Origin of the sequence: Desulfobaculum xiamenense, assembly GCF_011927665.1 — a bacterium.
GTDB classification, from domain to species: domain Bacteria; phylum Desulfobacterota; class Desulfovibrionia; order Desulfovibrionales; family Desulfovibrionaceae; genus Desulfobaculum; species Desulfobaculum xiamenense.
Genome location: NZ_JAATJA010000001.1, coordinates 392,140 through 449,810, shown reverse-complemented (window position 1 = coordinate 449,810; position 57,671 = coordinate 392,140). Strand labels below are relative to the sequence as shown.

Here is a 57,671-nt window from a genome sequence, read left to right as displayed (position 1 = left end):
TTCGAGGGCTTCCGCCTCCTCGCCCTTGATGGACGCGGCGGAAAGCACTTTGCCCTTGCGCATGTACTGGAGGATGGAATTGACGGCCGAAAGGCGCGGGCTGACCGTGTTCTCGATGCCGATGGCGCGCACCAGCGGAAAGTAGGCGAACTTGTCGATTCGCGTCACGGCGCGGGCCGCACCGAGATTCTTGGCCAGAAGCGACGTGAGGATATTGGTCTCCTCGTCGCCGGTGAGGGAGACGACCATGTCCATGTCGGCCACGTTCTCTTCCTGCAACAACTCCTGATCCGTGCCGTCGCCACGCAGCACCAGCGTGCGGTCGAGGCTCTGGGCAAGGCGCTGGCAGGCGTCGGAATTGCGCTCCACCAGCTTCACGTGCAGGTTGAGTTCCTCAAGCCGTCTGGCGAGGCGCAGGCCAATGTCGCCACCGCCCACGATGAGCACGTCGTGCACGGGGCGATACCTGCGGCCGAGGCGCTCCATGATGGTGGGCAGGTCGTCGTCGCGGCACACGAAGTAGACGAGGTCGCCCTTGTGGATGACGTCCTCGCCGGAAGGGATGATGAGCTTCTCGCCACGCACGATGGCGGCGATGATGATGCCCACCCCGCCCACGGCGTCGCGGATGTGGATGAGCTCGCGGCCGACGACGGGGCTGACGTCGGACACGGTCAGGCCGATGAGCTTCACGTGGCCGTCGGCGAACTCGCTGACCTCGTCGGCATCGGGCAGGCTGATCAGCCGCTCGATGGTCTTCACGACCTCCACGTCCGGATTGATGATCTTGTCGATCTGAAGGACGGAGCGGCCAAGATGCTCCTGAAAGTCGATGTATTCGTCGTTGCGGATGCGGGCCAGCTTGATGATGTTCGGCGCAAGGGCACTGGCGAACGTGCAGGCGATGATGTTGATCTCGTCGCTGTCGGTAACGGCCAGCATGACGTCGGCCCGAGAGATGCCAGCGGCCTCAAGGATGGCGGGGTTACTCCCCGATCCTTCGAGGGTCTGGACGTCGAGATACTCGGTGATTCGCTTGAGAGCCTCGGAATTGCTGTCGATGACGACGACTTCCTTGGACTCGGTGGAAAGTCTGCGGGCGATGTGGAAACCGACCTCACCCGCGCCGATGATGATGACTTTCAAGTTTTCTGCTCTCTTGTTGTCCAATGAGAAAAGGCAACTGCGCCGTCGCCCCCTTTACTGGAAAAGCCAATCCAAATCCAGTGCTGGCTGCGTGTTATATACACGCAGTTTCGAAACAACGCAAAAAGCCCACCGCGCGTTGCGCGGCGGGCTTATGGGTCGTATCAGAAAGCGTTCGCCGAAGCTAGGCGATCTTGTTGACGGCCTGAGAGAGGCGAGAGATCTTGCGGGCGGCACAGCGCCAGTGCACGACCTTCTTGGTGGCGGCCTTATCGATCACGGAAGTGGCCAGGGTAAGAGCTGCCTGTGCCTTTTCCTTGTCGTTGGACTCCACTGCGGCGCGCAGGGCCTTCACCGCGGAGCGGATACGGGTCTTGACGGCGCGATTGCGGGCGTTGCGCTTCTCGCTCTGACGATGCCTCTTGATGGCGGACTTGTGATTAGCCAAGGTACTTCCTCCTGAAAAAAATATCGTATATTTCTTCGGTTGTGCGCTTGATTTCGTTCAAAAGAGATTGCTCCAATATACGCAGAACAACCCGATGTCAAGGCAATTTACGATAATCCCCGCAATGGGGCCAGCCTAAACCTGCAAGGCGGAGAAATCCGCCAGTCGGCCGAGTCGGGAAACCAGAGCCGTGAGCAGGTTGAGTCTGTTGACCCGCAACCCGGTCTCCTCGCACATGACCATAACATTATCGAAGAACGCGTCAACATCCGGCCGCAGCTCGCGCAGCAGGCCGAACAAGCTCGCGAAATCGTCCTTGCTCCACAGCTCTTCCCAGGTGGGAGCGATCCCGTTCAGGCGGGCGGCAAGCGCCTTTTCGTGCTCTTCCTGCAACAGCACGGTGTCGTAGGCACCGGTCAGTTCCACACCGCCACTCTCGCCCTGCTTGACGATGATGTTGGCGGCACGCTTGAAGGTAAGCACGGCCTGCTGGAAGTCATCGGCCTTGCTGAAGGCTGCCAGCGCGTCAATGCGCGCGCCAAGCGCCCACAGGTCGTTGAATCCCGCACCGAGGGCGGCGTCCACGACCAGAGTCTCGTAGCCCTGCCCCTGGAAGAACGCACGCAGACGGTTGGCGAAGAAGTCCTGCATCTTCGCGAAGGCCTCATCGTTCGAGAGCTTCCATGCGATGTCGCCGTAGCCGGCCTGCGCCTCGCGCAGGAACGCGCCGAGGTCGATGCGCAGGTTGTGCTCGATGACGATGCGGCAGATGCCAAGCGCCGCGCGGCGCAGGGCATAGGGATCGTTGGCGCCGGTGGGCACCTTGTTCAGGCCGAAGCAGCCCGCGAGGGTATCCGCCTTGTCGGCCATGGACAGAATGGCACCGCCAAGGGTGGACGGAACCGGAGTATCCGGACCGGCAGGCAGGTACTGCTCGTAGAGAGCCTTGGCGACGATGTCGCCCTCCCCGCGCCTGTCGGCGTAGATGCCGCCCATCATGCCCTGAAGCTCGTCGAACTCGCCGACCATGTCGGATTCGAGATCGGCCTTGGACAGACGTCCGGCACGAGCGACCTGCGCCTCGATGGACGGCTCGACATTGCGGGCCAGCCATCCGCACAGACGCTCCAGACGGCGGGTCTTGTCGCCCATGCTGCCAAGAGGACCGAGGAAGATGACGTTGTCGAGCTTGCCGAGCCAGTCGTTGACGTCGGCGGAGAGATCGGCCTTCCAGAAGAAGCGGGCATCCTCAAGGCGGGCACGCAGCACGCGCTCCCAGCCCTTGCGGACCACGCTCATGTCCTTCGGCTCGAGGTTCAGCACGGGCAGGAAGTGCGGCAGCAGCCGACCATCCGGACCTTCGACGCCGAAGCTCTTCTGGTGTCCCTCCATGCTGGAGAGCAACACCTCGCGGGGCACTTCGAGGAAGGACTGGTCGAACGTGCCGAGGATCACCACGGGATGTTCGACAAGACCACACACCTCGTCCAGCAGAGACTCGTTCCACACGATGCGTCCGCCGACTTCTGCGGCCAGACGGTCGCCCTCGGCGCGGATGAAGGCCTTGCGCTCGGCGGCGTCGAGCGTGACCTTGCACTTGTCGCGCAGCACGTCGAGATATTCGGCGGCGCTTGCCACCTCGAAGGGACCGGCACCCATGACGCGATGGCCACAGGTCTGGCGACCAGAGGTGACGTCGGCAACGGTGAAGGGAATCACCTGATCATCGAACAGCGCGACGAACCAGTGGATGGGGCGGCCGAATCCGAAATCGCGCGAGCCCCAGCGCATCTTCTTGGGAAACTGCAGCGCGGCCACGGCCTTCTCGAAGATTTCGGGCAGCAGTTCGACGGTGGACGCACCACCGGTCATCTTGCGCACGGCAAGGTACTCGCCCTTGTCGCTTTCGAGGACAAAGCAGTCCGCGATGTCCACGCCCTGCGTCTTCGCGAAGCCCAGTGCGGCCTTGGTCGGCTCGCCATTGGCATCGTAGGCGATGCGCCTCGGCGGACCGGTCACCAGCTCCTCCTCGCGGCGCTGATCGGCGGCGACACCGTCGGCGATGAGCACGGTGCGGCGGGGAGTGGCAAAGGTCTTCATCTCCCCGACATCCACCTTGGCATCGGCGAGCGCCTTGCCGACGAGCGCGCCAAGCTCCTCATGGAGTCCGGGGAAAAAACGTGCGGGAATTTCTTCCGTTCCTATCTCAAGAACAATTCGGGACATTGGAACCTTCCTCTTTCCGACTTACCTGGCGAGCAGGGGATAGCCCAACTCCTCGCGCTGGGCGGCATACAGTTGGGCGACCTTGGACGCGAGATTGCGGACGCGGCCGATGTAGGCCGTGCGCTCGGTGATGGAGATCGCGCCGCGGGCATCGAGCAGGTTGAAGGTATGCGAACACTTCATGCAGTAGTCGTAGGCAGGCCACGGCTGACCGGCCTCGCACAGGCGCAGGGATTCGGCCTCGTACATGTCGAAAAGCTTGAGCAGCATGTCGGGGTCGGCGAGCTCGAAGTTGTAGCGGGAGTGCTCCACTTCGCCCTGATGATGAACGTGGCCGTATTTCACGTTGTCGTTCCAGGAGATGTCGTACACGGACTCCTTCTCCTGAAGGTACATGCAGATACGCTCAAGGCCGTAGGTCAGCTCGACGCTGACGGGATGCATGTCAATGCCGCCGACCTGCTGAAAGTAGGTGAACTGCGAAATCTCCATGCCGTTCAGCCACACTTCCCAACCGAGGCCCCACGCGCCAAGCGTCGGGGATTCCCAGTTGTCTTCGACGAAACGGATGTCGTGCTCGGCGGGGTCGATACCCAGCGCGCGCAGACTGTCCAGATACAGTTCCTGAACATTGTCGGGAGAGGGCTTCAGAAGAACCTGAAACTGGTAGAAAAGCTGAAGGCGGTTGGGGTTCTCGCCGTAGCGACCGTCGGTGGGCCGACGCGACGGCTCCACGTAGGCCACCCGCCACGGCTCCGGCCCAATGGCCCGCAGGAAGGTCGCCGGATTGAAGGTTCCGGCGCCGGTCTCGATGTCGTAGGGCTGCTGGATGACGCAGCCGCGATCGGACCAGTATTTCTGCAGGGCCAAGACAACATCCTGGAAATGCATATTTTCTCCTTCTTTGCGTATGCCGGGGCTTGCCCCGGCTTGATCGTCATGTCTTGAGGAAGCGTCCATCCTCCCACCGTAACCCAAGATGCCAACGCATAAAACCGTCCGCAACGTCAAAAAGACGGCGACGATCCGCGGCATCGGGAACCAGAGAGCACCACTGACGGGGGCTTTCGCGGCGGACCCTGTCGAGAACGGCCAACGAACCGGCGTTCAAGGGAATCCTCCAGCCGTGTTCTGTCGCGCACGCTTCGCACGATATCCGGCCCTCCTCGATCAGGAGCAATGGAGCAACCGAAGTCTTTAAGACTTTTCCGCAGCGAGAGCAAGTGTCCAGAGACGGCCCGTAGCCCTGCTCGAACGCCGTCCGCAGCCGGAAAAAAACCGGAAACATGGGCGAGAGGTCCGGGCAGCGCTCCACGGCTTCGAGGGACTCCTCCAGCAGGTTGAAACTGCGTACGGAGCCCTCCGGCTCCACGTGGACGGCCTCGAAGAATTTTACGCAGTTAGCGGCGATGCCGAGCCGCGAGGCGTTACCGCGCAGTCCGGGACGTCCGTCGAGAAGTGTGCCTTCGGTGAGGGAAAGATAATTGCCGGTACGGCTTCTGGAAAAGCCGAAGAGGACGAGATTGAGGGGATCGAGGCAGCCGACGAACCGTCTGCGGCTGCGGCTGCCTCCAAAAGCGAATGCGGTGAGCAGGCCTCGGTGGGGCGTGAAGAGGCGAAGCCAGAGGTCGGCCTCCCGGAAGCGCCCCACCCTCAGGATGATGGCCTTTTCCGTAAAATCCTGCACGGCAGGTTCCGGAACTACTCGGCGGAGAAGCTCAGGGTGCGAACCTGACCCTGCTTCGCGTCGAGGGCGTACGGCTTGTCGTTGAGCCGCAAAGACACGGCCCCGGCGTTGCCGAGCTTGAGCGTCATGGTCTTGTCGAAGCGAATGAGCTTGGACTGGCCGGGCTGAAGGGTCACGTCCACGGTCACGCCGCCATGCTCGTCACCGCCGTCCACCTTGGCCAGAAGCCAGCAGACACCGGTGGTGGCGTGCACATCCACGCGTTGCGGGGCATGGACTGCGGCAGCCACGGGAGCCTCTTCGCGCGGAGCCTCGGCAGCGGGCGTCTGCGCCACGGCGGGCTGCGCTTCGGCGGGAGCCTCGGTCGCGGCGGCAGGCTCGTCCTGTGCGACGGGCGCGACGGCTTCGGCGGCCGCATCGACCACGGGAGCGCCATCCTCATCGGCCGGAGCCATGGCCGCGTGCTCCTCGGCGGGAGCGGCAGCCTCTTCGGGCGTGGATTCCCCGCCCTGTCCGCCGATCATTTCCACCGGCGCTGCGGCCTTATCCGGCGAGGCGGACAGGAACGAATACGCCACCAGTCCGCCCACGATAGCCAGTACGGCCAGCACGAGGATCACGAGATTCATCCTGCGCCTGCGCAGCGAATCGAAGCCACCCCTGCCGCGTGACAGAACCATCTGCTCACGGGGGGATTCCTCGACGGGAATCTCTTCCTCAATGGTGTATTCCATGGCCATGACGGCGGCGAGCTTGTCGGGGTCCAGCCCGAGAAGCCGGGCATAGTTCTTCACGAACCCCTTGGCATAGACCGGATGCGGGAGCAGATCGGACTGCCCGCTCTCGATTGCCTGCACATTGATCTTGCTGATTCGGGTCTTTTCGACCACCACGTCGATGGTCAGCCCCTGACGTTCCCGCTCCTGTCGAAACAGGTCGCCCAGTTCCTGCAAATTCATGCCAGATTCTCCGTTCGCGATTCCGAAACAGCCGGCCCCGGCGGCATGCGTACCGCCGGGGCCCACGGCTGCTAGAGCTTGATCTCGATGAGTGCGTTAGCCTTCAGATTGTCGATATATTCCTGGAAGCGCTGTTCGAGGCGCTCCTGGAAAAGCTTGTCGTAGATGCGGCTTTCGACCTTTTCGAGCGGAGTGGTTCCGCCCTCTTCGGCCTCGTTGACAAAAAGCAGCGCCTCGTGGCCCTGCACCACGAAGGGCTGGGTCATCTCGCCGGGACCGACACCCGCGAGGGCATCGTGCCAGTCGCCCGCAAGGTCGTTCCAAGCCATGGCACCGATGCGACCGCCCTGTCCCACGCCCGGTCCGCGCGTGTAGAGGTCCGCCGCGTCGGCGAAGGAAATCTCGCCACGGGCGATGCGCTCGCGCAGTTCGGCGGCATTGGTTTCGGGACCGCAGATGATGAGGCTCAGATCGACTTCGCTGTCGTCGCGGAACTCGAAGCTGTTGGCCTCGTAGTAGCGCGCCACGTCCTCCTTGGTCACGGCCACCTTGCGCTTGACCATGAAGCCAAGAAGCTTATGGCGCAGGATGTCGTCCTTGAGGCGATTCTTGAATTCGTCGCGGGTCAGGCCCTCCAGCTTAAGCTGACGGGCGAAGTCCTCTTCGGTCATTTGGGCGCGCTTCTTGTAGCTGTCCACCTCATTTTCCAGCTCCACGTCGGAGACGTCGATGCCGAGGCGGGCGACTTCCTGCCGGATGAGAATGTTGTTGATCATTCCATCGAGCATCTTGCGCTTGAGCCCAAGGATGGCGGTCTTGTCGGCCTCGGTGAGCTCGCGCCCACGGAAGCGTTCGAGGATGGGCTTCACCCGCTCGTTGAGTTCGAAAAGGGTAATGATGTCGCCATTGACCACGCCGACGACGCGATCGACGACCTGCCCGCCCCAGGCGGCGGGAGCAAGAAGCAGGACACAGCAGACGGTAAGGATATATCGGCAAAGACGATTCAAGTGTTCCTCCGGGGGATGAATTTCCGGACCGGACCGGGCCGGGGGCTGTTGTCGGATGGACGGCACGCCCTGCGCGCCGTGCTTCTCGTTAATAGCTTTTGCACCATTATGCAACGACGGCGGGATACGCTTACCGGGCAACGGGTTCGGCAGGCTCTTCCTCCGCCGGCGCGCCATCCTCATCGGCTGGGCGCAAGAGCGGGCTGACCTGAACCGTGGCATGCGCCAGCGCGTCGTCGAGCCATGCGTCGAAGGCCTCACGCAGCTTGCGCTCCACCAGCACCTTCTCCACAACGGGATAGGCGCGGGACGGATCAAGCACCTTGGCCGGGCTGCGCTCCATGAAGATAATACTCTGGAAATCCGCCTCTCCGGTCATGACGGGGGTCGTCTGCCCGGGGGCGAGATTCTTGAGGGCGTTCTTCCACGCGATGGTCAGCCGATCCTCGCGCACGCGCAATTCGCGCACGACCACCTGCTCAAACTTGCCAGCGATGGCCTCCACGTTCCCCTCCTTGCGGTAAAGGTCCACGGCGGACTGCACGGCGTCGCGGCTGGGGCCGCTCACAAGGTGGATATGCAGGCGGGGCGGCAGATAGAATTCGTTGATGTGGTCCTTGTAGTAGGCCTCGGCCTCCTCGTAGCCGATGGTGATACGCGGGCGCAGCACCTCACCGAAGAACTTCTCGATGCCCAGCCGGGCGCGCAGTTCCTGACGCCAGTAGCGGATGTCGATGTACTCCTCCACCAGCACCTGCTCGAAGGTATCGCCGGGGTAGTCCGCGCGGACTTCGTCCTCGGCAGCGGTAAGCTCCTCGGACGTCACGGAGAGACCGCGCTTTTCAAGCTCCTGCTCCACCAGTTCCTGCACGATGAGGTCGCCCAGAAGCCGACCGTAATCGTTCTTCAGCCCCGCCACGGTGGGCGACGCGTCGAAGGACGAGTCCAGATGCATGAAGTCGTACTTCAGCTCCAGCCTGTCCAACGTGATAGGCCGACCATTGACGCGCGCGACGACTCCATCCTCCTCGGCATTGCCACCACATGCGCCAAGCTGCAGACAGAGAAACAGCGCGATAATCGCGGAAAGATATCTTTTGTTCATTGATTGAAATCCGTTACGTTTCGACGATGTCATGCAGTCTTATCCGCAGGCAGAAGCGCGGTCAATTCCCTTTCGATGGCATCAATGGCAGCGCACACTCCGCCCTCGGCAGAGACGCGCAGTTCGAGCTTTGCTGGCGGCATCATGCGGGCGACGGAAGGATGCTGCTGCAACCAGCCGACAATGCGTTCCGGATCGACGGCCGTCGCATTCTCGGCGAATGACAGCACGATGCGCCCCTCGAAGAGATCAGCGCGCACCACCTGCAACCGCCCAAGCAGACGCTTGAGCCGGAGCACGGCGAGAAACTGCGAGAGTTGCAGAGGTATCGCGCCGAAGCGGTCGCGAATCTCGCCGGAAAGCTCCTCCAGCGCCCTGTCGGACGCCGCCGTGGACAGCGCCTTGTAGTAGCGCAGGCGCTCGCGCGCGTCGGGCATGTAGTCCTCGGGGATATGCGCCTCGAAGAGGATGTTCAGTTCGGGGCTGGTGTCGCGCCGCAGTTCCTCACCCTTGAGGCTGCGGATTTCCTCCTCCAGCATCTCAAGGAACATGTCGAGGCCCACCTTGGCCATACTGCCGGACTGCACCTCGCCGAGGATGTTGCCCGCGCCGCGCAGACGCAGATCCTCCATGGCGATCTGGAAGCCAGCGCCGAGGTAGTCCATATCCAGAATGACCTGAAGCCGCTTGCGCGTCTTCTCGGGGAGCCTGTCCAACGACGGGACCACGAAATAGGCATAGGCCTGCGTGGAACTGCGGCCCACACGGCCGCGCAACTGATAGAGCTGGCCGAGACCGAAAAGCTGCGCCTGATCGACCACCAGCGTATTGGCGCGGGGGAAATCGAGACCCGACTCGACAATGGCCGTGCACACCAGCACGTCAATCTCGCCGTGCCAGAAGCCGTGGATGGTGTCCTCCAGCTCCCGCTCGCGCATCTGGCCGTGGGCCATGCCCACGCGCGCCTCGGGCACAAGCTGCTGCACATACTCCACCACGCGGGGCAGGCTGCTCACGCGGTTGTGAACCCAGAAAACCTGTCCCTTGCGTTCCAATTCGCGCCGGACAATGGTCCGCAAAACGCCCTGCTCGCGTTCGAGGATGGACGTCTGCACGGGCTTGCGGTCCACCGGCGGCGTCTCCATGACGCTCAAGCTGCGGATGCCCGAGATGGACAGTTGCAACGTGCGCGGAATGGGCGTCGCCGTCAGCGCGAGGACGTCAATCTCCTTGCGCATCTGCTTGAGACGTTCCTTGTGCTTCACGCCGAAGCGCTGTTCCTCGTCAAGCACGAGCAACCCGAGATTCGGCAGGTGCACGTCCTCGGACAGCAGCCGATGCGTACCAATGAGGATGTCGATCTCGGCGCGCGCCGCCGCCGCGAGCACTGTCTTCTGGCGGGGCTTGGGCACGAAACGGCTCAAGAGGCCGACAGTGACGGGAAATCCCTCCATGCGCCGCTTGAAATTCTGGTAGTGCTGCTCGGCCAGCACCGTGGTCGGACACAGAATGGCCACCTGTCGCCCGTCCAGCGCGGCGCGAAACGCCGCACGCATGGCGATCTCGGTCTTGCCGAAACCCACGTCGCCGCAGACGAGGCGGTCCATCGGTTCGGGGCGCTCCATGTCCTCCAATACGTCGCGAATGGCGGTTTCCTGATCGGGCGTCTCCTCGAAGCCGAAGGATGCCTCGAACTCCGTGTACATGTCGTCCACCGGCGTATAGGCGCGGCCCTTGGCCACCTTGCGCCACGCGTACATCTCCACGAGTTCCCGCGCGATCTTCTCGATGGCGGTGCGGGCGCGGTCCTTGGCTCTGGCCCAGCCCGTTCCGCCCAGCTTGTCGAGGGCGGGCGTCGCCCCTTCCGGTCCCTTGTAACGCTGGATCACGTCCAGACGGTCCACGGGCAGATAGAGCTTGTCGTCACCGGCGTAAAACAGCAGAAGGTAGTCGTTGTTCACATTGCCAAGGTTCAGGCGATGCAGGCCACCAAAGCGCCCAAGGCCCCACTCGCGATGCACGAGCAGGTCGTCCTCGGCAAGGTCCTCGTAGGTCGAAAGGCCCTTGAAATCGCCCGCACCGGGCAAAACGGCCCGCTCGCGAGTGGGCTGGATGACGTCCTCGCCAAGGAGGAGCGCACCGCACCATCCAAGCTCGATACCCTGCCTAAATGGCGAGACAAGCGCGAACAGCCCCCGCGCATCGGCGACATATTCCAATGAAGGATGCACGCCGTCCTGCTCGGCAAGGGCCAGAAATTTCTTGCGCGACTGGGCCGTGCGGAAGGACAGCACCACCTGCGGACGCTCCCGCGCCCAGACCTTGAGCGCGGCCATGAGCGCCTGCCACGGCCGGTTGCGATCCTCCGGCTTCCAGAACAGTTCCTCGAAGGCCGTGTAGCTTTTTTCCGGCAGGTCCACGCCGTCGCGCTTCTCGCCGATGGTGAGGTCCTCGAAATGTATCTGCGGACGCTCCTGCCACGCGCGGCGCGCCGTTTCGGCCTTCTGCACCAGCACGTTGCGCGGACGCCGCCAGCCCTGACGCTCGGCTTCCTCGTCGAGCGCCTCGGTCCACTCCCACTCGACCTCTTCCAACCGGGTTCGCAGACGGCCCGCACCGCACAGCACCCATGCCGCGTCGCGCGGAAGCCATTCGTCGAGGGTGGCCGCGTCGTCGTAGAACATTCCGGGACGGATGGAGCCCTTGCCCTCGTCGAGCAGGCGCAGGAAATGCTGTTCGGCGGCGCGGTCCAACTCGCCGATGCCGCGCAGGCGCTCCCAGCGGGCGCGGGCGGCCCGGCATTCGTCCTCGGTCAGCACGGCGGGCGACGCGGGCAGAAGCACCGCTTCGGCGAGGTCGTCGCTGGAGCGCTGACTCACGGGATCAAACAGCCGGATGTCGTCGAGGGTGTCGCCAAAGAATTCGAAACGCAGAGGGCGGGGATAGCCGGGCGCGAAAATATCGAGAATGTCGCCGCGCATGGCCATCTCGCCGGGGCGGGTGACCATGGCGGTCCGCTCATAGCCCCAGCTGGCGCACTGCTCCAGAAGCACCTCGGAAAGCACCTCCTCGCCCTTGGTCAGCGTGAGGTGACACGAGGTCAGGATGCGCCGCGGCGGCCACTTCGGCAAAAGATTGTCCACGGTGATGAGCACGCCGCGCGGCCCGTCGCCTGTGGCGAGGGAATACAGCGCGGCCCAACGGTTGGCCCAGCGGCCGGGGTCCGTGGACTTGGCGGGGTACGGAGGAAAGGCGATCCAGCGCGAACCGCCGAAGGGACCGGAGCCATGGGTCAGAAGCCCCAGAAGCGCCTGCATCTGCACCAGTTCGCGGGCACCGGGCACGACCATCACGACGCTCTGACCGCGGGAAAGCAGCCCGGCGGCAATGGCCGCCTGCGTTCCGGGGCCGGACTTGTACACGCGGCGGGACAGCGGGAGTCCGTCGGCCCCGGCGGACCGTCCGTCGAGGGCGAACTCCCTCAATTCAGCGGGAAAGATCAACTTGTTTCCGTTCCTTGTTTGGTTCCGGGAAATCACACGTCAAAAGGCCGCCGTACGCACGGATGCGCAACGGCGGCCATCATGCCCGTTCAGGCGGCGTACCGCAACAGTCAGCGGAGCAATACCGCTAGACCTGCGACAGGACGTTCTGCTCTTCGTTGGAGAGCAGGCGGTCGAGATCGAGGAGGATGAGCAGCCTGTCTTCAAGCTTGCCCACGCCGCTGATGTATTCGGACTCAAGGCCCGAAACGACCGGCGGCGGCGGCTCGACCGTGTTCGAAGGAATTCTGAGCACCTCGGACACGGAATCGACGATGAAACCAACGATCATGTTGTTGATTTCGATAACGATGATCCGTGTATGCTTGTCGTGCTCGCGTGTCTGCAAGCCAAAGCGCCTGCGCAAGTCGATGATGGGAATGACGTTGCCACGAAGGTTGATCACGCCCTCCACAAACATGGGAGCCTTGGGCACCTTCGTGATCTCCATGGTGCGGATGATTTCCTGCACCTTGAGAATGTCGACACCGAACTCTTCTTCGCCGATGCTGAATGTCACCAGCTGCATGAGTTCGGCATCCTGCTTCTTCTGGGTCTCGGCCATTGGATTCTCCTGTGGTGTGAATGAGCGTGAACGACACCTTGCAGGGCATCGCCAATCATTCCGCCAATGGACAACAAATAATCCTTATTTGCCCATAAGGCAACAGAAACGGCTCCTCTGCATTTTCACATCGAAGTCCGCACACTTACAGTGGGGAACATAGCAATCACGCGGCATGACTTGCCTTTTTTGTCATGAAAATCTGTTGCACTCGGGCGGCTGGTTCATTATCGTACCGCGAAATTGACGAGGGGACTTCCCTCTGATGCCACCATAAAAGGAGGACGACCCCCGCATGGCACAGTTCGCACCGCATACGGCCAACTACACATTGGAGGACCAGATCAAGACCTTGCGCGACGAGGAGCTTCTCGACTTCTGGGAAGAGGCGCAATATCTTGAGAAATTCCTTCAGGACGAATTCGATGCGGGAGCCGGGGCACACCTTGAGTACGAGCGAATCATCCTCAAGGAGCTCCAGTACAGGACATGCAAACGGACCACTACCGTCGGCTGATCCCTCTTCCGCCACTCGCCAGACACTTTTCGGCCCCCGCACACGCGGGGGCTTTCTTTTTGCGTCGAATGCGCGGCCGCGACCCTGCACTCACCCCGCTCTCTCCACAAAAGTCTCCGCACACTTCAGCGCCCAAACGCAAAAGGCCCCGGCATATGCCGGGGCCTTGTCATTTCAAAAACGGGTCAGACGCCTCTCGCGCCGGGAATCAGGCCTTCTTCGCCTGCCGCCCCACGCTGAAGTAGGCGAAGCCGGAGGCCGCCATCTCCTCGGGGGAGTACAGATTGCGTCCGTCGAAAACGATGGGCGCGCTCAACGTGGCCTTGATGCGGTCGAAATCGGGCTTGCGGAACTGGTTCCACTCGGTGACCACGGCAAGCGCGTTGGCGCCTTCAAGGGCGGCATACTGCTCGTCGACGATCTCCACAAGGTCGTTGCCCTCAAGAGCCTTGCGGGTGTTGGGACCGGCGACCGGGTCGAAGGCCTTCACGCGCATGCCGCGCTCGGTCAGGTGACGGATGGTCACCAGCGAGGGGGCTTCGCGAATGTCGTCGGTGTTGGCCTTGAAGGCCAGACCCCACAGGGCCAGCGTCTTGCCTTCCACGCCACCCTGATCGGCGAAGTAGTTCTCGATCTTGCGGGCCACGGTGAACTTCTGGGCGTCGTTCACCGCGTCCACGGACTGAAGCAGACTCGGGGTGTGGCCGCTTTCGAGGGCGGTGGTGATGAGCGCCTTCACGTCCTTGGGGAAGCAGGAGCCGCCGTAGCCGACGCCGGGGTAGATGAAGTGGTAGCCGATGCGGTGATCGGAACCGATGCCGAGGCGCACGTCACGCACGTCCGCGCCGACCTTCTCGCAGATGTTGGAAATTTCGTTGATGAAGGAAATCTTGGTGGCCAGCATGCAGTTGGCGGCGTACTTGGTCATCTCCGCGCTGCGCACGCCCATGACGATGAGCTTCTCGCGGCTACGCGCGAAGGGCGCGTACAGGGAGCGCATCACCTCGGCGGACTCGGCGTTGTCCGTACCGAGCACCACGCGGTCGGGCTTCATGAAGTCATTGACGGCGTCGCCTTCCTTGAGGAACTCGGGGTTGGAGACCACGTCGAAGTCGATGTCCATGCCGCGCTTCGCAAGCTCCTCGGCCACGATGGCCCGCACCTGATCGGCGGTGCCGACCGGAACGGTGGACTTGTCCACGACGATCTTGGGGTCCTTCATGTGCTGGCCGATCTCGCGCGCAACCTGATGCACGAAGCGCAAATCGCAGCTTCCGTCCTCGCGGCAGGGAGTGCCCACGGTAATGAACACGACACGCGCCTTCTCCAGACCGTCGGCAAGGCTGGTGGTGAACACAAGCCGCCCCTGCGCGGCGTTGCGGCGGACCATATCCTCAAGGCCCGGCTCGTAGATGTGAACCTTGCCGCTACGCAGCGTCTCGACGACCTTGGGATTCACGTCGACGCACACCACGTTGTTGCCCATCTCGGCGAAACACGCGGCGCTCACCAAACCGACATATCCGGTACCGACTATGCATACATTCATTATCTAGACCTCTTGAGGACGATTCTCGATTCATCAAAAAATGCTGAACAAAGGCGGGAAGCTACAGCCAGAGCCACTTCAAGTCAAGCCGAACCGGAAGACCTCCGATCCTGCCTGTTCTACCACTTTACCCCGAAATCACAAGCTTTCCCTTGACTTTCGGCGGGTGTTGGCGACAATTTCGTCAAAGCGGGTCCTGTCGCCGGGCTTCCGGCGTATCCCGCGCTCGAAACTTTTCGAAAAGGACCACAGGAAATGCCTTCACTTGCAGTCAATGTCGATCATATCGCCACGCTCAGGCAGGCACGTCTGGGCAAGGAACCCGATCCCGTCACCGCCGCGCATCTGGCCGAACTGGCCGGTGCCGAATGCATAATCTGCCATCTGCGTGAAGATCGCCGCCACATTCAGGATCGCGACGTCGACCTGCTGCGGGCCACCATCAAGACGACGCTGAGCCTCGAAATGGCCGCCACCCCGGAGATGCAGAGCATCTGCCTGCGCGTGCGCCCCGACATGACCTGCCTCGTTCCCGAAAAGCGCGAAGAGCTGACCACGGAGGGCGGTCTGGACGTGGCCTCCCGCGTGGAGGAACTGCGCGCCTTCCTGAAGCCCATCCACGAGGCGGGCATCCGCTCCAGCCTGTTCATCGACGCGGATCCCGAGCAGATCGAGGCCGCGGCCACCATCGGCACCGAATTCATCGAAATCCACACCGGCCACTACTCCGACGCGGACACTCCCGCTTCGGCCAAGGCCGAGCTGGAAAAGATCCTCGCCGGAATCCGCCACGCGCAGAACCTCGGCCTGAAAGTGAACCTCGGCCACGGGCTGGACTACGTGAACATCCGCCCCTTCGCAAAGGTTCCCGGCATCAACGAATACTCCATCGGCCACAGCATCATCACCCGCGCGGCCTATGTGGGCATTTCGCAGGCCGTGCGCGAGATGTGCGAACTCGTGCACTCGTTTGTGGACTAGGGGCCGATATCGATGATCATCGGCCTCGGCCTCGACGTCGTTGAACTCGCCCGCATAGAGCAGGCCGTCGCCCGGCATGGCGATCATTTCATCGACCGCATACTCACGCCGAACGAACGCAGCGCCATGCCCGCCGTCGCAACCCCCTACCTCGCCGCCCGCTTCGCCGCCAAGGAAGCGGCAGCCAAGGCGCTTGGCACGGGCATAGCGAAGGGCGTAGGCTTCCAGACCATCGAAATCCGTCGGCTGCCCTCGGGCCAGCCGCAGCTGGAACTGCTTGGGGCCGCTCGCGAACTGGCCGAAAGCCTCGGCGTCAACACCACACATATCAGCCTGACCCACGGTCGCGACATCGCATCGGCCGTGGTCGTCCTGGAGAAGAATTAGCATATGGAAATGTACCATTCCGTTCCGCTGCCCACGCCCGAGGAAATGGCGACGTGGGACCACGCCACCATCGAGGATTTCGGCCTCCGTCAGGAAGTGCTCATGGAAAACGCCGGTCTCGGCGCGTTCGGCGTGCTTGAGGAAACCATCGGCTCCGTGGACGGGCTTACGGCCCTCGTCGTGGCCGGTCCCGGCAACAACGGCGGCGACGCCTTCTGCGTGGCACGCCACCTCGCCAACGCAGGCGCGCAGGTGCTGGTGCTCCACACCGCCCGCAAGAAGGAATACCGTGGCGCGGCCGCTGCCAACCTGCGCCTTGCCCAAAAGATGGACATCCTGCTCGAATACCTCGCACCGGGGCATTCCATCCTCGAACTGACCCACGAATACGGCGAGCCGGACATCGTGGTGGACGGTCTGTTCGGCACCGGCCTTTCCGGCGCACTGCGCGACTACGCGCAGGAATGGATCGAGGAGCTGAACGCCTTCAGCGGCTCGGCCTTCGTCCTCGCGCTGGACATTCCCTCCGGCCTGTCCGGCCTGACCGGCGAACCCTGCCCCGTGGCCATCATGGCCGATACCACAGTGACCTTCGAGGCGGCCAAGCTCGGCCTCGCCATGCCCGGCGCGGCGGAATACACCGGAGACGTGCACGTCTGCGGCATCGGCATTCCCGAATTCATCAAGCACTCCACCCCGGCCACCTCGGCCATGCTCACCGACGGCGTGCTGGAGCTGCTGCCCTCGCCGCATCCGGAGATGCACAAGGGCACCGCTGGGCACGTGCTCGTCCTTGGCGGCTCCACGGGCCTGACCGGTGCGCCGCATCTGGCCGCCCTTGGCGCGCTGCGCGCCGGTGCGGGCATGGTCACAGTGGGCTGCCCGGCAGGACTCGCCCACGAGGTCAAGGCCTGCAACCCGGACATCATGACCCTGCCCCTCGGCAGCGGCACGAACTGGAACGAGGGCATGGCGCAGGATCTGGCCCCGCACATGGAGCGCTACACCGCAGTGCTCGTCGGCCCCGGCATGGGACGCGACGAAAGAGTTCTCGAATTTCTCACCGCACTGGCGGGCCTGGATCTGCCCCCCGTCGTCCTCGACGCGGACGCCCTGTTCTGGCTGGCCAAAAAGCCCGAGCTTGCCAAGCTCTTCCAGTGCGCGAAGATCGTCACTCCCCATCCCGGCGAGGCCGCACGCCTGCTCGGGAAGACCGGGGAGGACATCCAGTCTGTCCGTCTCGCCTCGGCACAGGCGCTGGCCGCCGCAGTGGACGGCACCGCCGTACTGAAGGGCGCGGGCACGGTCATCGCCCTGCCGGACAGCAGGGCCTTCGTCTCTCCCTTTGCAGTATCCAATCTGGCCGTTGCCGGTTCCGGCGACGTGCTGGCGGGACTGATCGCCAGCCTGCTCGCCCGCGGACTCGAACCCGAGGACGCGGCCTGTCTTGGCGTTTACTGGCATGGTCTCGCCGGTGATCTGCTCTCTGCGGACTTCCCCGCGCGGGGCAACACGGCCAGCGAAATCGCACACGCCCTGCCTCGGGCGCTGAAGGAGACTGTCGATGCTTAAGGCCAAGGACATCATGACTCCGAACCCCATCACCCTCTACCCGGACGACGACATCGTTTCCGCCGCGCAGACCATGCTTGAGAAGCGCATCAACGGAATTCCCGTGCTGGACGAGGGCGGCAGCGTGGTGGGCATCCTCTGCCAGAGCGACCTCGTCGCCCAGCAGAAGAAGCTCAAGCTGCCGTCGGTGTTCACCCTGCTGGACGGCATGATTCCCTTTTCCTCCACGCGGGACTTCGAGCGTGAATTGCAGAAGATGACGGCCATGACCGTCGCGCAGGCCATGACCCCCAATCCGGCCACCGTCTCGCCCGAGACGCCGCTGGACGAGGTGGCCTCCCTGATCGTGGAGCGCAAGTTCCACACCCTGCCAGTGGTGGAGAACGGCCATCTGGTCGGCATCATCGGCAAGGAAGACATCCTGCGCACCCTGCTGCCCAAGGACTAGCCCCCGTGACCGAACCGGAATCCTTCCGTCTGGAACTTCACCTTGACGACGAAGCCGCCACGCTCGCGCTGGGCCAACGCCTTGCGCGAGCCGTGGCGGAAATCGGGGTGGGCATCAACATTCTTCTAAACGGCGACCTCGGCGCGGGAAAGACCACTCTGGTGAGAGGGCTGGCCGCCGCGCTGCCCGGCGGGGCGGACGCGCGCGTATCCAGCCCGAGTTTCAACATCATGAATCTCTACCCCACCACGCCGGAGGCCGCCCATTTCGACCTCTATCGTCTGGAATATCAGGAACCGGACGAGTCCCTGCTCGAATTTCTCCAGGACGACGACACCCTCGTCATCGTGGAGTGGGTGCAGTACCTCGACAAGAGCTTCTGGCCCGACGATTTTCTACTGCTCGAATGGCGTCCGGCAACGGCGGGACGCACAATCGAGTTGACTGCAACCGGAAAGAACGCCATTAAAACCCTTCGCGCCGCATTCTAGGTCTACGCACTGGCAATCATTGCGGGCGCGCCCGGATACACCCCAACATTTCGTGAGGAGCGAAGCTTCGATGGGCATCATTGTTCAGAAGTTCGGCGGCACGTCCGTCGCCAATCTCGACTGCATGCGCAAAGTGCAGAGCAAGGTCGAGCAAGCCCTCGCCGATGGACACAAGGTCGTCGTTGTGCTCTCTGCCATGTCCGGAGAGACCAACCGCCTCCTTGCTCTGGCAAGGGAATGGTCCTCGACCCCCGACGCCGCCGAGATGGACTCCCTCGTTTCCACGGGCGAGCAGGTCTCGGTTTCCCTTTTCACCATGCTGCTGAAGGACGCGGGCATCCACGCCCGATCCCTTCTGGGCTTCCAGGCCGAAATCACCACCGACAAGAAATACGGCCGCGCACGCATCCTGAACATCAACAGCGACAAGCTGAAGGCCTTGCTTGAGGACCATGACGTCCTCGTCATCGCGGGCTTTCAGGGCTGCGATGAGGACAGGCGCATCACCACGCTGGGACGCGGCGGTTCCGACACCTCCGCGGTGGCGCTGGCCGTCGCCGTTGGTGCCGACTTCTGCGAAATCTATACGGATGTCGATGGCGTCTACACCACGGACCCCAACATCGAGTCCCGCGCCCGCAAGATCCCCAAGATCAGCTACGACGAGATGCTCGAAATGGCATCCATGGGCGCCAAGGTGCTCCAGATCAGGTCCGTTGAATTCGCAAAGAAATACAATATGACCGTGCACGTGCGCTCCACATTCTCCGACTGTCCCGGCACGATCGTAACCCAGGAGGATCAAAGCATGGAAGCCGTTCTGGTTTCTGGCATCGCATATGATAAGGATCAGGCCCGCGTGACGCTGCTCGACGTCTATGACCGCCCCGGCGTGGCCTCCTCGCTGTTCACCCCCCTTGCCGACTCGGGCATCGTCGTGGACATGATCATCCAGAATACCAGCCGCGACGGTCACAAGACCGACATGACCTTCACCGTGCCCCGTGCCGACCTTGACCTCACGATGAAAATCATCAATGACATCAAGGATACCCTTGGTGCGAACGAGGTGCTCTACGACGAGCAGGTCTCCAAGGTCTCGGTCATCGGCGTGGGCATGCGCAGCCACTCCGGCGTCGCTTCCCGGATGTTCCGTGCCCTGAAGGACGAGGGCATCAACATCCTCATGATCTCCACCTCCGAGATCAAGGTCACCTGCCTCATCGAGGAGAAATACACCGAGTTGGCCGTGCGCACCCTGCACGAAGCTTTCGAACTGGAGAAAGACAGGATGAAGTGTTGATGCCATGAAACAAATCTCCATCTACGACACCACGCTAAGAGACGGGACCCAGGCCGAGGAAATCAGCCTCTCCACCGCAGACAAGATCCGCATCGCCGGAAAGCTCGACGCGCTGGGCGTAGATTACATCGAAGGCGGTTGGCCCGGTTCCAACGAAACGGACCGCTCCTTCTTTCAGGAGATCAGGCAATACGACCTTTCGCATTCGCGGATCGCGGCCTTTGGAAGCACATGCAATCCCAAAGGCCGCGCCGCGGATGATGCGAACCTCCGCGCCCTCGTCGAGGCCGAACCGGACGCCGTCACCCTCTTCGGCAAGACGTGGGATCTGCACGTCACCGAGGCCTTGCGCGTCAGTCTGGAGCGCAACCTCGACATCATCTCCGATTCCATCTCCCACATGTGCGCCCACGCGCCCGAGGTCTTCTTCGACGCCGAACACTTCTTCGATGGCTACCGAAAGAACCCGGACTACGCGCTTGCCTGCCTGCGCCACGCCCACGAGGCCGGGGCGAAGGTCCTTGTGCTGTGCGACACCAACGGCGGCTCGCTGCCCTTCGAGGTCCGCGAGATCGTGCAGACGGTGCGCGCGGCGCTGCCCGAGGCACAGCTCGGCATCCACACGCACAACGACTCCGAAACCGCCGTGGCCAACGCCGTGGAAGCGGTCTTCGCAGGCGCGGTGCAGGTGCAGGGCACCATCAACGGCTTCGGCGAACGCTGCGGCAACGCCAACCTCTGCTCCATCATCCCCAATCTGGAGCTGAAAAGCGGGGGGCGCTTCCGCTGCCTGCCCGAGGGCAGACTCAAGCTGCTCACGTCCACCAGCCAATTCGTCTCGGAACTCTGCAACCTGCGGCCCTTCATGCGCCAGCCCTACGTGGGCAAATCCGCCTTCGCGCATAAGGGCGGCGTGCACGTCAGCGCCGTGCTGCGCAATCCCGAGACCTACGAGCACGTCCGACCGGAACTCGTCGGCAACGAGCAGCGCGTGCTGCTTTCTGACCTCTCCGGCCGCAGCAACATCCTGTTCATGGCCAAGAAGTACGGCTATGCGCTGGATAAGAACGACTCCGCCGTCCTCGACCTGCTCGACGAGGTCAAAACGCGCGAAAGTCAGGGCTACGAATACTCCACGGCCGAGGCCTCTTTCGAACTCATGTTTTTCAAGGCCATGGGCTGGTCCAAGCGCTATTTCCACCTCATCAACTTCAACGTGGTCGATTCCATGCGCGAAGGCTTCACCGAGCCATACGCCGAGGCCACAGTCATGCTGAAGGTCGGTGGAATGGTGGAGCACACGGCGGCCACGGGTCAGGGCCAGGTCAACGCTCTCGACGTCGCCCTGCGCAAGGCGCTCACGCCGTTCTACCCCACCCTTGGTGAGATGCGACTGGAAGACTTCAAGGTCCGCGTGCTGCACGGCGTCATGCGCGACTCCGGCGGCACGGCCTCCGTCGTGCGCGTTCTCATCGAATCCGCCGACGCCACGGACCGCTGGACCACCGTTGGCGTGCATTACGACGTCATCCACGCCAGTTGGCAGGCCCTCGTGGACTCCATCAACTACAAGCTCTTCAAGGACGATCCCAAGAAATTCCCCGTGGGGGGCAAGCACTTTCCGCAGTCGGAGCCGAAATGAGCATCTCCATCTCCATTCTCGTAGACAACACCTCGCTTAATCCCACTCTGAAGCACGAACACGGCTTTTCCTGTGCCGTGGGCCTCGCCAACGGCAACCTGTGGCTGTGGGATTCCGGCGCGACCAGCGCTTTTCTGGACAATGCCGCAATCATGGGCGTGAATCCGGTCCGGGCCACGGGCATGGCACTCTCCCACGGTCACTGGGACCACGCGGGGGGCATCGCCCCTCTGCTCCGCTACGGCTTCACCGCGCCCATCCACGCCCATCCAGAATACCGCCGCGACCGCTACGACCTCGAAGAGGGCAAGGCTCCGCGCTTCATCGGCATTCCCGAACTCCCCGCTGGCACCCCCACCCCGGACATGCGCAGCCTGACCGACGGCCAAACGCTGGACCACGGACTAACGGCCATCACCGACATCGTCCGCACTCCCGGATTGTTCGAGGCCATCGACGGCTTCTACCGCGACCCGCAGGGAAAGGAGCAGGACCACGTGCCCGATGACGCCTGTCTCGTTCTCGACACGGCAAGCGGCATGGTGCTGCTGCTGGGCTGCTGCCACAGCGGCGTCGCGAACACGCTGAATCATCTTCGCGAAACGCGCGGCATCGACCGCCTGCATACGGTCGTCGGCGGCACGCACCTCATGGACGCCACGCAGGACGCCATCCGCGAATCCGCAAACGCGCTGGAGGCCTTCCACGTGGAGCATGTCTACCCCGCCCACTGCTCAGGCGAAAGGGGACTCAAGGGACTTTCCGAGCTGCTGCCCGGACGCGTCCACGCCGCTGGCAGCGGCCTGCGGCTCGAATTCTAGCCGCGCACATGCTTCGGCGAGCTTCTCGACAGAAGCCCCGCCGTTGGTGCACCATTGAAGAATTGAGGTCGAACCGGACATTTCGGTGAGGCCTTCTGCTTCCGGCCCTTAACGTTTCGGGGAAAGTGACGATAAATGGGCATGATGCAGACACATTTCCCGTCCAGTACCACCCGGACGCGCCTTGTCGCGTGCGCACGCCATGTCGCATGCGCGTCAGGGCGATTCGTCCGTTGCATCCTTCGCCCACTCTCCGAAGAGGAATCCGCCGCCGTGGTGCGCCTTTTGCGCCAACGCGGCATGACCGGCCTGATCGCGGACGCCGCGCGCAGCGCCCTGCGCGGGACGGCCAGCGCCTTCGTCTCGCCCATCCGGGCAGTCATGAACGGCACCATACATGGCAAGGGAGTTCTCTACCCTGCCGTCATCCTCGGCTATGTCCTTGGCGTCTTTTCCCTCGAATACGCGCTGATCGCTTCACTCGCCCCGGCCCCGAACCTTCCGGCCCGCATCGCCGCGCACGACGTCAGCCCCGAGGCCGAAGCCATGCGCGACCTGATCGGCGCGGTCTATCCGGCCGCCCTCGATCCGCTGCCCGGCCCGGAACACTTCACGACCCGCCTGCCCCTCGAATTTCCCGTGCCATGGGAAACTGACGACGCGGAACCGTGTCTGGCCATGCTCTCGAACTCCCCGCATCCGCTGCTGTGCACCACATCGCGCATGCTTCCGGCGCTTCCGCGCTCGGCCCGCGTGGCCCACGGCAGCGTCTCGCGGCACATCGTGCGCCTGCCCGTGGACAAGGACGCTTTCCATCCGCTGGACAAGGAGCGCTTCCTCGAAATCGCGAGCAACCCCGAAAAGCTGCGGCGGCTGTTCGCCATGGTCGAGACGCAGATGCCGCCACTGGCCGCGCTGGAGAACACGGCCGAGACGGCCATTGCCCCACCTGTGACGCGGCTGGACAGAATCCGCGAGAAGATCGCGCATCGCCGCTCGCTTGGCGGGCTGTGCGCCATGTTCGAATCCGGCGTTCGCGGCGTGTACGCCATCGGCTACGACCACAAGGGCGGCACGTCCTACGGCAAGTACCAGATGTCCTCGCGCAAGGGCACCATGCGCCGCTTCGTGAGCTATCTCGACACGCGCGCGCCTTCGCTGGCGCGGCGGCTGAAGCGATGCGGCCCGGCCAACACCGGCACCACCGATGGCGTCATGCCGGACGAATGGCGCAGAATTGCGGGCGAATTTCCCCGCCTCTTCGAACGCCTGCAGGACGACTTCGTCCACAATACCTACTACTCGCCGACGCTTCGCGAAATCCGCTCGCGCACGGGCATAGACCTCGACGCCCACCCCGTGGTCCTGCGCGAGGTGCTGTGGAGCACCGCCGTGCAGCACGGCCCCCTCGGCAGCGCCGGCATCTTCGAGCGCGCCGAACAGCGCGCCAGAATGCGCCCGGCATCGGAATACCACCGAGCGCTGGTCGTGGAGATATTCCGCGAGCGCGAGGCCCGAGTGCGCAACAAATGCCACCCGGAGCAGCTTCGCCCGCTCATCCAGCGCCTGCGTCAGGAACGGACCATAGCCCTGTCCCGCTTGCAGAAGCCAGTCCTCAACACCATGCTCACCCACCCCACCGGCGGCAATGGGGTCATCTAGCTATGAGCCGCCACCATCAGAGGATGCAATGACCGCCCGAAAGGAATTTTTCGTTCTGGCACTGGAAACGAATCCGTCGCTCAGGAAGATTCTGGCCACATATCTGAACAAAGGCGGCTTCGCCGGGGCGGCCGTGACTGACTCCGTGCCCGATGCGCTACGCCTGCTTGGCGAGGATAAACGCTACCTCGTCCTGTGCGACCTCGTTGTGGGCAAGCACAGCGGCATCGCCCTGCTTCAAAAACTCCGCGCCACGCCACGCTTCCACGCCCTGCCCTTCGTCATCATGTCCGCCAAGAAGGAGCAGGCGATCATCGTCGCCGCCGCGCGAGCCGGGGCTTCGGGCTTTCTGGTCAAGCCGTTCACAGAGGAGACCATGCTCGCCGCGCTGGACAAGGCGCTGATCAAATCCGCCACACCGGCGCAGGACAAGCAGAAGAAGGGGGCAGACCGCGACCTCGTCGAGGCGGGGTTCCGCTGTCTTGACGATTTCGACGAAGAGAAGGCCATCGCGCTCTTCACGAAGGCCGTGAAGCAGAACCCGCACAATGCAGAGGCGTTGCGGGGCTTGGCGTACGCCTTCAAGGCGCGAAAGGACATCCCCCGCTTCTCGCAGTTCATGCTGGCGGCAGGCAAGGCGCAAGTGGCCAACGGCGAGTACGCCGAGGCCGACAAGGTGTTTCTGGAGCACAAGCGCCACGACGCGACAGCCCCCAACCCCTATTCGGAATCGGCCAAGGCCCTCGCGGAAAAGGAGGATTTCGAAAAGGCGGCTCACCTGTTCGAACGCGCGGGTGTTGTGGAGCCGGACAACGCCGCCCATTTCCTCGGCGGCGCACAGGCGCTCATCCGGCTAGGCAAGCCCGACGCAGCAAAGGACAAGCTCAAGGCGGCCCTCGCCATTAGCGACGACCTCGGCGAAGCGAGGAAACTCTGGAAGGCCGTGACCGGAGAGTCATGGACGAAATCCGACGAAAACGAAAAGGCCAAGGCGAAAAAGGCGGAAAAGGAAGAAAAGCGCGAAGCCGTACGCTTCTGGGTGCCAGACCTGCTGGTCGCCCCAAACGGATACGACGAGCATTTCGCCATCGTGGAGTTAAGCCTGCACTCCGTGGCCTTCTCCCCGCAGGAGAAGACCTTTGAGGTCGGCCAAAGCTTCGGCCTGCACATCCTCAAGCTCACCGAGGACGGCGTAAAGCCGGAACTCAAGGGACTTTCGTCAACGGTCAGCCGCATCGATGAAGAAAAGGTCGGCTGCACACTCGACCAACTGACCACCGAACAGGAAGAACACCTCGGCAAGATTCTCCTCGCGGCGCAGGAGAGGCAGATGGCCCACTACAGAGAAGAGAAGAAGGAAATCACGTTCGACATCGACATGCTCTTCATCTGACGCCGACGCCGCACGCCAAAACTCCGCAGCGTTCTCTCACTTGGGGCGTTGCGCACCGGAATGTCCGATACGCGTGGATTCACGCCACGCCAACCTATCGCCCCGCCATCCCGCCACAGTCATGCCACCTGCCCAACATCACGGGCAAGCAGTCCCATTCCCCACAAGTCGCGATACGAAATCCACGGCCAGCCGGGCAACGCCGTCACGCGTTTCGCGATGGGTGGTCAGCACATGGCGGCTGGTGACCGTTTCGGCGACATTGAACAGCACGAGGTTGCGATCGTCCGAGGAGACGCGGCGCACGATCTCCCACGCATTGGAATCGGGCACGGTTCTGTCGCCACGGGCGTGCAGTGCGAGAAGCGGCGCGGAAATGTCCGCCAGCCGCCCGCGTACCTCGCGCATGCCGCGTAGCAGACTTTCAAGCGGAGCGAGCGCGGTCACGCCCTCATAGCCCTTCCACGGCGCTATCTCGCGCGATCGGGGCTTTGGCGGCGACACGGGCCACAGCGGTCGCACATGGCGCAGCAGCCGAACGAACGGAAGCCGCCAGTCCGAAAATTCCAGCGGATACAGGCGATACAGGAAAACGGGCGCAGCCACGGTCAGCACTCCTGCGGGCGAAAACTCCTGCGCAAGACGCAGGGACAGCGTGCCGCCCATGGACAGCCCCATCACGAACACCCGTCCGAAGCGCGATTGCATATCGAGATAGGCCTCGCGCGCCGCGCCGTACCAGTCGCCGAAGCCGGTTCTGCTCCACGCCGTGACATCCTGCCCGTGTCCGGGAAGAAGTGGCGCAGAAACGGCGAAGCCCGCCGAGGCCAGCGCATCCGCCAGCCCGAGCATCTCGAAGGGTTCACCGCCGAAGCCGTGCAGCAGCAGAACTCCGACGTCCCCATGCATTGCGTTTCCAGTCATGAGTGCCGTCATACTCCGCCCGTGACGAGGCGGCAAGCCCATCGCGTGCCTTGCCGCTGCCGCCAGCTTTCGATACAACATGCCGATCGGACGTATCATTGCGGTCCAGAGCCGACAAAGGAGACAACATGAGCAGAAGGGCATGCGACACGCTCATCCGAGCGGATCGAATCGTGACGCAGAACGACGAGCGGACCATCATCGAGGACGGCGGCATCGCCATCGCCGCAGGACGCATCGCGGCCGTGGGGCCGTGGATGGAAATCGACGCGGCATGGCAGGGTGAAACGGTCATGAATCTTGGCCGGAGCATGGTGCTTCCCGGCCTCGTCAATGCCCATACCCACGCCTCCATGACGCTCATGCGAGGTCTGGCGGACGATCTGCCGCTCATGGAGTGGATCACCCAGCACATCTTCCCAGTGGAACAGAAGCTGACGCCGGAACTCGTGCGCCTCGGGGCGACGCTCGCCTGCTGCGAGATGGCCCGCACTGGCACCACCGCCTTCTATGACATGTACCTCATGGAGCAGGCCGTGGCCGAGGCCGCCGACGCCACGGGCATGCGCGCCGTCGTTGGCGAAGTGATCTTCTCCTTCCCCACCCCGGCCTATGCGAACCTCGACGCCGCGTGCGACGTGGTCCGCGCCATGCACGATACCTACCGAAACAACGACAGAATCCGCACGGCCGTCATGCCCCACGCGGTCTACACCACCACGCCGGAACTGCTGACCCGCACGGCAAAGCTCGCCGAGGAACTGGACATCCCGCTGCATATCCACCTTGCCGAGACGACGACTGAAACCGCGCAGTGCATGGAAAAATTCGGCAAACGCCCCGTGGCGTACCTCGACAGTCTGGGACTTCTGTCCCCCCGCACGCTGGCCGCCCACTGCGTGGACCTCACGGACGACGAAATCCGTCGCCTCGCCGAAACCGGCACCCGCGTGGCCCACAATCCCGAAAGTAACATGAAGCTCGCCTCGGGCATCGCCCGCGTGCGCGACATGGCTGATGCGGGCGTCGTGCTCGGCCTCGGCACGGACGGCGCATGCAGCAACAACAACCTCGACATGTTCGCGGAAATGTCCACCTGCGCCCTGCTCCAGAAGGTGGCCACCATGGACCCCACCGTGGCCCCGGCGCAGCAGGTGCTGGACATGGCCACCCGTGGCGGCGCGGCCTGCCTGAACTGGCCCGGCATCGGCAGCATCGAACCCGGCAACCTCGCGGACATCACGGCGCTCGACCTTGATCAGCCGGGCCTCATGCCCATGTACAATCCCGCCTCGCACGCCGTGTACGCGGCCAGTGGCGGTGACGTGCGCATGACCATGGTCGGCGGCGAAGTCGTCTACCGCGACGGCGCATTCCCCAAGGTGGACTACCCGGCCCTGCTCGCCGAAGTCCGCTCCGCCGCAGCCTGGGTACGCAAGCAGTTCGAGGGCAACGGCAAATGACCAGCGCCCCATCCTGCGACACCCTGATCCGCGCGGGAATCCTCGTCACGCAGGATGCCGAACGCCGAATCCTCCACGACGCGGGCATAGCCATCGCCGATGGCCGCATCGCCGCCATCGGCCCTTGGGCGGATGTGAAATCCGCATTTCGCCCCGCCAGCACCATGGACCTGGCAGACTGCATGGTCCTGCCGGGCCTCGTGAACTGCCACACCCACGCCGCCATGACCGCCTTCCGGGGGCTTGCGGACGATCTGCCGCTCATGCGCTGGCTGGAAGGGAGCATATGGCCCGTGGAATCACGACTTTCGCCGGAGATCGTCCACTCGGGGTCGCTCGTGGCCTGCGCGGAGATGATCCGCACGGGCACCACCTGCTTCACGGATATGTACCTCTTCGAAACTGAAACGGCGCAGGCCGTGGAGCGCATGGGCATGCGGGCCGTGCTTGGCGAGGGAATTCTCGGCTTTCCCACCCCGGCCTACACGGACGCATCACGCGCACTCGCCATTGCCGGGGAACTGACGGAGGTCACGGCGGGAAGCGCCCTCGTGCGCACGGGCATCGCTCCTCACGCGGTCTATACCAATTCGCCAGAGACGCTACGTGAGAGCTTCGCCCTCGCCAAGCGCCTCAACGTGCCGTGGATGATCCACCTCGCCGAAAACGCGGAAGAGACAGCCCGCTGCATGGAAGCGACCGGCAAGCGCCCCGTCGCCTACCTGCATGACCTCGGCTGCCTGTCGCCGCGAAGCGTCCTCGTCCACTGCGTGGACCTGACGGAAGACGACATCTCGCTCATCGCGGCATCTGGCGCGCACGTCGTGCACAATCCGCGCAGCAACATGAAGCTCGCCAGCGGCATCGCGCCGGTCCCTGCGCTCCAGCGCGCTGGCGTCAATGTGTGCCTCGGCACGGACGGCGCGGCGAGCAACAACACCCTCAACTTGTTCCGGGAAATGAACGCCTGTGCGCTGCTGCACAAGGTCGCGCACGGCGATCCCACCGCCATGCCCGCCCCCGCCGTGCTCGACATGACGACCGCAAACGCGGCCAGAGCGCTCGGCTGGGACGGCATCGGCGTCATTACCCCCGGTTCCGCCGCAGACATTATCGCAATGCCTCTCGACGAACCGGGCCTTTGTCCTGTATACACCCCGTTCTCCCACGCCGTGTACGCCGCTGGGGGGCACGAGGTCTGCCTGAACATGGTGGCAGGCCGCGTCATCTACGAACGGGGATCGTTCACCAACATCGAAATCGAAGAACTTCGCGACCATGCGCGAAAGCTTGCGGAGTGGGTCGGCACGGACGGAAAATCGAAAACCCAGAACTAGGGGTTGACAAAAACGGCCGTATCAATAAATACTCACCCGCTTTCGAGAGACAGCCAAGGAAACACTTTCCGTTTCCGGGTCGTATTCAGAGAGGAGAAAATTTTCATGGCCAAGAATCATCGCAAGACCATCATCGACGATGCTGTCATGACCGCAGAGGGGCTTACCTACAACGGTGTCGTGCTTCAGCCGGTTGTCGAGAAGTGCGAAGGGTGTGACCGCATTGGCGCACACGAGTCCGGCAAGTATTGCTCCACCTATGCAGATCCCGCTGGCCGCTGGGCCCACGGTGTCTGCAACTTCGCTACCCACGTCCGCGCGGAGCTGGACAAGGGCGGCAAGGTCAAAATCAACCCCCTCAAGGCCTCCAAGCGTGCCGCTCGCGGCCGCTAAACGGCACTTCACGAGGATTCAGAAGGGCGGTCCGCAAGGTCCGCCCTTTTCTGTTTGGTCTCATCGGGCAACGGTCGCAGAGCGGTAGCCGCTTAAGCGCGCCATCACACCGATCCACTACGGAGAACACCATGCTTCAGAGCGTTCTGAACCACATCGACACCCAGCGTGACAGCCTCGTCGATCTCCAGCGCAAGCTGGTGGCCATCCCGGCCCTCGGCCCCGCCAACGGCGGCCCCGGCGAGAAGGCCAAGGCAGATTTCCTCATCGACTACCTGCGCGGCATCGGCATTACCGACATCACCGAGTACAACGCCCCGGACGAGCAGGCCGAAGCGGGCTACCGCCCCAACCTCGTCGCCCGCATCCCCGGCACCGACACCTCCCGCACCCTGTGGATCATCGGCCACATCGACATCGTCCCCGCTGGCGACCTGTCCCTGTGGGACAGCGATCCCTTCGAACTGCGCCTTGATGGCGACGTCATGTACGGACGCGGTGTCGAGGACGACCACTGCGGCTTCGTGCCCACGATCATGCTCGCCAAGTCGCTCATCGAGACCGGCACCACCCCGCCCATGAACCTCGGCATCATGATGGTGGCCGACGAGGAAACCAGCAGCCGTCACGGCCTCGGCTTCCTCGTCGAGAAGCACCCCGAGCTGTTCGGCGAGAACGACCTCTTCGTCGTCCCGGACATGGGCTCCCCGGACTCCACCCAGATCGAGATCGCGGAGAAGTCCTCCATGTGGGTCAAGGTGACCGTCATCGGCCGCCAGTGCCACGCCTCCACGCCGCTCGAAGGCGTGAACTCGCTCGTCGCGGCCGCGGCCTTCATCACCAGCGTCTACGACCTCTACGACGAATTTCCCGACAGCGACGACCTCTTCGAGCCGTCGGTCTCCACCTTCGAGCCGACCAAGAAGGAAGCCAACGTCCCCAATATCAACACCATCCCCGGCAAGGACGTTTTCTACATCGACTGCCGCGTGCTGCCGCAGTACGAGCTGGATGACGTGTTTGCCGTCATCCGCGCCATCGGCGAGGATGTCGAGGACGAATATGGCGTGCGCTGCGAATTCGAGAAGGTGCAGGCCGATCAGGCCGCTCCGGCCACGTCCATGGACGCCGAGGTGGTAACCCGCCTTCAGGCCGCCATCGGCCGCGTCTACGGTGTCGAAGGCATGCCGGTCGGCGTGGGCGGCGGCACCGTTGCCGCGTTCCTGCGCCGCATGGGCCGCGATGCCGTGGTCTGGTCGACCATGGACGGCAACGCCCACCAGCCCAACGAGCATGCCCGCATCTCCCACCAGCTGGGAGATGCCAAGGTCTACGCCGAAATGCTCTTCGGCGAATAGCCCTTCTCCACACACGAAAACACGCAGTTCCCGCGCGGACGGCGCATCCGTCCGCGCGGGAACCGATCCCCAAAATGAAGAAGCCATCCTTCCCCGAACTGTTCGACATCATCGTGGTGGGAGCCGGTCACGCCGGTTGCGAGGCGGCGCATGCCACCGCGCGCCTCGGCCTGAAGACCCTGCTCCTGACCATCAACGTGGACCGCATCGGTCACCTGTCGTGCAACCCCGCCATCGGCGGACTGGCCAAGGGCCACATGGTCCGCGAGATCGACGCCCTCGGCGGGCGCATGGGCGTATGGGCCGACAAGGCGGGCATCCAGTTCCGCGTGCTCAATACGCGCAAAGGCCCGGCCGTACGCGCCAGCCGTGCGCAGATCGACCGCGCAGCCTATATGAAGGCCGTACAGGCGGACCTGTTCGCCATGGACAACCTGTGGATATTTCAGGACATGGCTGCGGAAGTCATCACGAAGGACGGACGCGCCGCAGGCGTGCGCACCATGCTGGGCGAGCGCTTCGACTCGCGCGCGGTCATCCTGACCACGGGCACCTTCCTGCACGGGCTGATCCACGTCGGGGAACGGAACTTCAGCGGCGGACGCCTCGGCGACCCGGCCTCGGCCAACCTGTCCGACAATCTCGCATCGCTCGGCCTCTCCCTCGGCCGCCTCAAGACCGGCACCACGCCCCGCCTGCTCGCGGCCAGTTGCGACTTCGATTCCATGGACGTTCAGCCCGGCGACAATCCGCCCAAGCCTTTCAGCTTCCATGAGCCGTTCGCGCCCCTGCCGCAGCTGCCCTGCCACGTCACGTGGACCAACGAGACCACGCACGCGGCCATCCGTAGCGGTTTCGACCGCTCGCCCATGTTCACCGGCGTCATCAAGGGCACCGGCGCGCGCTACTGCCCGTCCATCGAGGACAAGGTCGCCCGCTTCCCGGAGAAGGACCGCCATCAGATATTCGTGGAACCGGAAGGCCTGAACAGCCCCGAGGTCTACCCCAACGGCATTCCGACTAGCCTGCCTCTCGACGTACAGAAGGCCATGATCCGCACCATCCCCGGTCTGGAGAATGCGCAGATCGTGCGTCCGGGCTACGCCATCGAATACGATTTCTGCTTCCCCACGCAGCTCGACCCCACGCTTCAGACCAAGGCTGTGCCCGGCCTGTGGCTGGCCGGACAGATCAACGGCACCTCCGGTTACGAGGAAGCCGCCGCGCAGGGCCTGTGGGCCGCGCTCAATGCATTCTGCGCCCTCAGCGACCACGCGCCCTTCCTGCCGGGACGTGACGAGGCCTACATGGCCGTTCTCGTTGACGATCTCGTAACCAAGGGCACCAATGAGCCGTACCGCATGTTCACCTCGCGCGCGGAGCATCGCCTGCTGCTGCGCGAGGACAACGCGGACGCCCGCCTGTGCGCCACGGGCCGCGAACTGGGCCTCGTGGGCGACGAACAGTGGACCATCTTCCAGAATCGGCAGAAGGCCATCCACGAGACACTCGAAGGATTGAACTCCATCCGCATCCGCCCCGACGGCGCAACGCGCGACACGCTGGAACGCATCGGCGCGGCGATACCGAGCCGGTCCGTGACGCTGGCCGAGCTTCTGCGCCAGCCGGAAGTCATCATCGAAAATCTCGCGGCCTTCTTCCCCACGCTCGACGAAACTCCATCCGACGCACTGCGCGAGGCCGAGACCATCGTCAAGTACGAGGGCTACCTCAAGCGTCAGGAACAGCTCGTGGCTCGCTTCCATCATCTGGAGGACGCCGCAATTCCAGCGGACATCGACTACCGCGAGGTTGCCGGTCTCACCCGCGAGGTCGTGGAGAAGCTCACGGCGGTTCGCCCGCTCACCCTCGGACAGGCCAGCCGCATCTCCGGCATCACGCCGGCCGCCATCGCCTGTGTCGAGGTGCATATCAAAAAACTCGGGCGTCCTAGCGCATAGGCTCTCATCCGATTGAATCGACAAAGGGGCGGCCCGTGCGAGCCGCCCCTTTCCTTTTCGGCGAGCATCCGCCGCCTTCTTACGTACCAGCATGCCCGGCCCCCAGCATGACGGCGAAAAACCGACACGCCCCACCCTGCCCCTTTTCACTTCCCGCAATTCCGGATAGATAGAAGTCTACGTCCCTTCACGCGCATGTGCCAAAGGCATGGCAAGCAGGCTACATATCGTCCGCGTTCATGGACGATTCTTCCCCTCGCCACCCGCACACGGCGCAACGCAGGCACGCCATGTGCAAGCATTCTTCGCATGAGGCAGCGCCACATCCCGGCCTGCACAGCACACCGAGGGGACGAGGCGTCGGCGACACAGTCGGACGCCCCGCACGCTCACGACTTCGAGGAGACACCGGAACCGCATGACCACAGGATTCACCATCGACACCCCCCTGCCCGCATTCGAAGCCCTGCGGGGCACCATAGACCGCTCGTTCCTCGACAGCGTCCAGAAGAACTTTGGCTCGTGGGGCATCACATCCGAAAGCATCACCATCGTCCTCGTTACGCTCTCCGCCGCGTTCATCGTCACGGGCGGCGCCATTCTGTTCAACCACTACGTCCTCAAGCCGCGCCGCGACACCAAGCCCCCGTCGTGGATCACGGATCAGGCGAGCATCATGTCGCTTTTCGACGCAATCATGGCGCAACGCAGCAAGGTCGAAATGCGCTTCGCTGGCGGAGCCGTGGACAACACCCGGCGCTCCACGGCCTGCTCGCTGGAACACGTCAAGGACGGCCTGCTGGACCTCGAAATCTCCGGCTTCGTCAAGGCGCATCAGGGCTGGCTGAACCGGGACGTGCAGTGCTTCTTCCGCGTGACCACGCCGGGACGAAAGGACCACGCGAACTTCTACACGTTCACCTCGCGCATCAAGGGCATCCGCAAAATTTCGCAGGACGTCACCCACATCGCCGTCCCTGTGCCCGAGCACATCGAGCTAAGTCAGAAGCGCCTGTCGCTTCGCATTGAGCCACCCTTGCAGTTCTCGCTGGGGCTGGCCCTGTGGCCGGAAAAGCTGCGGCGCGACGGTTCTCCGGAGCCGCTCCTGCGCAAGTGGGGCCGCCCGCCCGTCTTCTATAGCCGCCAGATGAACGACACCCCGCTGCGCATCGTCAATGTTTCGTCGGGTGGGATGCGCCTCGAACTGACCCCCGATTCGGTAAAGGAAACGGGCTTCGGTTTCGAGATAGGCGAACGCTATGTGCTCATGGCCCAGTTCTTCGACCCGGACAGGGATGCCAAGCTCAACCTGTGGACCATGTGCCGCATTCAGAACCGCTACGAGGACTTCGAAAGCCGCAGGCTCGAAATCGGTGTGCAGTTCAGCGAAATCGGCCAACTGGTAAAGGACGACGGCGGCAAGATCATCTGGAAGAAGGTGCCTGCGGACGGCATCGCCCGCCTCGGCAACTGGGTGGCCCGCCGACATCTCGATCTCTACCGGGAAAAAGGCTTGACGTAGAACCCCAAGCCCTTACATTTCCACATGTGCAAACACATCATTGTTCTGTAGGAGGAACCACGTTGGAAGACGATTCGGAAGGATTGTTCGCCACCCTGTTCAGTAAACTTTTCGGGCACAAGGACGGCAATCTCGAAGAGCTGATCCTCGAAGCCCGACAGGATGGGGAAATCAACCCCACAGAAGTCGCCATGCTTCTCAACGTGCTGCGGCTGGGCCGCAAGCAGGTTCGGGAAATCATGATCCCGCGCACGGACATCCAGTGTGCGGAAGTCGATGATCCGCTCGAGGAGATCGCGCAGCTCATCATCGAATGCGGGCACTCCCGCATTCCCATCTACAAGGAAAACAGGGACAATATCGTCGGCATCGTCCATGCCAAGGATCTGCTCCGGCTCAGCCAGAGCCATCCGCAGAAGCAACCCACGTGCAGGGACATCATGCGCGAGCCGCTGCTCATCCCCGAGACGAAAAACGTCACGGACATGTTGCAGGTCTTCCGCGCCAGCAAGATCCACCTCGCCATAGCCCTCGATGAGTACGGCGGAACCTCCGGTCTCGTGACACTCGAAGACGTCATGGAGGAAATCGTCGGCGAAATCGAGGACGAATACGACTTGCCACGCCCAGACGAAATTCAGGTGCTCAGCGACGACACGATCATGATCAACGGTCGCACGCCGCTTGAGGAAATCGATGATCGTCTGGGACTGGAACTAACGTCGGAGCAGGTGGAAACCTTGAGTGGCTACCTCTGCGAACTCGCCGGGCGGGTTCCCATGCAGGGTGAGACATTCACCGTGGATGGCAAAATCTTCGAAGTAAAAGACGCGGACGCCAAGCAGATACACTGGGTTCTCATCAAGCCGCGGCCCAAGACGCCGTCCGACCCGGAAGAGAATTGACCTACGCAACAGCCCTCATCATAGCATGCATCGGGGCCTGGACGGGATTCGCGAACCCCGTCTTCCAGGCCCCCTATCTGTCGCTCCTGTTCCCGGCCGGAATCGCGCTGGCCGGATTCTCCGCCACCACGCCCGCCGGAGCCTTCCGTCGTGGCCTCTTCGCGGGGACTCTCGCCTATGGCGGGTGCCTGTACTGGGTGGCACTGCCCGTGCATGACTACGGCAACCTGCCGTGGCTTCTGGCCGCACCCTGCCCCGTGCTGCTCGGCCTGTACTGCGGGCTCTATGCGGGGCTGTTCGCCCTTGGCATGCGCATGGTGCGCTATCGCCTGCCGTGGCTGCTCACCGGAGTCTTCGCGGCCTGCCTATGGGCCGCTCTGGAGGCACTGCGCGGCTGGCTGTTCACCGGCTTCCCGTGGCTGTGCCTCGCCTCAGCCTTTGCGCCCATCCCGTGGATGCTTCAGGCCGCAGCCCTCGTCGGGGCCAATGGGCTGTCCGGCGCCCTCGCCGGGGCCGCCGTGCTCCCGCTGGCCGGACAGGGCAAGGCACGGGCCATTGTGGCCTCGCTGGCCGCCCTCGCCCTTGTCGGCGGTTATGGCATGTACGCGGTCGGCTCGGCCACAGCGCCGACGGAGACGGTCCGCGTGGCCCTCGTGCAGGGCAACATCGATCAGGCCCAGAAGTGGGACATGACCTTTCAGGACGGCACGGTCGATCGCTACGAGACCCTCACGCAGGCGGCACAGGCGCAGGAGCGCCCGAACCTCGTGGTCTGGCCCGAAACCGCGCTGCCCTTCTACTTTCAGGAGACCAGCCTACTCGGTAGCCGCGTGCGCAAGCTCGCCCGCGAGGGAAACAGCTACCTGCTGACGGGCGCGCCCGCCTACACCCCCGCTCCGGACGGAAGCGGATACCGCATGCACAACCGGGCCTTTCTCATCGGCCCCGACGGCGCAACCGCAGGCTTCTACGACAAGGAACACCTCGTCCCCTTCGGCGAGTATGTGCCCTTCGGCAACCTGCTGTTCTTCCTCGACAAGCTTGTGCAGGGCGTCGGAGACTTCGTGCCCGGAACAAGCACCGTCCCCCTGCCTGCGGGTACGATGGATCTCGGCGTGCTCATCTGCTACGAGACGATCTTTCCGGAACTCGCACAGGCGCGAGTGGACGCGGGTGCCAACCTGCTGGTAAACATTTCCAATGACGCATGGTTCGGCGACTCGTCCGCGCCGCTCCAGCACCTGCACATGTCCGTGCTGCGTGCCGTGGAGCAGGGCCGCTGGCTGGTGCGCGGAACGAATACGGGCATCTCCGCCATCATCGATCCGCTTGGGGAAATCCGGGCACAGGGCGGCCTCTTCCGCGCCGAATCCGTCAGCTTCGGAGAAGTCGGCATCGTTTCGACCCTTACGCCCTACCACCGCCACAGGGATGCCCTGCGAGCCGGCTGCGCCGTTCTACTCCTCCTGTTCGGTCTGGCGGCACATCTGTCGCCGTTCTACCGCCGAGTGCAGGTACTTGATTAGCGACGCCGATTTCCCTATCATTTCAGGTTCTCCAAAAACAAATCTTCCAAAGGAAATATTTCGAGTCATGCTGCAATATCACGATCTCAAGACGCAGGGCACGACGCTGCTCAGGGAATTCCAAAGCCTCTGGGGGCGTCTTTGACCGCGATCGGAGCAAGGATCGTCTCGCCGACATCGAGATGGAGCTTTCGCGCCCCGGCGCGTGGGACAAGCCCGAACAGTTGACGCCGCTCCTGCGCGAAAAGAGCCACCTCGCCGATCTCGTGGAGCAGTGGGACGCACTGCACTGCGCCAAGGAAGACCTCGACGAATGGCTGCTTCTGGCGCACGACGACCAGAGCCAGGAAGTCCTTGAGGCCCTGCAGGATCAGGTGGAGCTTCTCGCCGACAGATTACAGGAAGCCGAGCTGCGCACGCTGCTGGCCGACCCCGCCGACAACTCGCCCGCCATCCTCGAAATCCACCCCGGAGCGGGCGGCACCGAGGCCCAGGACTGGGCAGAGATCCTCCTGCGCATGTACATCCGCTGGGCGGAACGCCGCGAATTCAAGGTGGATGTGCTCGACAAGCTCCCCGGAGACGAAGCGGGCATCAAGTCCGTCACTCTGCTCATCGAAGGCCCCAATGCCTACGGTCTGCTCAAGGCCGAGAAGGGCATCCACCGGCTGGTGCGCATCTCGCCCTTCGACTCATCCGGCAGGCGGCACACCTCCTTCACCTCCGTGGACGTCTACCCCGACATCACGCAGGACATCGAGATCGAAATCCGCGACGAGGACGTGCGCATCGACATTTTCCGCTCCAGCGGCGCAGGCGGCCAGCACGTCAACAAGACAAGCTCCGCCATCCGCCTTACGCACCTTCCCACAGGCATCGTGGTATCGTGCCAGAACGAGCGCTCCCAGCAGCGCAACAAGGACACCGCCTTCAAGGTGCTGAAGGCTCGCCTGTACGAACTCGAAATGCGCAAGCTCGCAGACGAGAAGCAGGCCCAGTACGCGGACAAGGACGCCATCGCCTGGGGCAGCCAGATCCGTTCCTACGTCCTCCAGCCTTACCGGCTCGTGAAGGACCACCGCACCAACACGGAAATCACCAACGTGGACGCAGTGCTGGACGGCGATCTGGACACGCTCATCAGAAACTACCTCCTTTACGCTCATGCCCAAAAATAACACGGACCAGACGCCCCACATCGAGCACGATCCCCTCGTTCGGGAATTGAACTCCCTGCGCAAGCTCGTGCTCGAATCGCACAGCGACCTCAATGGGTGCGAAGACGACGCCGGAATCCTCGGAATCCTGCGCCTATGCCCCGGCCTGTCGCTAGAGCAGTGGCCGGAGCTCGCCGAGGAATACGGCCTGCGGGAATGGCTCGCCCTGCCGATGGAGAACGGGGAATACCCCTTCCTGCGGCAGTTGCAGCGCACCCTTGAAGACCTCGCCTACCAGACGGAGCACGATCCGCTGACGAGCCTCTTCAATCGCCGCGCCTTTGAGCGCAGCCTCGATCAGGAGCTGGAACGGGCACGCCGATCCGGTTCCTCCCTGTCCGTGGCCATGCTCGACCTCGACAACTTCAAGCAGGTCAACGATACCTACGGGCATGCCTGCGGCGACGAGACACTCGTCTCGCTGGCCCGCATCATGCTGACGCAGACCCGCCGCTACGACGTGGCGGCGCGACTGGGTGGCGAGGAGTTCGCCATCATCCTTCCCGGGACCGGACTCATCAAGGCCCGCGCCATGGTCGAACGACTGCTTGCCGCACTGCGTGATACGGACATCGTCTGTCCCGACTCCGGCAGAACGCTCAGCGTGACCTGCTCCGCGGGCCTTGTGACCTACAAGGGCATGGCCGACAGCACCCCGCCGGACCTCCTCTCCCTTGCGGACAAGGCCCTCTATCAGGCCAAGGCCGAAGGCAAGGACCGGGTCGTCACCGCGCCGCTTCAGGACGTGGCGACTCCCTCGCGGGCGACTCTCGTCGAATCCAACGAAAAGAAATTCCTGTTCACGGGAAGCTGAGTCAAGGACACGGCATGCAAACCATTCGAAACAAGGCCATTAGCTTTTCCATAGTCAGCGGCAAGGGCGGCGTGGGCAAGACCAACCTCGCCCTGAACATCGGCTACGCACTCTACCGGGCCAACCACCCGGTCATGCTCATGGACTGCGACCTCGGGCTGGCCAACCTCGACGTGTTGCTCGGCCTCGCGCCGGACAAGAACCTTCAGGACCTCCTGACCACTGGCGAGGACGTCCGCAACATCGTCGTGCCCATCGAGCCGAACGGCTTCGACTTCCTGCCCTCGGCCTCCGGCGTGCCGGAACTCATCGACCTCGACGAGGACCTGCAGGGCATGATTTTCGACAAGCTCAATTCGGTCATCAGCCGCTACGATTTCCTGCTCATGGACATCGGTGCGGGCATCAGCAAGACCGTGCTTCGCTTCGCCGCCATGTCGCAGGAGCGCGTGGTGGTCATCACCCCGGAGCCGACCTCCCTCACGGACGGATACGCCCTCATCAAGGTGCTGCACTCCGAATATGGCGTGGACAGCTTCAACGTGGTGGTCAACCAGGTCGCCTCCCTTGAGGAAGGCCGCAAGAGCTTCCAGCGGCTCGACGCCGCGTGCAAGCGCTTCCTCGGTATCAGTCTCAGCTACGCAGGCTCTGTGCGTTCGGACCCAGCCGTCTCCGAGGCCGTCATCCGTCAGGTGCCGCTACTCAAGCATGCCCCAGGCTCCATTGCGGGGCGCGATATTCTCACCCTGGCCGTCAAGCTCAAGCGCATGCGCGAAAGATTGCTCCCCTCGCTGACCGAGCAGGGCGTATTGCAAAATTTTTCGCGAAATGATGCCGATTAAGCTTGACGAAATTCCCCGGAATTCGGCATAGTTGCATAAGCAAGAAACCGCCTTTTTTTCCGGCGGTGCGTGTCCGGGGAACACGTTTTTTCGCAACCGGGAGGAGAACATGAACAAAAGCGAACTCATCAAGACTCTGGCAGAAAAGAAGAATCTTCACGTGGACGAGGCGGCGATCGTCGTCAACACCTTCTTCGACTCCATCAAGCGCTCCCTCATTCACGAGGAACGTGTGGAGATCCGTGGATTCGGAAGCTTCAAGATCAAGGACTACGGCGGGTACACCGGCCGCAATCCGAAAACCGGCGAAATCGTCAAGGTCAGCCCCAAAAAGCTGCCCTTCTTCCGTCCCGGCAAGGAACTGAAGGAATTCGTCAACAGCTGACGCGATGCCCCAACTGCTCTCCCTCATACTCCTCTTGGCTGCGCTCTGTACCGGAACCGCGACCGCGACTGCTCAAGACGAACTGCTGCGGCTCGTATTCACATCGAACAGCCTTGGACATTACGCCCCCTGCCCCACCTGAGGCGGGAAAACACTGGGCGGCCTGGATCGGCGCGCCTCCGTTTTCGCCTCGCTCCGGGAGGAAGATGCAAAGGGTGATCGTCTGCTCTTCATCGCGGGACCGTTCGAATTCGTCGACCACGACGAATCCCAACCGGACGGTCCCGCGAATCTCGCCATTTCCCTCGCCGATGCCTACGCCCGGCTGGGCTACGACATGGGCTACCTCGCCCCGCGCGAGGCCAACTGGCTCACCAAGTCCGGCGTAACCAGCCTCGACGGCTGGCGCACGGCATCCGCCAATGTCAAGATGACCACCATCCGCGTGGGGCAGGACGACATTGGCGTGCTTTTCCTGCCCATGCTCCCCGCCGGGCAGGAAAAAGCCCCCCGCTACATGGTCCGAAGCATCCTCGACAAGGCCGCCAAACTGCGCGAGCGCACGAAGCTCGTCGTCGCCGTCAGCCCGTGGGGCTACACGGGGGAATTGGCCTTCCTCACCGAAAATCCGCCCGCCGTGGACATCATGCTCGGTGCCGGTCCCGGCCCCGGCCTTGCCGGCCGCTTCGAGGCCGAAGCAAAGACCTTCTGGGTCCGCGCCTACTCCAAGGGCCGCGCCGTCCATATTCTGCGCATCAACGAATGGCCCGATCGCGCCCGCAAGGACTGGCACTGGGAGCGCGAGGCCAATCTCGTCCTCGATTTCCGCCCCCTGCGCGAGACCGTCGATGCCGATGCGGACATGGCGCAGTTCGTGCGCGAACACTTCCCCGACGCCCGCTAGGGCTTGCGCTTCATTACAAAAAGCGCGAAACTGCCGCTTCGTTCCCATCCACAACTTTTCCGGAAGGCTTACATGACCACACCCCGAAGCGCTGGCGTGCCATTCTTCAAAATGCACGGCAGCGGCAATGATTTCGTTCTCATCGACAACCGGGAACTGTGTCTTCCCCAGAGCGAGATGTCCGAATGGGCCTCGCGCGTCTGCCCTCGCGGATTCGGCGTCGGAGCGGACGGGCTCATCTTCCTTCAGGACACCCCCGAGCGCCCCGACGTGGACTACGTCTGGCATTTCTACAACGCGGACGGCTCGCGCGCCGAGATGTGTGGCAACGGTTCGCGCTGCGCGGCCAGCCTCGCCCACCGCATCGGTCTGGCCGGGGCAACCCACGTTTTCGGCACGGACGCCGGTCCCATCCATGCCCATGTTCTTGAGGGAACGGACCTCGTGAAGGTCGAACTCACCCCGCCCACAGGGCTTGCACTCGGTGCGAAGCTCAATGTGGCTGGCCACGAAACGACCGTCCATTTCGTGAACACGGGCGTGCCTCACGCCGTGGTCGTCTGCGAGGACGTCAAGGCCGTTGACATCATGACCGTTGGCCGCGCCATCCGCATGCACGAGCACTTCGCGCCCGCAGGCACCAACGCCAATTTCATTCAGGTTCGCGACGACAAGCGCCTTTTCCTGCGCACATACGAGCGTGGCGTGGAGGGCGAAACCTTCGCATGTGGCACGGGTGCCGCGGCGTCGGCGCTCATCGCGCACACGCTTGGCCTCGTCGGCCCCGAGGTGGAACTGACCACCTCCGGCGGTGAGGTTTTGCAAATATCCATTGAAAACGGTACGGTCTTTCTCCAGGGCAAGGCCCTGATGACCTACCATGGCGAAATGTATCCCGAATCGATGGGCATTGCCCCATTGGAATAGCCATCTCCGCGCTACGCGCCAGATGAGGAGGAGCAGCATGCAATTCAAGGGAGCGTTCAGCGCTCTTGTTACGCCGTTCAGAAACGGCGAAATCGACGAGGAAGCCTTTCGCGCATTCATCGAATGGCAGATCGAACAGGGCATCGACGGTCTCGTGCCCTGCGGCACCACCGGTGAATCGGCCACGCTGACTCACGCCGAGCACGGCCGGGTCATCAAGATTTGCGTGGATCAGGTCAAGGGCCGCGTTCCGGTTCTGGCCGGTTCCGGGTCCAACAATACGCTCGAAGCCATCGAGCTGACCCGCTACGCCAAGGAAGCGGGGGCCGATGGCGCGCTGCTCATCACTCCCTACTACAACAAGCCGACGCCCGCCGGGCTTGTGGCGCACTTCAAGGCCATCGCCACCGAAGTCTCCATTCCCATCGTGGTGTACAACGTTCCCGGCCGCACGGCCCTGAACGTCCAGCCCGCAACGCTCAAGGCCATCAAGGACGCCGTGCCCGAAGTGGTGGGCGTGAAGGAAGCCACCGGCAACCTGAAGCAGGTTTCCGAGATGATCGAGCTGTGCGGAGAAGACTTCTGTATGCTCTCCGGCGACGATTTCACCGTGCTGCCCCTGCTCGCGCTCGGCGGCTGCGGCGTCATCTCCGTGGTCTCCAACGTGATGCCCGCCGCCATGTCCGGCATGTGCAAGGCCTTCGCCGAGGGCGACATCGCCACCGCACGCAAGCTGCACTACCACATGGCGCCGCTGTGCCGCGCCCTGTTCAGCGAGACCAACCCCATCCCCGTCAAGACCGCCGTGTCCATGATGGGCATGTGCACCGAAGAATTCCGCCTCCCCCTCGTCCCCATGCAGCCCGACACCCGGGCCGCTCTGGAGAAGGTGATGCTGGAATCCGGTGTGCTGAACACCGAAGAACTGGCCGAAGCCACGGCCTAGCTCCAGCGCCCGCAACGCGATAATGACGAAGGCCCCCGGGGAAATATCCCCGGGGGCCTTCGATTTTCTTCATCCGATCATTCTGTGCCAATCAGCAAGATGCTGGAATGGACCCGACAAGCTCCTGCGCAGCGAGCTTTTCACGCCGGGCTATCCTATCCTGATATTCGGCCACGATGCTACGCTCCGTATCACTCGTGACGGGCACCCGGCGCAAACCTTCGCGCAAGGCGTCCCCGGCGTCCTCGAAGCGCTCCTGTCCTATCAGCGAAAGACAGAGCATCAGGTGCAAATCCAACCTATCCACGCCGCCAACCTCCATGGTCCGACGCAGTGCATCGGCAGCCTCATCGAAATTGCGAGTCTGCAAAAGTGCGGAACCCAGCAGTTCATGAAGTTCAGCGTCCTGCGGATACTTCCGTATCATCTCCCGCGCAACCTGCACCGCGCGGGGCGGATCGTTTCTGGTCAGCCTGCGTAGCGAATTTTTGACGAGGAAATACGAACGGACCTCCGCCACGCGGGCCTCACGTTTGCGCACATGCGTCTCCACATCCATGGATGACCACTGCCGCAACAGATTTTCGTAGACCGCGATGGTGGTGTCGATAGCCTCATTCCATCCACTCAACACGCATTCCCCTGCTCGCCGAGCATCACGCGGCGCAGAATAGGCATCCAGCACGACACGTCTTATCGCTTGTGCATCATCCGGATGGCAATACCATGCATTGTCGGCGAAGTATCCTCTGGCGTCATCACCATCGGAAACGACAATGTTGCATCCGCAACGCGCCGCCTCAATGACTGAATGCAACGCTGAACCTCCCCACCCCGGCATGACGCACACTTTGGCAGCCATGCGTGCGGATTCCAACATCTCCGGGGATGCATTCTCAACAAAAAAAGTAGGTCCAACGCGCCTGATCTTCATGCACAGATCGCCATAAAACGTCTGTAGCCCGCGCTCAGTCAACACAACCACCGAAATGTCGTCATCCCGCAAGGCGTGCAAAAGCATCAACTGATTATGCATCATCCCGACGGGAGTAACGCACAAGACGAAATCCTTCACCCCATGCGTCCGCACAAAGAGGCTCGCGTCCGTGTCTTTACCTTCCGAATCGGCAGAATCACCGCCCATCCGTGCGACATGTACGGTACTCGGCGCACCAACGACCGACCGAATCATGCGTCCCTCGCCATCTCCAAAGGAGAGAACAGCATCCATGCAGTCGAAGCAGAAACGCATTGCCCACGGAACGCCTTCCGGGCAGCGGCGGGCGGCTGTCTCACGAAGCGCATCATCCAGCCCAGCCTTACCGCCTTCGGACTCAGCCGCCTGAAACGCGGCCACGGTCTGCATGGCCATTCCGACATGCGCACCGCAATCGCCGCACACGGGGGTCAACACCACAGGAACCTTCTGGGCTGCGACCTCGGGTACCCACTGCCAGTCCATGGTGAAATAGTGCACCAGATCGTACGCAGAGATGTCCTCCTGCGGAGAGAACGCGAGATCGACTGCAATTCCTTTGGCCTCCAGCCCCTCCTTGAGCCGCGCCAAAATCACGGAAGCATCCCCCGCGCCGCCCAACCCGGCGACATTCGAACGAAACAGCACACGATGCGGCGCATCCTGCCGAGGCACGGCATGCACCCGCCGCGACAGCAAGGCCCGCTTGCGTTCAAGGATGATCGCCGCCGCATGCACATGGGTAAAATTATTAAGGATATGTGTACGAGCCCGCTTACCGACCTGCGCCGCTTCGTCCCGATGTTCGAAAACATGACGCATCAGTTCACGCAGATGTCCAACGGACGGCTCCGCCCAATTCTGCCCACCATAAAGGGGGTTCGTCCGAACCTGATCCTCGCCGACAGGCACGATTCCATCCACATCCACCAAATACGAATTGGAATCGTTCATGAATTCCAGGTGTCCACTCCAACGGGTGGCGATGACCGGCAATTCCATAAGCATGGACTCAGTGAACGGAATTCCCCAGCCCTCGCCACGCGTAGGCAGGACGAAACAATCCGCAGCCTTGTACAGGCTCGGCATCAGGTCCGAGGGAACCATGGCATCAATGAAGTCAATGCGTGGAATCTCATCCGGGTCGTGCCCGATGTCGCGCAGGAACTGCGCCAACTGAACGTGCACAGGGGGTACGTCACCGATGACGCCTCCTCCCTGATACGACCGGATGATGAGCCGGACATCCTCGTCTCGCGAGAACTCCTCGACATACGCGCGGATGAGCGCATCCCATCCCTTGCGCGGCGTCCATTCGAAAATAGACAAAAAGTTGAAGCCCTTGGCCTCACCGACGGTAAGCGGTGTCGTCATGCTTGGTCTGTAATCGCGCGGACGGAAACCGTGCGGCACCACATGAAGCAGCTCCCTATCCACTCCGGCGCGGGCAAACGTTTCGAGATTGAAACGCGAAGGAACCCATATCTCGTCCATCCGGTTGCAGGACTCGGCCCAGCCCGGCGGCAACCCATCCGTCTCAAAGGCCGTATAGCCGACATAGGCCCGCATCCCCGGATTTACGCACCGGAATTCCTGATAGAAATCGCGAGAGAGATTGGTCGGCGGGTGATGAATCACATACACACCGCCCGACTTGAGCCTACCGAGATCAATCAGCCTCTGGGCGGTATGCCGATCCAAAGGAGTCCGCATGTCGAACTCCCGAAAATAGCCATCCACATATCCGCTGAATGCGGGGGGCGTCGCCTCACTCATCGCTCACATCCTTGAAGCTCAACTTGCAATCGCCCCAAAGGGGCTGACACCGTGCAGGGCATCCAAGCTCGTCCAAACCGATCAGGTATCCCCGTGCAGCGAAAGCGTATCCGCTTGGCCCGAAGGTCGGGCCCTGCCACGTCAGGCTCCCCTCCTCCAATTCGGCACGCAGTTCGGCCAGCCTCGGGCACAGCTTCGAAAGCGATCTACTCGTCAAATGCTTCGGCTCGTAGAAGCGGATGTCGTCCGAGCAGAAGCGGATGGGCACATCATCCACTATTTCGATCTGATCGGCGCGGCGCATGAAATCCCGAACGATGGGGCACGTGGCGAAGGCCGGGCAGTCCGACTCCGCCACATACGCCTCCTCGCCGCATAGCCTACGCACGGCAGTGGCGATGAGGTTCGAAATATCGTTCACGTCCGGCGAGATGTTGACGACAAGAAATCCTTCCTCCTCCAACAGTTCACGCAGGGACTGCTGGTCGAAGATCACGTAGTGGAAATTTCCGTGGAAATCCTGTCCGCCATAAAGCCGTTCGACTATCGGGTCCACGCCCTTGGTCACGCCATCCTCGCGCCGCCATCCCGGACGCCGCGCATTGTACAGCCGGACAAGCCCGCCAAGGTCCGGCGTACGCAGTTCCAGCCGCCCGCCGCCCTTGAGCACCCGCTTCCATTCACGCAACACATCACGAACCTCGGCCCAGGGAAAGTGCTCCAGGATATCCGAGGCAAGCACCTCGTCCACAGAACAATCGGCAAAAGGCAACGCCCGGGCGTCACTGACAATATTGACACCCGAGGCGGGATTCCAGTCGATGTTGATGTAGCCGGGACGAATGTCTGGCCCACAGCCGACGTTGAGTTTCATGCCTCCCCCGATCAAAGCGTATAGGACAACGGTTCTGACGTTTTTTCCTGCTCTGGGGATTCCAGCTTGCGCACCTGTACCTTGTCCTTGTCACAGCCGGGGCAACGGTGGAACTCGGCGCAATGGGTCCACCTATCGTTTAGCCGGAAATTCTCGTCGAGAATGTTGCCGACCATCGGCTTGTCGAGGATCTTGTCATTGATGCAACGGAAGGCATCGCCATTGGGCTGAACATTCAAATGCGTCATTCCGCCACTGCACAATACGGGAGTCGTATCCACGCCACCGAACCAATGTGCACGGTCATCACCAACGTAATAGCGAATGAAATCCATCTCCCGCTGAAAGAACTCATACTTCTTGTAAGGCGTGGCCGCGTAGGGATCGACATGGAAGCGCACGCCGTTGGACTCGAACATCTTCTTCACGCGCGGCAGCAGCCACATCTGCTCGGGCCACGTCACAAAATTGACCGTGATGTGAAAGCCTCGCTTCTTGAGAAGCAGACACTTGCCGAGAAAGAATTCGGGATTCATCCGCTGGGAGGGATGATAGCTCAGCGTCATGCTGAACACCTTCTCCGGGCTGATGCGCTGCACGAACTCGGTCAGATCGTGCGAAGCGTTGGTCGTGATGGCGATCCTGATCCTGTCGTCAAAGGCTTCAAGCATGTCGATGAAGCCCGGCTGGAGCCACGGCTCGCCGCCGGAGATATCGAGCACGTCCGGGCACAGCCGATTCCACGCCTCGACCCAGCGGGCGGAGTCCACATATGGTTCCGGCTTGAATTCGCCGCGTTCCATGCGCTGCACTTCCCAGCAGTACGGGCAGCGATAGTTGCAATTGAAGGTCAAAAACCAGACGGCGCTCTTGAGCGTCGTCTCTGCGCAGGACGTTCCCGCGTCACGAACGACTTCGTCATTTCGAGTTTCCATCACGAGAAATCCTCCTATTATTATAAATACTTATCGACGCAAAACATGCGCACTTCGGCGCAAAGCATGTCAATCTAGCGCCCGTCCCCTATGCAAAGGGAACGACATCAAAACGCGGAGCCATGTTCCCATCACGAACATCAGCAGCATATGCATGCATCATTATGTCGAACTCTCGCCGTGGTTCCTCGTGCATAGGAAGGTGAATGGCGAAATCGAGATGCTTGTAGAATTTGAAGCTGCTGCGAATCGTCTCACAAAGCTGTTCACAACTCATCACACCTTCGCAGTCGTAACCCCATGCTTCGGCGTTGCGGTGAAATAACGCCTTGAGACGCTTCACATCGAACGCCCTCAACAGGTCCTCATGCTTCTTATCAAGAACCCACGGACGCCTGAAATCTTCTTCATAGACCAAACCGTTTTTGGTCGACCTCATGAGCACATCATCCCACGCAATGCCAAGCCACTCGGCAATGCCTCTCATGAGCGGATACGTATTCAGGTGCATGTCTTCAAGCCGCACGGCCCGCGTTCTGCGCCGCATGTCATCATCGCCGCCACCGGCATATACGTGATCGCGGATGATATGCAGCATCAAACTAGGCTGAACGGGATACGGCTTAAAATTGCAAATGGTGACCGAAATGTTCGAGCCGAAAGTCTGCACCGGATTGCGAACGGTCTGGAGAAACTTCACTTCGGGAAAATCTTTAGCCAATTCCCGCATCGAGAAGGCCTCTGGATCGTGATGTTGGTACAGGATGTATCGGCTACGTTCGATCTCATCGAGGCTCTCCCCATGCGCAAGGGCATATGCCACATGCAGAGCGATGAAGAACGACCTCTTCGAAACCATCCTGTCCCGGACGAAGAAGCCACTCATGATATCGAGAAAGCGCTTTTCGTCTATCTTGTGAAATGCATCCTTCGTGCTCTTATCAACTATACCCGTGATCGCATTCTTCATCTTCTCGAACGCATTGGTTCGAAACGACGACCAATCACCAAAATAATGATGCACACCAGGAGTCTCAAAAGGCAGGCTTATCAATGACGGATGCGAATCAAGAAGCGAATGCAGAAGAAAGGAACCCGATCTCCCGTAATACAAAATAGCGCAAACCTTCCACTCCTCGTCCAGCAGCGCGTCAAGGCGCTCTTCAAGTCCTACCATCTTCAAGCTCCATCAGTTCGCTATGCGAAAGCCCTTTGCAGGCTGATTCATCACCCGGACAGCCATCCGAATGCAGTAATTTTGACGCGACAGGTCACATTGCAAAATCGTGCCCAATTCCTGCGGCATACACAGCAAGATCCTCGCCGGAGTCCACCTCACCCCACATGCCGGAATACGGCAACGCGGCGACGGACACCCGACCGGTTTCGATGATCTTCTGCAACGTGCCGGTCATGTGCATCGCATCCCGCACACCCTGCGGCATCGCTTCCCGCAGCATCTCAACCTCGTGCCACCCCTCGGGCGTAAAGCGCAGAAGCCCCATATACTGCCCCTGAACCTCATCGACGGTCTTCGGCTTGTTGCCGATTTCCGCTAAATGAGCAGCATCCGGGGCAAGACGGAACGTTTCGGCATCCAGCAGCGGATCGCCGAAGCGCTTTGTCCACAACCGCTGCCACTGGGGATCGAAGGTGACGGCTAGCGCCGCGCGGCACGTCATAAGCGCCCGCACAGCCGTAGCGTCATAGAATATGTCGGAATAGCTGACAACGCATGGGGCAGCCTCCAGCCACTCCCGCGCGCAGGACAGCGAGGTCACCATGTTGGTCTGCGCCCATCGCGAGTTGTGGAACTCGACAAGCCCCCTGTTTGCCAGCATCTCGCGCCGGTAGCCCGTGACTATCGCGATATCGTCGATTCCGCCCCCCCGCAGGGCATGCAGCTGCCAATCGAGAAGCGCACGCCCGTGCAGTTCCACAAGGCATTTGGGCCGATCATCCGTCAGATTCTTCATACGGCTACCACGCCCGGCAGCCAGAATAATGGCTCTCATGACTCTCCAGATTCCTGGGCATCCCTGCCCATGGTTTCACAACCCGAAAAGGGTCCGCACCCGCGCGATGTCCCGCGCGGAAAAGTTCAGCTCCCGCTCCGGGTGCCACATCCAGCCTTCCCATGGCAGTTCGTCGTGCCGCATGGCCTCAATGACGCCATCTTCGCTCCGGGCCAATACGGAAAAGCCTTGTGGGCACTCCCGCAGCGCCATGGTGTGGAAGCTGTTCGCTTCGCCGTCCACAGCACCACACAGGAGATGCCGGATTCGTACATGCCCCGAAATCGGACTGATTCCGGCACCGCCCCACACGCCCATCATCTGCATGCCCCGACAGATTCCTAGAACAGGCAAATGGCGTTCCCGAGCGAAGTCAAGCAGGAAGCGCTCCGTGACATCCCTTTCCGCAGCCTCGCCGAGATCGTTCCCGCCGGACAGCAAAATTGCCTCTGGCTCGATGGCATCCAACCATTCGACAAGCCGTGCGCATCCCGCGTCATGCCCAACGCTGACCAGACCATTCGGCACGGGAACAGACATGCACCCGGCATGGCAGAGCCACTGGACCATACGCTGATCAAGGGCATCCCGTCGCTCATCACGATTCGGATGAACATCCACACGCTGGCTCACAGCCACCTTCATCACGCCAGCACCTCCACCCTGCGCCCTGCGCAATCTACGTGCAGCCGATGCGCGCTGGCCCACCGCCGGTACAGCATCTCCCCTGCACCAATAACCGCAGGCACCCCAAGCTCTCCCGCACGAATGGCCATGTGCGAATTTGCCCCGCCCCACGCGGTAATGAGTCCGGCAATGGGATAGGAGAAAAGCCAATCGAAGCCAGGGTCGGCACTCGGAATGCACACCACAGCCCCAGCGAGCGCCTCGCGGTGATCACTGGTCGTTACGGGCGCAGTCACTCGCTTCTGAGAAATGAAATTGGGGGTGGTCTCGGGCCACTCGAAGCCCCACACGTCCTCCGGGCTGGTCACGAGCGGAGGCAGGGCGAGCGACAGCGTCTCGGCGTAGCGCGCCCTACCCCGCTCGATACTCCTCGTGAGCACATCCCGGGGATCTGTTGCCGCGATATGCAATTCCCGGAACGCCTCCACATCGCAATAGGCCATATCCTCACGAGAGAAGCCCCACATCTCGCCGCATCTCGCCATCAACGCCAACGCGTCCGAAAGATTGCGAGTGAAGTGGAACTTCGAAAGCTCGCGAAGTTCTATGCCCGCCTGAAGGAAATCGAAAAGGCCTATGGGATCGGAATGTAGCCCGTGCGTCTCAAGCAAACCGGACAGCTTCCGCATCTGCGGAAGCGTCATGGAGAACGGACTTGGCGGCTCAGGTTCGCAGAGACGCCTCTCCCAATCGAAATACATGTCGGGTGCCTCGTCGTAACGGGGCGACAGGATGTCGTAGGTGCCGGGGCGCAAGTGCCCGTAGCGTGCCAGAAAGGAAGTGCGATCAAGCACGCATCTGTCACGCGCCAACTGCCCGCTGACGGTGGATACGCTCCCGATGAACGCGTCATAATCGTCCTGCGAAAGCACACCGACAGCCACCATCGACCGAAGCATCTGGACAGCCATAAAGCCAACTCGCGCCAGCCCAGCGAACGGCAACGTTCCGTAGCGCTTGGCATCCTCAAGCAGCCAGTAGATGCGCTCGACAAGGTCCACATCCGAAGCGAGCAGTTGTCCCCGACGTTTCTCAAGTATGTCGAGCTTTGCAGCATCCGCCCGCCAGAGTCCGTCCTTTGGCGTGACGATGCGATTCGTCAATCGTCTCAAACTCTCCTCGATGGCGCGGCATTCCGTCGCGGAAAATCCGGCGCGGCCAAGACGGCCCAACCGCTGCGGCAAATCGAGGGTATAGCAGGAATAGACAATCTCGAATTCGACCTTGTCATGCAGGGCTGGCTTGGCAAGCAACTGATCAATGTAGTGATCGACAAGCCGCCCTGCGATTCCATCGTCAAGGTCAGCAGGGACAAACGAGTTGAATGAAACACGCACGTCTATGTACGGAAGGCCGAAGAAATGCGGCATCAGCGGAAAGCTGCGCAGATGGCGATATCCGTAGTTGTGACGCTGATAGGCCCAGATAGCGTCCGTAACCAGCTCCCGATAAAGAGAAAGTGCCAAAGGCTTTGGACGGATGCCGATGATCTCCGCAGGATTCCAATCCGGCATCACTCCGTAGACAGTACGCCGCCCCATGAGAAACGGATGGGGGCGCATGCCACGGACAACCTTCTCCTGAATACGATGCAGGCGTACAGCCTGCGCTTCGTCCTTCACCGGGGCCTGACGAAGAATGAGAGGCCGAGCCTGCAGGAGCCACAACACCTCATGCCCGGACTCGCGGGTCACCGCGAACTCGCAGTCTATAGGGATATTCCCGAAAAGCTCCAGCAACTCCTCGACCAGCGCCACAGCTCCACCCACGGTCTCGGGCGGTGCAACAGGCGAACATGCGGCCTGCTGCCATATGCGGCCGCCCGATCCTCCGGTGATGGCTGCCGTATCGGCCCCTTCGGTCCAGTTCACCACCCGGTAGGGAGCACAGGTATTCGGATCATGCGAAAAGACGACGCCAGATCGAAGCACATTGCGCAGCATAGGTTGGACAAGGACCTCATCCACCGGCTGAGCCTCGCCGTAGGCGGCGATGACCTGCTCGACAGCATCGCCAAGCGTCTCGATTCCGACATTCAAGAGGGACAGAAATGCCCCGGCGTTCGAGCTTTCCGCGCAATCCTCCCGCAGACAACTTGAACGGACAATCCATGGTCCCGATCCCAACGCATCTGGAATATGTTCCAGAAACACAGCGCGACCTGCCTGCCATTCCCGCACGGTAAAGGCAACTAGCGGAGCTATCCTGGCCGTTTGGAGACGGCCCTGCAACAACGCGAGCGTTCCCGCCTTTGTGGTAAACCTCAAAGCCATGGGATTTCCTCTCAACAAAGTTGGGCAATTCGGACGTTCGAGGTGTAGGGTGCGTCGATTCTGACGACTCCAAGCCCCGCAAGACGTTGCGGGCAGACATCGGACAACACGATGAAACGCCATGCGCCCCTCATTCAACCCCCTCGAACCTACAAATGGTTGAACAATTCATCAGCCAGTTCCGCCACGCTTCTCCCCGGCATGAATTGAGCGACCCAATCCGGGTTTTCAGGCTCGTCGACGGGGAGATCCAGCCCAGCCACGTTGTCCAGTTCCCCGGCATCAAAACGGCTGTATATCCCCTTCGGATCCCGGCGGCGCAATTCGGCCAGCGGCACGTCGAGATACACTTCGAAATATTCGGGAAGATGTTCACGATTCCAGGCATGCACCTCGTGAAACAGGGAAATCGTGGCAATCACGACGAGAACGCCCTGGGACGCCACCAGACGACACAGACGGCCATATCGCAAGGCCAGTTCCAGGCGCGCATCACGGCCATGATTCACACTTCCCAAATCGCTGCGGCCCAGCGCATCGCGCAGTTCATCACCATCAAGCAGCACGGCAACTTTGCCCTGCTCACGCAGGCGGCGAACCACTTCGCCCGCAAGTGTCGACTTCCCTGAACCGGACAGTCCCGTGATCCAAATCACGCCTCCGCCCGACACACAACAACGTTCTTCCGTCATTCTCAAAACCTGCCCAATATCGATCTTGATCAGCGCCCGTCTTTGCGGACGTCACACAACAACGCCAACGCAATGGCAGCTCATGCGCACGCCGTCACGCAGGAAACTCCAATACTCCAAGACCATCATCGCGTTCCATTACACACACCGCCTGCTTGCGATACTGTTCAAGCAACGAGAAATGTTCAGGCTGCACAAACGGAAACAGTCGCGCCACATTGTCAACCACGCGCAGCACCTCGCCGGGACGTCCCTGACGAGACATCCCCAAGGCAAGATACAGATAGGCTTCAACGCACAAAAAGGGCTGCAGTTTCAGTGCCGCCTTGAGACATCGTTCCGCCTCGATGAATTGCCCCGCCACGGTATGCGCCACACCGCAGCAGTACAGAAGCGACGGATTTCCCGGACGCTGTCGCAGAAGGCCTGTGGCTAGGCGCAGAGAATCACCGGGGGCAGTAAAGGCCATGTCCATCGCCCGCCGACGCCGCGCGCGGAGTCCCTCCTCCATGGATGCCACACGCCGGATGCCCCGCAATCTTTCTGCGCCAACCTCGGTGGCGCAGGCTGCCGCGACGTCTTCGTAGACGCCAAGCACCCTTTGCGCCGCGCTCTCCCATGTGCATTGGGCGAGAGCGTCGCGCGCACCGGAAGCCTTCGACGAACCCAGCGCAGCAAGGACCGCTCTGCGGATCGAGTCCGGGTCGCTGGGATCGCAGTAATGAACGAGGTCTCCAAGATAGGAAGGCAAAGTCCCCCAATCAGGGGCGACCACTTCACACCCGGCCCATGCAGCCTCAAGCGAGACGAGTCCCGGCAGTTCATACCAGCTCGGCAACGCATGGACACGCGCGGCCGCATACAGTGCGCAAAGGGTTTCCGCATCGACACGCCCGGTAAAAATCGTCCGCCCACGGCGTGGATAGGCGCGGCACAGCCGCCCGTACTCGTCGTCGAATGCCGAACTATTGACGAAAACAAGCGGAATGTCGTCGTCGCGCAGGGCATGCAACAGCATGAGCTGATTCTTGCGCGACTCCAACCGCCCCACGCACAGGACGAAATCCCGCACTCCGAAGCGTTCGGCGCAAAGTTCGACAGCATCGCCCTTCACAGAAGTAGGACGCGCAAATCCGAGATGCACAGGCCAAACAGGTCCAGCCTTGGGAAAGGCCTCCTTGATTCGCCGCCCCTCGGATTCGCCGCTAGCGAATGTGGCCTGTGCCCCTTCGGCCATGAAGGCAATATCCGCATAGGACAATTCCGCGCTACTACGCCCGGAAATGCCGCGCAGCTCCGCATTGAGCACATCGGGCGGCATATCTCCGGAAAGATGCCTCGCGAAGGCACAGATTGCCCGCTGCGAACGCTCGAAATACCGTCCGAAATCCTCGAACATCGGCGTAACGACATACGGAACGCCGCAGCGTGCCGCATTCAATGCAAATGGAACATCATAATTGAAGATATGGACGACGTCATATCCACGAACATCACTGTCATGATCTGTTCGCATCTCGACATCCACACCGCACGCGGCAAGTTCTCGCATCAAACTTGATGCGACAACAAGATCACCGCCAGGAATGGATGTGCTATTATCTCTTATCTGGAACAGTACCCTCATTCATCCCACCGCTTCACCAGCATCGAAAATGTGACCGAGGTGCAACATGAAAGATTCAATTTCAACATAAACGTCAGTAGCGAATCACAACAGCAGCGAGACATCAGCTTGGCATTGGGCTACGTCAATTTTAACGTCATTCGCCCAACCGCCGTCAATAATGCACTTTTCATACCAAGCTTACGGAAAATTCCTTGTAGGAAAGGACGATATCATGTTCCGCAACGTTTCGATTTCGCAACCACGCAACTGACGCCTCGCGTGTGCTTCGTACAAGAAAACCACGCCTCCACTCCCCCCCTCGCCACACACAAAAAGGCCCGGCAGGAAAAACCTGCCGGGCCTTGCAATCAGGCGGTACAGCCGTTGGGCCGTGGTCCGGACTTAGGCGAAAGCCTTAGCCTGGAAATCGGGCACAACCTGCTTCTTGCGGGACATGCAGCCCTGCAGCCAGAAGGAACGCTCGCCAGCGTCCACACCGAAGGCCTTCTTGAAGACGGCCTTGTCGTCGGTGACGAACAGCATCTCGGTGCCTTCCTTCATGATGTCGGTCAGCATCAGCATGATGGTGTGATGACCCTTCTCGCCCTTCAGCTTGGTGATCTCCTCGTAGAGGCCATCAACGTAGGGCTTGAGGATGTCGAGGTCCACGACTTCCAGCTGGCCGATGCCAACGCCGTGGCCAGCCATGTCGAAATCCTTGTAGTCACGGAAGACGAGGTCGCGCATGGGAGCGCCTTCAACGGCGCTCTTGACCTTGAACATCTCCATGCCAAGGCCCATCACGTCGGACACGCCAGAGATCTTGGCCAGAGCCTCGACGGCCTTCTTGTCGGCCTCGGTGCAGGTCACGGACTTGAACATGACGGTGTCGGACAGGATGGCACAGAGCATGGCGCCAGCGATGCCCTTGGACACTTCCACACCGTAGAAGTCGTACATGGACTTCAGCACGGTGCAGGTGCAGCCTACCGGCCAAACCCACATTTCGAGCGGGTTGGGGGTGGACAGGTCGCCAAGCTTGTGATGGTCGGCAACAGCCAGAACCTCGGCCTGGGCGATGTCACCGGGCAGCTGGGCAAGCTCGGTGGTGTCGACGAGAGCGATCTTCTGGCCGGCGACGGAGGTCACGACCTCGGGAGCGGTCAGGCCGAACTTCTCGAGAACGAAAGCGGACTCAGGGGTCACCTTGCCCTGGGCCACGGGCTTGGCTTCGATGCCGCGCTTGCTGAACAGGTCGGCAAGGGCAATGGCGGCGACAATGCTATCAGTATCAGGATTCATGTGACCGAGAACTAACATTGACAGATCCTCCTAATGGATTTTTCGCTGTGCCTAAGGGCAAATTCACGCTCGAAGTTTGTGCCAAATAGCACAAAGGATTGCCTCTGCCAAGTCCTTGGAGCATCGAAATAAAACTTTAGGTGCCGCAGGCTTTTCCGCGCGCTGGCCCAGGATGCGGCACCACGGCCACCGAATGTTTGTGAGAAAAGGAGCAAGAACCGCATTCCCCGAAGGAAACGTGCAAATCCCGAAGCCCCGGGCGAAGGATGGACAAAAAACGTCAGAAACGACCGAAGAATGCGGCTACCGTCACACAGCAGGCCCCGGCGACAAGTAGCGCATAGGCCCGCATGGAGCGTAGCGAGAGCAGCGGACCGAAACTCGCGGCGACCCACAGGTGCCCCCAGCCAAGCGCATCGGTCTGCATATGCAGAAAACCGTTAGAAAGCAGCATGCCCGTCAAGACGATCAGCCCCATCAGGCTGGCGACGAAGAACACGAAATACAGGATGCCGGACTGAAGGATGGACCGCTCCACCAAGCGGGCAGGCGCATAGGCCGTGTCACGCCCCAGCCGTACCTGCGCCTGAAGGGCGTCGTAGGCGGCGTTCTGCCTATAGCGCTGGAACTGCTCCAGACGCGCGGCGAACCAACTGAGTGGGAGGCTGAACAAGATGGGGAACATGGCCTCGGCAGGGGTGGTGAAGCCAAAGAAGTGGATGAGCATCAGCGCCGCAAGGTTGGATGCGGCGGCATTGGGCGGGATGAAGGTCCCCGCGGGAATGAGATCGAGCCAAAAGAGTTCGAAGACGGCGGAGACGGACAAGGCCAGCGAAACATCCCCCGTCACCAGTCCCCACACAAGCCCCTGAACGAGCGGGCGTTCAAGGATGCCGACGTTTATCGCGAAGCGGGACAGGGACAGGAGGACAAAAAAAAACCGACAGCCGCGACAGCGACGATGGTCATCAGAGGAGATTCTACCATGTGCGCCTCACCTGAATGGGTTCGCTGGGCACGCAACGGAAGTCGAGCTCGATTCCGGAAGAGGAGAAGAACCCGAGACACGTCCGATCAGTATCCGACAGCGCCACATGGGCGCAAATCTGCTCCTTGCCCGGCCCGTAGTGCAGGTTGCCGAGATTCAAAACAGGAAAAGCCAGCCCGGCCTCGTAGGCCCGCCGGGCATCGGCACAACTGGCGAACAGGACCAGCGCATCCGGGTCCGCACCCTTGCCGAAGGTATCCGCAACAAAGCCGGATGCGTCGGCGACGGAGACGAAACGCTTCTCAATGCCATGCGGAATGGCCAGCCCCATGATCTCCTGCCGGAGCGCGTCGTCCACAAGTTCGTCATTGGCGACGATAATCCAGCGGCTCTTCGTGAACGGCAGCCACGTTTCGATTATCTGCCCATGAACGAGCCGGTTGTCGACGCGCACCCAGAACATGCCCTATGCCTCCGCGACCTTTCGTCGCAGGATTTCGCCCGCAACGACGATTCCCTGACAGCCCGCATTGGAGGCCTCGCTGGCCAACTTCTTGAGATCCATGGACCGGGTGCCCAGCACCTTGAGCAGCATGGGCAGGTTCACGCCGGTGATGACTTCAAGGGGACCGGTTCCCAGAAGCGACAGGCTCAGGTTCGTCGGAG

General features: G+C 62.0%; 51 protein-coding genes (2 of these 51 only partly in view). 26 read left to right on the top strand and 25 right to left on the bottom strand.

All coding sequences use genetic code 11. The annotated features are described in order from the left end of the window. The 10 genes from trkA to GGQ74_RS02000 all read right to left on the bottom strand — a co-directional run. On the bottom strand, positions 1 to 1,146 hold the 5' portion of the coding sequence (gene trkA, locus GGQ74_RS02045; protein ID WP_167939875.1) for a Trk system potassium transporter TrkA. The gene continues 219 nt to the left of window position 1, outside the view; 1,146 of the gene's 1,365 nt are visible here — the first part of the coding sequence; its start codon is at positions 1,144 to 1,146; the stop codon falls past the left edge of the window. A gap of 184 nt (positions 1,147 to 1,330) precedes the next feature. Then, complete coding sequence (gene rpsT, locus GGQ74_RS02040; protein ID WP_167939874.1) at positions 1,331 to 1,594, bottom strand: 30S ribosomal protein S20; 264 nt, start codon at positions 1,592 to 1,594, stop codon at positions 1,331 to 1,333. Positions 1,595 to 1,729: 135 nt separating this feature from the next. Then, positions 1,730 to 3,820, bottom strand: a complete 2,091-nt coding sequence (glyS, locus tag GGQ74_RS02035) for a glycine--tRNA ligase subunit beta (RefSeq protein ID WP_167939873.1) — start codon at positions 3,818 to 3,820, stop codon at positions 1,730 to 1,732. A 21-nt stretch (positions 3,821 to 3,841) separates the two neighbouring features. Beyond that, positions 3,842 to 4,711, bottom strand: a complete 870-nt coding sequence (gene glyQ, locus GGQ74_RS02030) for a glycine--tRNA ligase subunit alpha (protein WP_167939872.1) — start codon at positions 4,709 to 4,711, stop codon at positions 3,842 to 3,844. 46 nt (positions 4,712 to 4,757) lie between these two features. Further along, a complete protein-coding gene (recO, locus tag GGQ74_RS02025) occupies positions 4,758 to 5,507 on the bottom strand; it encodes a DNA repair protein RecO (protein ID WP_167939871.1) in 750 nt (249 codons plus the stop codon). A 14-nt stretch (positions 5,508 to 5,521) separates the two neighbouring features. Beyond that, positions 5,522 to 6,466 carry a helix-turn-helix domain-containing protein gene (locus GGQ74_RS02020; RefSeq protein WP_167939870.1) on the bottom strand — a complete coding sequence of 315 codons (945 nt, stop codon included), beginning with the start codon at positions 6,464 to 6,466 and terminating at the stop codon, positions 5,522 to 5,524. Between the two features lie 71 nt (positions 6,467 to 6,537). Next, positions 6,538 to 7,476, bottom strand: a complete 939-nt coding sequence (locus GGQ74_RS02015; RefSeq protein WP_167939869.1) for a SurA N-terminal domain-containing protein — start codon at positions 7,474 to 7,476, stop codon at positions 6,538 to 6,540. Between the two features lie 130 nt (positions 7,477 to 7,606). Then, a complete protein-coding gene (locus GGQ74_RS02010; protein ID WP_167939868.1) occupies positions 7,607 to 8,581 on the bottom strand; it encodes a peptidylprolyl isomerase in 975 nt (324 codons plus the stop codon). A 29-nt stretch (positions 8,582 to 8,610) separates the two neighbouring features. Continuing rightward, entirely contained in the window at positions 8,611 to 12,084 is a 3,474-nt protein-coding gene (mfd, locus tag GGQ74_RS02005; protein ID WP_245168079.1) for a transcription-repair coupling factor, read from the bottom strand. A 127-nt stretch (positions 12,085 to 12,211) separates the two neighbouring features. Next, entirely contained in the window at positions 12,212 to 12,688 is a 477-nt protein-coding gene (locus tag GGQ74_RS02000) for a chemotaxis protein CheW (protein ID WP_167939867.1), read from the bottom strand. A 295-nt stretch (positions 12,689 to 12,983) separates the two neighbouring features. On the opposite strand from GGQ74_RS02000, the gene GGQ74_RS01995 reads away from it, so the two are divergent. After that, positions 12,984 to 13,205 (top strand): hypothetical protein, encoded by a 222-nt coding sequence (locus GGQ74_RS01995; RefSeq protein WP_167939866.1) that lies wholly within the window; start codon positions 12,984 to 12,986, stop codon positions 13,203 to 13,205. Positions 13,206 to 13,413: 208 nt separating this feature from the next. On the opposite strand, the gene GGQ74_RS01990 is transcribed toward GGQ74_RS01995, so the two are convergent. Next, positions 13,414 to 14,754: a UDP-glucose dehydrogenase family protein gene (locus tag GGQ74_RS01990; RefSeq protein WP_167939865.1), complete on the bottom strand. Its 1,341-nt coding sequence runs from the start codon at positions 14,752 to 14,754 to the stop codon at positions 13,414 to 13,416. Positions 14,755 to 15,009: 255 nt separating this feature from the next. Here GGQ74_RS01990 and GGQ74_RS01985 point away from each other — a divergent pair, with 255 nt between their 5' ends. From GGQ74_RS01985 to GGQ74_RS01940, 10 genes are all read left to right on the top strand, one after another. After that, a complete protein-coding gene (locus GGQ74_RS01985; RefSeq protein ID WP_167939864.1) occupies positions 15,010 to 15,735 on the top strand; it encodes a pyridoxine 5'-phosphate synthase in 726 nt (241 codons plus the stop codon). A gap of 12 nt (positions 15,736 to 15,747) precedes the next feature. Next, on the top strand, positions 15,748 to 16,122 hold the full coding sequence (locus GGQ74_RS01980; protein ID WP_167939863.1) for a holo-[acyl-carrier-protein] synthase: 375 nt from the start codon (positions 15,748 to 15,750) through the stop codon (positions 16,120 to 16,122). A gap of 3 nt (positions 16,123 to 16,125) precedes the next feature. Further along, positions 16,126 to 17,694: an NAD(P)H-hydrate dehydratase gene (locus GGQ74_RS01975; RefSeq protein ID WP_245168077.1), complete on the top strand. Its 1,569-nt coding sequence runs from the start codon at positions 16,126 to 16,128 to the stop codon at positions 17,692 to 17,694. Next, positions 17,687 to 18,142 (top strand): CBS domain-containing protein, encoded by a 456-nt coding sequence (locus GGQ74_RS01970; RefSeq protein WP_167939862.1) that lies wholly within the window; start codon positions 17,687 to 17,689, stop codon positions 18,140 to 18,142. The genes GGQ74_RS01975 and GGQ74_RS01970 overlap by 8 nt, the downstream gene beginning before the upstream one ends. A 5-nt stretch (positions 18,143 to 18,147) precedes the next feature. Then, positions 18,148 to 18,633 carry a tRNA (adenosine(37)-N6)-threonylcarbamoyltransferase complex ATPase subunit type 1 TsaE gene (gene tsaE / locus GGQ74_RS01965; protein WP_342448569.1) on the top strand — a complete coding sequence of 162 codons (486 nt, stop codon included), beginning with the start codon at positions 18,148 to 18,150 and terminating at the stop codon, positions 18,631 to 18,633. A gap of 70 nt (positions 18,634 to 18,703) precedes the next feature. After that, on the top strand, positions 18,704 to 19,936 hold the full coding sequence (locus GGQ74_RS01960) for an aspartate kinase (protein WP_167939861.1): 1,233 nt from the start codon (positions 18,704 to 18,706) through the stop codon (positions 19,934 to 19,936). Positions 19,937 to 19,940: 4 nt separating this feature from the next. Continuing rightward, a complete protein-coding gene (cimA, locus tag GGQ74_RS01955) occupies positions 19,941 to 21,578 on the top strand; it encodes a citramalate synthase (protein ID WP_167939860.1) in 1,638 nt (545 codons plus the stop codon). Then, positions 21,575 to 22,399 carry an MBL fold metallo-hydrolase gene (locus GGQ74_RS01950; protein ID WP_167939859.1) on the top strand — a complete coding sequence of 275 codons (825 nt, stop codon included), beginning with the start codon at positions 21,575 to 21,577 and terminating at the stop codon, positions 22,397 to 22,399. The genes cimA and GGQ74_RS01950 overlap by 4 nt, the downstream gene beginning before the upstream one ends. Before the next feature lie 273 nt (positions 22,400 to 22,672). After that, entirely contained in the window at positions 22,673 to 24,061 is a 1,389-nt protein-coding gene (locus GGQ74_RS01945) for a VgrG-related protein (protein ID WP_167939858.1), read from the top strand. 28 nt (positions 24,062 to 24,089) lie between these two features. Beyond that, positions 24,090 to 25,454 (top strand): response regulator, encoded by a 1,365-nt coding sequence (locus GGQ74_RS01940; RefSeq protein ID WP_167939857.1) that lies wholly within the window; start codon positions 24,090 to 24,092, stop codon positions 25,452 to 25,454. 138 nt (positions 25,455 to 25,592) lie between these two features. Here the strand turns inward: GGQ74_RS01940 and GGQ74_RS01935 are convergent, their stop codons facing one another. Then, positions 25,593 to 26,378, bottom strand: a complete 786-nt coding sequence (locus tag GGQ74_RS01935) for an alpha/beta hydrolase (protein ID WP_245168074.1) — start codon at positions 26,376 to 26,378, stop codon at positions 25,593 to 25,595. 128 nt (positions 26,379 to 26,506) lie between these two features. Here GGQ74_RS01935 and GGQ74_RS01930 point away from each other — a divergent pair, with 128 nt between their 5' ends. The 15 genes from GGQ74_RS01930 (at position 26,507) to dapA (ending at position 42,878) form a co-directional block, all read left to right on the top strand. After that, complete coding sequence (locus tag GGQ74_RS01930; RefSeq protein WP_167939856.1) at positions 26,507 to 27,841, top strand: amidohydrolase; 1,335 nt, start codon at positions 26,507 to 26,509, stop codon at positions 27,839 to 27,841. Then, positions 27,838 to 29,178, top strand: a complete 1,341-nt coding sequence (locus GGQ74_RS01925; RefSeq protein ID WP_167939855.1) for an amidohydrolase — start codon at positions 27,838 to 27,840, stop codon at positions 29,176 to 29,178. The genes GGQ74_RS01930 and GGQ74_RS01925 overlap by 4 nt, the downstream gene beginning before the upstream one ends. A 105-nt stretch (positions 29,179 to 29,283) precedes the next feature. Further along, a complete protein-coding gene (locus tag GGQ74_RS01920; RefSeq protein ID WP_167939854.1) occupies positions 29,284 to 29,571 on the top strand; it encodes a PxxKW family cysteine-rich protein in 288 nt (95 codons plus the stop codon). 131 nt (positions 29,572 to 29,702) lie between these two features. Then, positions 29,703 to 30,929: a M20 family metallo-hydrolase gene (locus GGQ74_RS01915; RefSeq protein ID WP_167939853.1), complete on the top strand. Its 1,227-nt coding sequence runs from the start codon at positions 29,703 to 29,705 to the stop codon at positions 30,927 to 30,929. A gap of 65 nt (positions 30,930 to 30,994) precedes the next feature. Further along, entirely contained in the window at positions 30,995 to 32,890 is a 1,896-nt protein-coding gene (gene mnmG / locus GGQ74_RS01910; protein ID WP_342448594.1) for a tRNA uridine-5-carboxymethylaminomethyl(34) synthesis enzyme MnmG, read from the top strand. A 418-nt stretch (positions 32,891 to 33,308) separates the two neighbouring features. Then, positions 33,309 to 34,412: a PilZ domain-containing protein gene (locus tag GGQ74_RS01905; RefSeq protein ID WP_167939851.1), complete on the top strand. Its 1,104-nt coding sequence runs from the start codon at positions 33,309 to 33,311 to the stop codon at positions 34,410 to 34,412. A gap of 62 nt (positions 34,413 to 34,474) precedes the next feature. After that, entirely contained in the window at positions 34,475 to 35,317 is an 843-nt protein-coding gene (locus tag GGQ74_RS01900) for a hemolysin family protein (RefSeq protein ID WP_167939850.1), read from the top strand. Further along, positions 35,314 to 36,843, top strand: coding sequence for an apolipoprotein N-acyltransferase (gene lnt / locus GGQ74_RS01895; RefSeq protein WP_167939849.1), 1,530 nt, complete (start codon positions 35,314 to 35,316; stop codon positions 36,841 to 36,843). The genes GGQ74_RS01900 and lnt overlap by 4 nt, the downstream gene beginning before the upstream one ends. 67 nt (positions 36,844 to 36,910) lie before the next feature. Then, positions 36,911 to 38,021, top strand: a protein-coding gene (gene prfB / locus GGQ74_RS01890) for a peptide chain release factor 2 (protein ID WP_209280052.1) whose coding sequence is annotated in 2 segments (ribosomal slippage) — positions 36,911 to 36,985 and positions 36,987 to 38,021 — 1,110 coding nt in all. Because the reading frame shifts where the segments join, the coding sequence is not laid out codon by codon here. Beyond that, positions 38,008 to 38,874 (top strand): GGDEF domain-containing protein, encoded by an 867-nt coding sequence (locus GGQ74_RS01885; protein ID WP_167939847.1) that lies wholly within the window; start codon positions 38,008 to 38,010, stop codon positions 38,872 to 38,874. The genes prfB and GGQ74_RS01885 overlap by 14 nt, the downstream gene beginning before the upstream one ends. A gap of 14 nt (positions 38,875 to 38,888) precedes the next feature. Next, entirely contained in the window at positions 38,889 to 39,716 is an 828-nt protein-coding gene (locus tag GGQ74_RS01880; RefSeq protein WP_167939846.1) for a MinD/ParA family protein, read from the top strand. Positions 39,717 to 39,825: 109 nt separating this feature from the next. Next, entirely contained in the window at positions 39,826 to 40,101 is a 276-nt protein-coding gene (locus GGQ74_RS01875; protein ID WP_167939845.1) for an HU family DNA-binding protein, read from the top strand. Between the two features lie 154 nt (positions 40,102 to 40,255). After that, a complete protein-coding gene (locus GGQ74_RS01870) occupies positions 40,256 to 41,005 on the top strand; it encodes a UshA-like (seleno)protein family 2 (RefSeq protein WP_425338087.1) in 750 nt (249 codons plus the stop codon). Positions 41,006 to 41,077: 72 nt separating this feature from the next. Continuing rightward, complete coding sequence (gene dapF / locus GGQ74_RS01865; RefSeq protein WP_167939843.1) at positions 41,078 to 41,932, top strand: diaminopimelate epimerase; 855 nt, start codon at positions 41,078 to 41,080, stop codon at positions 41,930 to 41,932. Between the two features lie 37 nt (positions 41,933 to 41,969). Further along, a complete protein-coding gene (gene dapA / locus GGQ74_RS01860; RefSeq protein WP_167939842.1) occupies positions 41,970 to 42,878 on the top strand; it encodes a 4-hydroxy-tetrahydrodipicolinate synthase in 909 nt (302 codons plus the stop codon). 91 nt (positions 42,879 to 42,969) lie between these two features. Here the strand turns inward: dapA and GGQ74_RS01855 are convergent, their stop codons facing one another. The 13 genes from GGQ74_RS01855 to GGQ74_RS01795 form a co-directional block, all read right to left on the bottom strand. Beyond that, positions 42,970 to 45,630, bottom strand: a complete 2,661-nt coding sequence (locus GGQ74_RS01855) for a glycosyltransferase (RefSeq protein WP_167939841.1) — start codon at positions 45,628 to 45,630, stop codon at positions 42,970 to 42,972. Next, entirely contained in the window at positions 45,623 to 46,504 is an 882-nt protein-coding gene (locus GGQ74_RS01850) for a class I SAM-dependent methyltransferase (protein WP_167939840.1), read from the bottom strand. The genes GGQ74_RS01855 and GGQ74_RS01850 overlap by 8 nt, the downstream gene beginning before the upstream one ends. Positions 46,505 to 46,515: 11 nt before the next feature. Next, positions 46,516 to 47,439 (bottom strand): radical SAM protein, encoded by a 924-nt coding sequence (locus GGQ74_RS01845; protein WP_245168165.1) that lies wholly within the window; start codon positions 47,437 to 47,439, stop codon positions 46,516 to 46,518. A gap of 88 nt (positions 47,440 to 47,527) precedes the next feature. Then, complete coding sequence (locus GGQ74_RS01840) at positions 47,528 to 48,616, bottom strand: sulfotransferase (protein WP_167939838.1); 1,089 nt, start codon at positions 48,614 to 48,616, stop codon at positions 47,528 to 47,530. A gap of 94 nt (positions 48,617 to 48,710) precedes the next feature. Beyond that, positions 48,711 to 49,454, bottom strand: a complete 744-nt coding sequence (locus GGQ74_RS01835; RefSeq protein ID WP_167939837.1) for a phosphocholine cytidylyltransferase family protein — start codon at positions 49,452 to 49,454, stop codon at positions 48,711 to 48,713. Between the two features lie 36 nt (positions 49,455 to 49,490). Then, positions 49,491 to 50,099 (bottom strand): gamma-glutamyl-gamma-aminobutyrate hydrolase family protein, encoded by a 609-nt coding sequence (locus GGQ74_RS01830; protein ID WP_167940972.1) that lies wholly within the window; start codon positions 50,097 to 50,099, stop codon positions 49,491 to 49,493. Beyond that, positions 50,099 to 52,414, bottom strand: coding sequence for a PEP-utilizing enzyme (locus tag GGQ74_RS01825; protein WP_167939836.1), 2,316 nt, complete (start codon positions 52,412 to 52,414; stop codon positions 50,099 to 50,101). Before GGQ74_RS01825 ends, GGQ74_RS01830 begins: the two co-directional genes overlap by 1 nt. A gap of 149 nt (positions 52,415 to 52,563) precedes the next feature. Further along, a complete protein-coding gene (locus tag GGQ74_RS01820) occupies positions 52,564 to 53,106 on the bottom strand; it encodes an adenylyl-sulfate kinase (RefSeq protein WP_167939835.1) in 543 nt (180 codons plus the stop codon). Positions 53,107 to 53,200: 94 nt separating this feature from the next. Beyond that, positions 53,201 to 54,733, bottom strand: coding sequence for a glycosyltransferase (locus GGQ74_RS01815; RefSeq protein ID WP_167939834.1), 1,533 nt, complete (start codon positions 54,731 to 54,733; stop codon positions 53,201 to 53,203). A gap of 384 nt (positions 54,734 to 55,117) precedes the next feature. Next, on the bottom strand, positions 55,118 to 56,041 hold the full coding sequence (locus tag GGQ74_RS01810) for a manganese-dependent inorganic pyrophosphatase (RefSeq protein ID WP_167940971.1): 924 nt from the start codon (positions 56,039 to 56,041) through the stop codon (positions 55,118 to 55,120). A 256-nt stretch (positions 56,042 to 56,297) separates the two neighbouring features. Beyond that, complete coding sequence (locus tag GGQ74_RS01805) at positions 56,298 to 56,921, bottom strand: PTS sugar transporter subunit IIC (RefSeq protein WP_342448593.1); 624 nt, start codon at positions 56,919 to 56,921, stop codon at positions 56,298 to 56,300. 76 nt (positions 56,922 to 56,997) lie between these two features. Further along, entirely contained in the window at positions 56,998 to 57,468 is a 471-nt protein-coding gene (locus tag GGQ74_RS01800) for a PTS sugar transporter subunit IIB (RefSeq protein ID WP_167939833.1), read from the bottom strand. A gap of 3 nt (positions 57,469 to 57,471) precedes the next feature. After that, positions 57,472 to 57,671, bottom strand: the end of a protein-coding gene (locus GGQ74_RS01795) for a PTS sugar transporter subunit IIA (RefSeq protein WP_167939832.1). It continues 235 nt past the right edge of the window; 200 of the gene's 435 nt are visible here — the last part of the coding sequence; its start codon lies off the right edge, out of view; the stop codon is at positions 57,472 to 57,474.

What these genes read in the sequence shown, in the direction of transcription:
- glyS (WP_167939873.1), bottom strand. Translation starts at nt 3,820, where the DNA reads ATGTCCCGAATTGTTCTTGAGATAGGAACGGAAGAAATTCCCGCACGT.
- glyQ (WP_167939872.1), bottom strand. Translation starts at nt 4,711, where the DNA reads ATGCATTTCCAGGATGTTGTCTTGGCCCTGCAGAAATACTGGTCCGAT.
- GGQ74_RS02020 (WP_167939870.1), bottom strand. Translation starts at nt 6,466, where the DNA reads ATGAATTTGCAGGAACTGGGCGACCTGTTTCGACAGGAGCGGGAACGT.
- GGQ74_RS02010 (WP_167939868.1), bottom strand. Translation starts at nt 8,581, where the DNA reads ATGAACAAAAGATATCTTTCCGCGATTATCGCGCTGTTTCTCTGTCTG.
- GGQ74_RS02000 (WP_167939867.1), bottom strand. Translation starts at nt 12,688, where the DNA reads ATGGCCGAGACCCAGAAGAAGCAGGATGCCGAACTCATGCAGCTGGTG.
- GGQ74_RS01995 (WP_167939866.1), top strand. Translation starts at nt 12,984, where the DNA reads ATGGCACAGTTCGCACCGCATACGGCCAACTACACATTGGAGGACCAG.
- GGQ74_RS01990 (WP_167939865.1), bottom strand. Translation starts at nt 14,754, where the DNA reads ATGAATGTATGCATAGTCGGTACCGGATATGTCGGTTTGGTGAGCGCC.
- GGQ74_RS01985 (WP_167939864.1), top strand. Translation starts at nt 15,010, where the DNA reads ATGCCTTCACTTGCAGTCAATGTCGATCATATCGCCACGCTCAGGCAG.
- GGQ74_RS01980 (WP_167939863.1), top strand. Translation starts at nt 15,748, where the DNA reads ATGATCATCGGCCTCGGCCTCGACGTCGTTGAACTCGCCCGCATAGAG.
- GGQ74_RS01975 (WP_245168077.1), top strand. Translation starts at nt 16,126, where the DNA reads ATGGAAATGTACCATTCCGTTCCGCTGCCCACGCCCGAGGAAATGGCG.
- GGQ74_RS01970 (WP_167939862.1), top strand. Translation starts at nt 17,687, where the DNA reads ATGCTTAAGGCCAAGGACATCATGACTCCGAACCCCATCACCCTCTAC.
- GGQ74_RS01960 (WP_167939861.1), top strand. Translation starts at nt 18,704, where the DNA reads ATGGGCATCATTGTTCAGAAGTTCGGCGGCACGTCCGTCGCCAATCTC.
- cimA (WP_167939860.1), top strand. Translation starts at nt 19,941, where the DNA reads ATGAAACAAATCTCCATCTACGACACCACGCTAAGAGACGGGACCCAG.
- GGQ74_RS01950 (WP_167939859.1), top strand. Translation starts at nt 21,575, where the DNA reads ATGAGCATCTCCATCTCCATTCTCGTAGACAACACCTCGCTTAATCCC.
- GGQ74_RS01940 (WP_167939857.1), top strand. Translation starts at nt 24,090, where the DNA reads ATGACCGCCCGAAAGGAATTTTTCGTTCTGGCACTGGAAACGAATCCG.
- GGQ74_RS01935 (WP_245168074.1), bottom strand. Translation starts at nt 26,378, where the DNA reads ATGACTGGAAACGCAATGCATGGGGACGTCGGAGTTCTGCTGCTGCAC.
- GGQ74_RS01930 (WP_167939856.1), top strand. Translation starts at nt 26,507, where the DNA reads ATGAGCAGAAGGGCATGCGACACGCTCATCCGAGCGGATCGAATCGTG.
- GGQ74_RS01925 (WP_167939855.1), top strand. Translation starts at nt 27,838, where the DNA reads ATGACCAGCGCCCCATCCTGCGACACCCTGATCCGCGCGGGAATCCTC.
- GGQ74_RS01920 (WP_167939854.1), top strand. Translation starts at nt 29,284, where the DNA reads ATGGCCAAGAATCATCGCAAGACCATCATCGACGATGCTGTCATGACC.
- GGQ74_RS01915 (WP_167939853.1), top strand. Translation starts at nt 29,703, where the DNA reads ATGCTTCAGAGCGTTCTGAACCACATCGACACCCAGCGTGACAGCCTC.
- GGQ74_RS01905 (WP_167939851.1), top strand. Translation starts at nt 33,309, where the DNA reads ATGACCACAGGATTCACCATCGACACCCCCCTGCCCGCATTCGAAGCC.
- GGQ74_RS01885 (WP_167939847.1), top strand. Translation starts at nt 38,008, where the DNA reads ATGCCCAAAAATAACACGGACCAGACGCCCCACATCGAGCACGATCCC.
- GGQ74_RS01880 (WP_167939846.1), top strand. Translation starts at nt 38,889, where the DNA reads ATGCAAACCATTCGAAACAAGGCCATTAGCTTTTCCATAGTCAGCGGC.
- GGQ74_RS01875 (WP_167939845.1), top strand. Translation starts at nt 39,826, where the DNA reads ATGAACAAAAGCGAACTCATCAAGACTCTGGCAGAAAAGAAGAATCTT.
- dapF (WP_167939843.1), top strand. Translation starts at nt 41,078, where the DNA reads ATGACCACACCCCGAAGCGCTGGCGTGCCATTCTTCAAAATGCACGGC.
- dapA (WP_167939842.1), top strand. Translation starts at nt 41,970, where the DNA reads ATGCAATTCAAGGGAGCGTTCAGCGCTCTTGTTACGCCGTTCAGAAAC.
- GGQ74_RS01855 (WP_167939841.1), bottom strand. Translation starts at nt 45,630, where the DNA reads ATGAGTGAGGCGACGCCCCCCGCATTCAGCGGATATGTGGATGGCTAT.
- GGQ74_RS01850 (WP_167939840.1), bottom strand. Translation starts at nt 46,504, where the DNA reads ATGAAACTCAACGTCGGCTGTGGGCCAGACATTCGTCCCGGCTACATC.
- GGQ74_RS01845 (WP_245168165.1), bottom strand. Translation starts at nt 47,439, where the DNA reads ATGGAAACTCGAAATGACGAAGTCGTTCGTGACGCGGGAACGTCCTGC.
- GGQ74_RS01840 (WP_167939838.1), bottom strand. Translation starts at nt 48,616, where the DNA reads ATGGTAGGACTTGAAGAGCGCCTTGACGCGCTGCTGGACGAGGAGTGG.
- GGQ74_RS01835 (WP_167939837.1), bottom strand. Translation starts at nt 49,454, where the DNA reads ATGAGAGCCATTATTCTGGCTGCCGGGCGTGGTAGCCGTATGAAGAAT.
- GGQ74_RS01830 (WP_167940972.1), bottom strand. Translation starts at nt 50,099, where the DNA reads ATGAAGGTGGCTGTGAGCCAGCGTGTGGATGTTCATCCGAATCGTGAT.
- GGQ74_RS01825 (WP_167939836.1), bottom strand. Translation starts at nt 52,414, where the DNA reads ATGGCTTTGAGGTTTACCACAAAGGCGGGAACGCTCGCGTTGTTGCAG.
- GGQ74_RS01820 (WP_167939835.1), bottom strand. Translation starts at nt 53,106, where the DNA reads ATGACGGAAGAACGTTGTTGTGTGTCGGGCGGAGGCGTGATTTGGATC.
- GGQ74_RS01815 (WP_167939834.1), bottom strand. Translation starts at nt 54,733, where the DNA reads ATGAGGGTACTGTTCCAGATAAGAGATAATAGCACATCCATTCCTGGC.
- GGQ74_RS01800 (WP_167939833.1), bottom strand. Translation starts at nt 57,468, where the DNA reads ATGTTCTGGGTGCGCGTCGACAACCGGCTCGTTCATGGGCAGATAATC.